General features: G+C 73.2%; 52 protein-coding genes and 3 pseudogenes (1 of these 55 cut by a window edge). 35 read left to right on the top strand and 20 right to left on the bottom strand.

The window, feature by feature from the left end; all coding sequences use genetic code 11:
- Positions 1-632 carry the beginning of an MFS transporter gene (locus tag ACFXMG_RS33025; RefSeq protein WP_383827340.1) on the bottom strand. Its footprint begins 664 nt before the window's first position, so only the first 632 of its 1,296 coding nucleotides appear in the window; it begins with the start codon at positions 630-632; its stop codon lies beyond the left edge, outside the window.
- A gap of 156 nt (positions 633-788) precedes the next feature.
- Here ACFXMG_RS33025 and ACFXMG_RS33020 point away from each other — a divergent pair, with 156 nt between their 5' ends.
- The 3 genes from ACFXMG_RS33020 (at position 789) to ACFXMG_RS33010 (ending at position 3,567) form a co-directional block, all read left to right on the top strand.
- Positions 789-1,835 carry a LacI family DNA-binding transcriptional regulator gene (locus ACFXMG_RS33020; RefSeq protein WP_383827337.1) on the top strand — a complete coding sequence of 349 codons (1,047 nt, stop codon included), beginning with the start codon at positions 789-791 and terminating at the stop codon, positions 1,833-1,835.
- A 119-nt stretch (positions 1,836-1,954) separates the two neighbouring features.
- Positions 1,955-2,224 (top strand): hypothetical protein, encoded by a 270-nt coding sequence (locus ACFXMG_RS33015; protein ID WP_383827334.1) that lies wholly within the window; start codon positions 1,955-1,957, stop codon positions 2,222-2,224.
- 155 nt (positions 2,225-2,379) lie between these two features.
- Positions 2,380-3,567, top strand: a complete 1,188-nt coding sequence (locus tag ACFXMG_RS33010) for a thiolase family protein (RefSeq protein WP_383827331.1) — start codon at positions 2,380-2,382, stop codon at positions 3,565-3,567.
- A 103-nt stretch (positions 3,568-3,670) separates the two neighbouring features.
- Here the strand turns inward: ACFXMG_RS33010 and trxA are convergent, their stop codons facing one another.
- On the bottom strand, positions 3,671-4,057 hold the full coding sequence (trxA, locus tag ACFXMG_RS33005; protein WP_383827329.1) for a thioredoxin: 387 nt from the start codon (positions 4,055-4,057) through the stop codon (positions 3,671-3,673).
- A 112-nt stretch (positions 4,058-4,169) separates the two neighbouring features.
- Here trxA and ACFXMG_RS33000 point away from each other — a divergent pair, with 112 nt between their 5' ends.
- A complete protein-coding gene (locus ACFXMG_RS33000; RefSeq protein ID WP_383827326.1) occupies positions 4,170-5,669 on the top strand; it encodes a dihydrolipoyl dehydrogenase family protein in 1,500 nt (499 codons plus the stop codon).
- Positions 5,666-6,523 (top strand): 3'-5' exonuclease, encoded by an 858-nt coding sequence (locus ACFXMG_RS32995; RefSeq protein ID WP_383827324.1) that lies wholly within the window; start codon positions 5,666-5,668, stop codon positions 6,521-6,523. The genes ACFXMG_RS33000 and ACFXMG_RS32995 overlap by 4 nt, the downstream gene beginning before the upstream one ends.
- Positions 6,524-6,530: 7 nt before the next feature.
- On the opposite strand, the gene ACFXMG_RS32990 is transcribed toward ACFXMG_RS32995, so the two are convergent.
- Entirely contained in the window at positions 6,531-7,136 is a 606-nt protein-coding gene (locus ACFXMG_RS32990; protein WP_383827321.1) for a TetR/AcrR family transcriptional regulator, read from the bottom strand.
- Positions 7,137-7,319: 183 nt separating this feature from the next.
- Between ACFXMG_RS32990 and ACFXMG_RS32985 the strand changes: the two genes are divergently transcribed.
- Positions 7,320-8,726, top strand: a complete 1,407-nt coding sequence (locus ACFXMG_RS32985; protein WP_383827318.1) for a purine-cytosine permease family protein — start codon at positions 7,320-7,322, stop codon at positions 8,724-8,726.
- A gap of 75 nt (positions 8,727-8,801) precedes the next feature.
- A complete protein-coding gene (locus tag ACFXMG_RS32980) occupies positions 8,802-10,481 on the top strand; it encodes an amidohydrolase (RefSeq protein ID WP_383827315.1) in 1,680 nt (559 codons plus the stop codon).
- A gap of 64 nt (positions 10,482-10,545) precedes the next feature.
- On the opposite strand, the gene ACFXMG_RS32975 is transcribed toward ACFXMG_RS32980, so the two are convergent.
- The 4 genes from ACFXMG_RS32975 to ACFXMG_RS32960 all read right to left on the bottom strand — a co-directional run bounded on the left by ACFXMG_RS32975 (position 10,546) and on the right by ACFXMG_RS32960 (position 13,138).
- The gene (locus tag ACFXMG_RS32975; protein WP_383827313.1) at positions 10,546-11,439 is read right to left on the bottom strand and encodes a F510_1955 family glycosylhydrolase; all 894 of its coding nucleotides are present in this window, start codon (positions 11,437-11,439) and stop codon (positions 10,546-10,548) included.
- 101 nt (positions 11,440-11,540) lie between these two features.
- Positions 11,541-12,185: a DUF305 domain-containing protein gene (locus tag ACFXMG_RS32970; protein ID WP_383827310.1), complete on the bottom strand. Its 645-nt coding sequence runs from the start codon at positions 12,183-12,185 to the stop codon at positions 11,541-11,543.
- A gap of 94 nt (positions 12,186-12,279) precedes the next feature.
- Complete coding sequence (locus ACFXMG_RS32965; RefSeq protein WP_383827306.1) at positions 12,280-12,702, bottom strand: DUF6153 family protein; 423 nt, start codon at positions 12,700-12,702, stop codon at positions 12,280-12,282.
- A 91-nt stretch (positions 12,703-12,793) separates the two neighbouring features.
- Positions 12,794-13,138 (bottom strand): tetratricopeptide repeat protein, encoded by a 345-nt coding sequence (locus tag ACFXMG_RS32960; protein WP_383827304.1) that lies wholly within the window; start codon positions 13,136-13,138, stop codon positions 12,794-12,796.
- Between the two features lie 163 nt (positions 13,139-13,301).
- On the opposite strand from ACFXMG_RS32960, the gene ACFXMG_RS32955 reads away from it, so the two are divergent.
- A complete protein-coding gene (locus ACFXMG_RS32955; protein ID WP_383827301.1) occupies positions 13,302-14,267 on the top strand; it encodes a pirin family protein in 966 nt (321 codons plus the stop codon).
- A 309-nt stretch (positions 14,268-14,576) separates the two neighbouring features.
- The gene (locus tag ACFXMG_RS32950; RefSeq protein ID WP_383827298.1) at positions 14,577-16,058 is read left to right on the top strand and encodes a hypothetical protein; all 1,482 of its coding nucleotides are present in this window, start codon (positions 14,577-14,579) and stop codon (positions 16,056-16,058) included.
- An 88-nt stretch (positions 16,059-16,146) separates the two neighbouring features.
- Here the strand turns inward: ACFXMG_RS32950 and ACFXMG_RS32945 are convergent, their stop codons facing one another.
- Complete coding sequence (locus tag ACFXMG_RS32945; RefSeq protein WP_383827295.1) at positions 16,147-17,109, bottom strand: LLM class flavin-dependent oxidoreductase; 963 nt, start codon at positions 17,107-17,109, stop codon at positions 16,147-16,149.
- A 115-nt stretch (positions 17,110-17,224) separates the two neighbouring features.
- Here ACFXMG_RS32945 and ACFXMG_RS32940 point away from each other — a divergent pair, with 115 nt between their 5' ends.
- From ACFXMG_RS32940 to ACFXMG_RS32860, 17 genes are read left to right on the top strand one after another with little or no spacing between them, the layout of a single operon-like run.
- Positions 17,225-18,310 carry a 3-oxoacyl-[acyl-carrier-protein] synthase III C-terminal domain-containing protein gene (locus ACFXMG_RS32940; protein WP_383827292.1) on the top strand — a complete coding sequence of 362 codons (1,086 nt, stop codon included), beginning with the start codon at positions 17,225-17,227 and terminating at the stop codon, positions 18,308-18,310.
- A complete protein-coding gene (locus ACFXMG_RS32935; protein ID WP_383827289.1) occupies positions 18,307-19,647 on the top strand; it encodes an ATP-grasp domain-containing protein in 1,341 nt (446 codons plus the stop codon). Before ACFXMG_RS32940 ends, ACFXMG_RS32935 begins: the two co-directional genes overlap by 4 nt.
- The gene (locus ACFXMG_RS32930) at positions 19,644-20,906 is read left to right on the top strand and encodes a type III PLP-dependent enzyme (protein WP_383827286.1); all 1,263 of its coding nucleotides are present in this window, start codon (positions 19,644-19,646) and stop codon (positions 20,904-20,906) included. Before ACFXMG_RS32935 ends, ACFXMG_RS32930 begins: the two co-directional genes overlap by 4 nt.
- A 10-nt stretch (positions 20,907-20,916) precedes the next feature.
- Complete coding sequence (locus tag ACFXMG_RS32925; RefSeq protein ID WP_383827283.1) at positions 20,917-21,180, top strand: acyl carrier protein; 264 nt, start codon at positions 20,917-20,919, stop codon at positions 21,178-21,180.
- Positions 21,181-21,183: 3 nt separating this feature from the next.
- The gene (locus ACFXMG_RS32920; RefSeq protein WP_383827280.1) at positions 21,184-22,041 is read left to right on the top strand and encodes a hypothetical protein; all 858 of its coding nucleotides are present in this window, start codon (positions 21,184-21,186) and stop codon (positions 22,039-22,041) included.
- The gene (locus tag ACFXMG_RS32915; protein ID WP_383827278.1) at positions 22,038-22,985 is read left to right on the top strand and encodes a 3-oxoacyl-[acyl-carrier-protein] synthase III C-terminal domain-containing protein; all 948 of its coding nucleotides are present in this window, start codon (positions 22,038-22,040) and stop codon (positions 22,983-22,985) included. The genes ACFXMG_RS32920 and ACFXMG_RS32915 overlap by 4 nt, the downstream gene beginning before the upstream one ends.
- Positions 22,979-23,572, top strand: a complete 594-nt coding sequence (locus ACFXMG_RS32910) for an acyl-CoA dehydrogenase family protein (RefSeq protein ID WP_383827275.1) — start codon at positions 22,979-22,981, stop codon at positions 23,570-23,572. Before ACFXMG_RS32915 ends, ACFXMG_RS32910 begins: the two co-directional genes overlap by 7 nt.
- Positions 23,569-24,750: an acyl-CoA dehydrogenase family protein gene (locus tag ACFXMG_RS32905; RefSeq protein WP_383827272.1), complete on the top strand. Its 1,182-nt coding sequence runs from the start codon at positions 23,569-23,571 to the stop codon at positions 24,748-24,750. Before ACFXMG_RS32910 ends, ACFXMG_RS32905 begins: the two co-directional genes overlap by 4 nt.
- Positions 24,704-25,447 (top strand): hypothetical protein, encoded by a 744-nt coding sequence (locus ACFXMG_RS32900; protein WP_383827269.1) that lies wholly within the window; start codon positions 24,704-24,706, stop codon positions 25,445-25,447. Before ACFXMG_RS32905 ends, ACFXMG_RS32900 begins: the two co-directional genes overlap by 47 nt.
- Positions 25,444-26,835, top strand: coding sequence for an MATE family efflux transporter (locus ACFXMG_RS32895; RefSeq protein WP_383827266.1), 1,392 nt, complete (start codon positions 25,444-25,446; stop codon positions 26,833-26,835). Before ACFXMG_RS32900 ends, ACFXMG_RS32895 begins: the two co-directional genes overlap by 4 nt.
- A gap of 17 nt (positions 26,836-26,852) precedes the next feature.
- Positions 26,853-27,308 (top strand): holo-ACP synthase, encoded by a 456-nt coding sequence (gene acpS, locus ACFXMG_RS32890; RefSeq protein ID WP_383827264.1) that lies wholly within the window; start codon positions 26,853-26,855, stop codon positions 27,306-27,308.
- Positions 27,305-28,063, top strand: a complete 759-nt coding sequence (fabG, locus tag ACFXMG_RS32885; protein ID WP_383827260.1) for a 3-oxoacyl-ACP reductase FabG — start codon at positions 27,305-27,307, stop codon at positions 28,061-28,063. The genes acpS and fabG overlap by 4 nt, the downstream gene beginning before the upstream one ends.
- A gap of 49 nt (positions 28,064-28,112) precedes the next feature.
- On the top strand, positions 28,113-28,376 hold the full coding sequence (locus tag ACFXMG_RS32880; RefSeq protein WP_383827258.1) for an acyl carrier protein: 264 nt from the start codon (positions 28,113-28,115) through the stop codon (positions 28,374-28,376).
- Positions 28,377-28,380: 4 nt separating this feature from the next.
- Positions 28,381-29,580 carry a beta-ketoacyl-[acyl-carrier-protein] synthase family protein gene (locus tag ACFXMG_RS32875; protein ID WP_383827255.1) on the top strand — a complete coding sequence of 400 codons (1,200 nt, stop codon included), beginning with the start codon at positions 28,381-28,383 and terminating at the stop codon, positions 29,578-29,580.
- Complete coding sequence (locus ACFXMG_RS32870) at positions 29,577-30,602, top strand: beta-ketoacyl synthase N-terminal-like domain-containing protein (protein WP_383827252.1); 1,026 nt, start codon at positions 29,577-29,579, stop codon at positions 30,600-30,602. The genes ACFXMG_RS32875 and ACFXMG_RS32870 overlap by 4 nt, the downstream gene beginning before the upstream one ends.
- A complete protein-coding gene (locus tag ACFXMG_RS32865) occupies positions 30,599-32,083 on the top strand; it encodes an amino acid adenylation domain-containing protein (RefSeq protein ID WP_383827249.1) in 1,485 nt (494 codons plus the stop codon). Before ACFXMG_RS32870 ends, ACFXMG_RS32865 begins: the two co-directional genes overlap by 4 nt.
- Positions 32,080-33,714 (top strand): phytoene desaturase family protein, encoded by a 1,635-nt coding sequence (locus ACFXMG_RS32860; RefSeq protein WP_383827246.1) that lies wholly within the window; start codon positions 32,080-32,082, stop codon positions 33,712-33,714. The genes ACFXMG_RS32865 and ACFXMG_RS32860 overlap by 4 nt, the downstream gene beginning before the upstream one ends.
- A gap of 56 nt (positions 33,715-33,770) precedes the next feature.
- On the opposite strand, the gene ACFXMG_RS32855 is transcribed toward ACFXMG_RS32860, so the two are convergent.
- Together ACFXMG_RS32855 and ACFXMG_RS32850 are read right to left on the bottom strand one after the other, a co-directional pair.
- Positions 33,771-35,003 carry a helix-turn-helix domain-containing protein gene (locus tag ACFXMG_RS32855; RefSeq protein ID WP_383827243.1) on the bottom strand — a complete coding sequence of 411 codons (1,233 nt, stop codon included), beginning with the start codon at positions 35,001-35,003 and terminating at the stop codon, positions 33,771-33,773.
- Positions 35,004-35,309: 306 nt separating this feature from the next.
- On the bottom strand, positions 35,310-35,855 hold the full coding sequence (locus ACFXMG_RS32850) for a type 1 glutamine amidotransferase domain-containing protein (RefSeq protein WP_383827241.1): 546 nt from the start codon (positions 35,853-35,855) through the stop codon (positions 35,310-35,312).
- A gap of 225 nt (positions 35,856-36,080) precedes the next feature.
- Between ACFXMG_RS32850 and ACFXMG_RS32845 the strand changes: the two genes are divergently transcribed.
- Complete coding sequence (locus ACFXMG_RS32845) at positions 36,081-36,638, top strand: hypothetical protein (protein ID WP_383827238.1); 558 nt, start codon at positions 36,081-36,083, stop codon at positions 36,636-36,638.
- A gap of 68 nt (positions 36,639-36,706) precedes the next feature.
- A pseudogene (locus tag ACFXMG_RS32840) lies at positions 36,707-37,174 on the top strand (SRPBCC family protein); the annotation flags it as partial.
- 318 nt (positions 37,175-37,492) lie between these two features.
- On the opposite strand, the gene ACFXMG_RS32835 reads toward ACFXMG_RS32840, so the two are convergent.
- The 3 genes from ACFXMG_RS32835 to ACFXMG_RS32825 all read right to left on the bottom strand — a co-directional run bounded on the left by ACFXMG_RS32835 (position 37,493) and on the right by ACFXMG_RS32825 (position 39,384).
- Positions 37,493-37,723, bottom strand: a complete 231-nt coding sequence (locus ACFXMG_RS32835) for a DUF6480 family protein (RefSeq protein ID WP_383827235.1) — start codon at positions 37,721-37,723, stop codon at positions 37,493-37,495.
- A 90-nt stretch (positions 37,724-37,813) separates the two neighbouring features.
- Positions 37,814-38,494, bottom strand: coding sequence for a maleylpyruvate isomerase N-terminal domain-containing protein (locus tag ACFXMG_RS32830; RefSeq protein ID WP_383827233.1), 681 nt, complete (start codon positions 38,492-38,494; stop codon positions 37,814-37,816).
- Positions 38,491-39,384 carry an NAD(P)-dependent oxidoreductase gene (locus tag ACFXMG_RS32825; protein WP_383827230.1) on the bottom strand — a complete coding sequence of 298 codons (894 nt, stop codon included), beginning with the start codon at positions 39,382-39,384 and terminating at the stop codon, positions 38,491-38,493. Before ACFXMG_RS32825 ends, ACFXMG_RS32830 begins: the two co-directional genes overlap by 4 nt.
- A gap of 126 nt (positions 39,385-39,510) precedes the next feature.
- On the opposite strand from ACFXMG_RS32825, the gene ACFXMG_RS32820 reads away from it, so the two are divergent.
- The gene (locus ACFXMG_RS32820) at positions 39,511-40,524 is read left to right on the top strand and encodes a GlxA family transcriptional regulator (RefSeq protein WP_383827227.1); all 1,014 of its coding nucleotides are present in this window, start codon (positions 39,511-39,513) and stop codon (positions 40,522-40,524) included.
- 24 nt (positions 40,525-40,548) lie between these two features.
- On the opposite strand, the pseudogene ACFXMG_RS32815 reads toward ACFXMG_RS32820, so the two are convergent.
- From ACFXMG_RS32815 to ACFXMG_RS32805, 3 genes and pseudogenes are all read right to left on the bottom strand, one after another.
- A pseudogene (locus ACFXMG_RS32815) lies at positions 40,549-40,692 on the bottom strand (amidinotransferase); the annotation flags it as partial.
- Positions 40,693-40,872: 180 nt separating this feature from the next.
- On the bottom strand, positions 40,873-42,627 hold the full coding sequence (locus ACFXMG_RS32810; RefSeq protein WP_383827224.1) for a CocE/NonD family hydrolase: 1,755 nt from the start codon (positions 42,625-42,627) through the stop codon (positions 40,873-40,875).
- A gap of 296 nt (positions 42,628-42,923) precedes the next feature.
- Complete coding sequence (locus ACFXMG_RS32805; protein ID WP_383830193.1) at positions 42,924-43,079, bottom strand: DUF6131 family protein; 156 nt, start codon at positions 43,077-43,079, stop codon at positions 42,924-42,926.
- 181 nt (positions 43,080-43,260) lie between these two features.
- Between ACFXMG_RS32805 and ACFXMG_RS32800 the strand changes: the two genes are divergently transcribed.
- Positions 43,261-44,100, top strand: coding sequence for a class II glutamine amidotransferase (locus ACFXMG_RS32800; RefSeq protein WP_383830196.1), 840 nt, complete (start codon positions 43,261-43,263; stop codon positions 44,098-44,100).
- Positions 44,101-44,160: 60 nt separating this feature from the next.
- Here ACFXMG_RS32800 and ACFXMG_RS32795 read toward each other — a convergent pair whose 3' ends face one another.
- The gene (locus tag ACFXMG_RS32795; RefSeq protein WP_383830199.1) at positions 44,161-45,327 is read right to left on the bottom strand and encodes a glutamate--cysteine ligase; all 1,167 of its coding nucleotides are present in this window, start codon (positions 45,325-45,327) and stop codon (positions 44,161-44,163) included.
- Positions 45,328-45,540: 213 nt separating this feature from the next.
- Here ACFXMG_RS32795 and ACFXMG_RS32790 point away from each other — a divergent pair, with 213 nt between their 5' ends.
- Entirely contained in the window at positions 45,541-46,167 is a 627-nt protein-coding gene (locus ACFXMG_RS32790; protein ID WP_383830202.1) for a flavodoxin family protein, read from the top strand.
- A 185-nt stretch (positions 46,168-46,352) separates the two neighbouring features.
- Entirely contained in the window at positions 46,353-48,089 is a 1,737-nt protein-coding gene (locus ACFXMG_RS32785; protein WP_383830205.1) for a PP2C family protein-serine/threonine phosphatase, read from the top strand.
- A gap of 79 nt (positions 48,090-48,168) precedes the next feature.
- On the opposite strand, the gene ACFXMG_RS32780 is transcribed toward ACFXMG_RS32785, so the two are convergent.
- The 3 genes and pseudogenes from ACFXMG_RS32780 to ACFXMG_RS32770 all read right to left on the bottom strand — a co-directional run bounded on the left by ACFXMG_RS32780 (position 48,169) and on the right by ACFXMG_RS32770 (position 52,539).
- Positions 48,169-48,417 carry a triphosphoribosyl-dephospho-CoA synthase gene (locus tag ACFXMG_RS32780; RefSeq protein ID WP_384119760.1) on the bottom strand — a complete coding sequence of 83 codons (249 nt, stop codon included), beginning with the start codon at positions 48,415-48,417 and terminating at the stop codon, positions 48,169-48,171.
- A gap of 301 nt (positions 48,418-48,718) precedes the next feature.
- Positions 48,719-49,126: pseudogene (locus tag ACFXMG_RS32775) on the bottom strand (triphosphoribosyl-dephospho-CoA synthase); the annotation flags it as partial.
- Positions 49,127-49,299: 173 nt separating this feature from the next.
- Positions 49,300-52,539 (bottom strand): BTAD domain-containing putative transcriptional regulator, encoded by a 3,240-nt coding sequence (locus ACFXMG_RS32770; protein WP_383830208.1) that lies wholly within the window; start codon positions 52,537-52,539, stop codon positions 49,300-49,302.
- A 197-nt stretch (positions 52,540-52,736) separates the two neighbouring features.
- On the opposite strand from ACFXMG_RS32770, the gene ACFXMG_RS32765 reads away from it, so the two are divergent.
- The 3 genes from ACFXMG_RS32765 to ACFXMG_RS32755 are packed head-to-tail and all read left to right on the top strand — an operon-like array spanning position 52,737 to position 54,897.
- On the top strand, positions 52,737-53,975 hold the full coding sequence (locus ACFXMG_RS32765) for an MFS transporter (protein WP_383830211.1): 1,239 nt from the start codon (positions 52,737-52,739) through the stop codon (positions 53,973-53,975).
- 59 nt (positions 53,976-54,034) lie between these two features.
- The gene (locus ACFXMG_RS32760) at positions 54,035-54,490 is read left to right on the top strand and encodes a hydrolase (RefSeq protein ID WP_383830214.1); all 456 of its coding nucleotides are present in this window, start codon (positions 54,035-54,037) and stop codon (positions 54,488-54,490) included.
- 29 nt (positions 54,491-54,519) lie between these two features.
- Entirely contained in the window at positions 54,520-54,897 is a 378-nt protein-coding gene (locus tag ACFXMG_RS32755) for a helix-turn-helix transcriptional regulator (protein WP_383830217.1), read from the top strand.
- Positions 54,898-54,949 lie beyond the last annotated feature (52 nt).

The following is a 54,949-nucleotide window of genomic DNA, read 5'->3' as shown; positions in this document are numbered from 1 at the left end:
ACCGAGGTCACCGCGATGATCGCGCCGAAGACCAGGTATCCGGTCCGGTAGTCCTCGGAGAAGGCGGCGCCGACCAGGGCGCCGATGGTGGAGCCGATCGGCAGCCCGAGGCCGACGGCCGCCGACGCCTTGCCGCGCGAGGCGAGCGGGACCCGGTCGGGCACCACGGAGGTGATCGCCGCCTGGTAGACGTTCATCACCGCCTGCCCGAGACACCAGGCGATGGTCACCAGCAGGATCGTGTGCACGCTGCCGAGCAGCAGCATCACCGGCACCGCGAGCAGACCGCCGGCCAGGATCCACGGGTTGCGCCGCCCGGAGCGGTCGGAGAGCGCCCCCGCGACCGGGTTGAAGACGGTCGCGAAGATCGCGGATATACCGGCGACGAGACCGAAGTTGGCCACCTTCTCGGCCGGGTCGATCGCCTCGATCTGGAGCGCGAGCAGCATGCCCGCCACACCGATGTAGAGCGCGTACATCGCGCTGTTGCCGAGGAGCAGCAGCGGAAGGAGCCCGCGCGTGGGCCGGGCGGCGGGGGAGCCGGGGCCAGGGGTGCCGGTGCCGGTGGAGTCGGGGCCGGCGGCGGAGGCGGAGCCCGTACCGGCTCCGGTCCCGGGGGAGGAAAGGGCCACGATGCCCTCCAGGGGAGAACGCCCGATGAGGGGGCGCGAAGTGGATGATTTCGGGGTAGTGACACGTGTCAGTGACGCGTGTCAGCATTGTGTAGCACTCATATCCGGCCATCCGCCAGGCCCTGCGCCGGATTGTTCTGGAAAGATGCCGAAGCGATGAGTCAGTCGATCGAACAGCCCGCCGACGGCACCCCGGGCCGCACCCCCGCCCGCGCCGTGCCGACCAGCGCCGACGTGGCGCGCCTCGCGGGCGTCTCCCGGGCCACCGTCAGCTACGTCCTCAACAACACCTCGGCCGTCCGCATCAGCGAACCGACCCGCGAACGGGTCCGCGAGGCGGCCCGCGAACTGGGATACGTCCCCCACGCGGCCGCCCGCACCCTGCGCGCCGGCCACAGCAGGATGGTGCTGCTGCCCACCGCCCACGTCCCCGTCGGCCCCCTCTACAACCGCTTCCTCAACGACCTCCAGTGGGCCCTGCGCCGCCTCGACTACACCGTCGTCCAGTACGGCAGCGTCGGCCTCGCCCCCGAGGACGCCGCCCGCGCCTGGGCCGAGCTGCGCCCCGCCGCCGTGGTCTCGATGGGCGAGGTGGAGGTGACGCCCGGCGCCGTGGAGATCCTGCGGCGCTCCGGCGTCAAGGCCGTCTTCACCGTCGGGACCCGGGACACCGAGGGCGCCCACTCCCTCGTCCTCGACCAGCCGGGGGTCGGCCGGGCCGCCGCCGAGCACCTGATCGCGACCGGCCGCCGCCGGATCGGCGTCGTCGTGCCCGAGGAGCCGGGCCTCGGCATGTTCTCCGGACCCCGCCTGGAGGGCGCCCGCGCCGCCGCCGGGACCGCCGGCGCCACCGTCGTACCCCTGCCCCTCGCGTACACCGAGGAGTCCGCCGGGGAGCTGGCCGGGCGCTGGCCCGAACTCGGGCTCGACGGCGTCTTCGCCTACAACGACGAGTACGCCATGCTCCTCATGCGCGCCCTCCAGGACGCGGGCACCGCCGTCCCCGAGGACACCGCCGTCGTCGGCGCCGACGACCTCCTCCTCGGCCGGCTCCTGCGCCCGCGGCTCAGCACCGTACGCATCGACCTGCTCCAGGGCGGAGAACTGGCCGAGCTGGTCGACAGCGCCGTGAACGGCACCGCCGACGGCACGGGTACCCGCCCCCTCCTGGACTCGCGCGTGATCCGGCGCGAGTCGAGCTGAGCGGTGTCGGGCCGGGTCGTGCCGGGCTGGGCCGTGTCGGGCGGGGCCGGGCCGAGCTGGGCCGCGTCGAGGTGGCCCGCCACCCGGCGGGAGCCCGGTCCAGCGCTTAGCGTCGGGACATGAGCACTCACCCGAAGCGTTACGAGATCCTGCTGGTGCCCGCGCACGTCGAGGACCGGGGCGGCGCCGCCGTCGCCGACAGCGCGGTCCGGTCGGCCGTGGTGGAGCTGACCGGGCGGCGCGGCGCGTCCGGGTACCCCATCTACGAGGGGCACGGAGTCATCGCCGACGTCGACCCGGAGACGCGCACCGTGGAGGCCCTGCTCGTGGACGGGCGCGAGCTCGACTACGGCCTGGTCGCGCTCGTCCGGGACGTACCCGCGCCCTGAACCGCCCGCCCGGGCCCCCGGGGACCCCGGGGGCCGTTGACACGGCGGACCGTTGACACGGCGGACCGGCGGGCCCAGACTCTGCGCGCGCACCAGCACGAAACTTGTTTCACCAGGCGAACAGAGTCGTCCGCCGGTCACCCGGGAGAGATCCGATGAGCATCCGCGACGTGTACATCGTCGACGCCGTCCGCACCCCCATCGGGAAGTTCGGCGGCGCCCTCGCCTCCGTACGGCCGGACGACCTCGCGGCCCATGTCGTCAAGACCCTCGTCGACCGCACCCCCGACCTCGACCCGGCCCTCGTCGACGACGTCTACTTCGGCGACGCCAACGGCGCCGGCGAGGACAACCGCGACGTGGCCCGCATGGCCGTCCTGCTCGCCGGACTCCCCGTCACCGTCCCCGGCGTCACCGTCAACCGGCTCTGCGGCTCCGGCCTGGAAGCCGTCATCCAGGCAGCCCGCGCCGTCGCCCTCGGCGACGCCTCCGTCGCCATCGCCGGCGGCGTCGAGTCCATGTCCCGCGCCCCCTGGGTGCTCCAGAAGCCCGAGCGCGCCTTCCCCGCGGGCCACCAGCAGCTCTACTCGACCACCCTCGGCTGGCGCATGACCAACCCGCGGATGCCCGCCGAGTGGACCGTCGCCCTCGGCGAGGGCGCCGAACTCGTCGCCGACCGGCACGCCCTCGGCCGCGACCGCCAGGACGCCTTCGCCCTCGACAGCCACCGCAAGGCCGCCGAGGCATGGGCCAAGGGCCTGTACGACGGCGAGGTCGTCCCGTACCCGGGCGTGGAGCTCCACCGCGACGAGTGCGTCCGCGAGAACACCTCCCTGGAGGCGCTGGCCCGCCTCAAGCCGGCCTTCCGGCCCGACGGCGGCACCGTCACCGCGGGCAACGCCTCCCCGCTCAACGACGGGGCAGCCGCCCTCCTCCTCGTCGACGAGGACGGGCTCCGCGAGACCGGCCGGGAGCCGCTCGCCCGGATCCGCGCCTCCGCCGTCACCGGCATCGAGCCCCAGCTCTTCGGCCTCGGCCCGGTGGCCGCCGTCCGCCGCGCCCTGGCCAAGGCCGACCGCTCCTTCGCCGACCTGACGACCTTCGAGCTCAACGAGGCGTTCGCCGCCCAGGCCCTCGGCTGCCTCGCGGAGTGGCCGGAACTCGACCCCACGATCGTGAACCCGCGCGGCGGAGCCATCGCTCTCGGCCACCCGCTCGGCGCCTCCGGCGCCCGCCTGGCCGGCTCGGTCGCCCACCAGCTCGCCGCCGCCGGCTCCGGCACGGGCCTCGCGGCCCTCTGCATCGGCGTCGGCCAGGGCCTGGCGCTGGTCCTGGAACGCTGACCGCGCGGGAGCGCCGTAAGGAAGTGCGGAAGCGTCGTAGGGGCCCGGACACGGGTGAGCCCCCGCCGGAGCGGGGGCTCTCACCGTACGCGGGGCGCCCGGGTCACTCGGCCTGCTGACCGGCCTGTCCCGCCTGCTGCTCCGCGACGGACTTGCGGACCTCGTCCATGTCCAGCTTCCTGGCCTGGCCGATGACGTCCTCCAGCGCGGCCTCCGGCAGCGCGCCGGGCTGCGCGAAGATCGCCACGTTCTCCCGGACGATCATCAGCGTCGGGATCGACCGGATATCGAAGGCGGCCGCCAGCTCCGTCTGCGCCTCGGTGTCGACCTTGGCGAAGACCAGGTCCTGGTGCCGCTCGGACGCGGCCTCGTACACGGGGCCGAACTGACGGCAGGGTCCGCACCAGGAAGCCCAGAAGTCGATCAGGACGAAGTCGTTCCCGCTCACGACCTCGTCGAAGTTGTCCTTGGTGAGCTCGATGGTGCTCATGCTTCCGCCTTTCCGGTCTCCGGTGGTGTCCTCACGGTCCCCTGGGGACTCGCCCCGCACAACGGCCTATCGAGCCGCGCTATTCCGGCCCCCACCGACCAGACTGGTCCCCATGACGCGAACGGTGGAGAACGAGCACGGATCCGAGCACGAGCACGAGCACGGGCATGAGCACGGATACGAGTACGACGTGGTGGTCCTGGGCGCGGGACCGGTCGGCGAGAACGTCGTCGACCGGGTGCGGGCGGCCGGTCTGACCGCCGCGATCGTGGAGACCGAACTGCTCGGCGGCGAGTGCTCGTACTGGGCCTGCATGCCCAGCAAGGCCCTGCTCCGACCGGTCCTCGCCCGCTCCGACGCCCGTAAGGTCCCCGGCCTGCGCGAGGCGGTGTACGGACCCCTGGACGCCCTGGACGTCTTCGCGCACCGGGACGAGACCGTGGGGCACTGGAAGGACGACGGGCAGGTCGACTGGCTCGACTCGATCGGTGTACGCGTCTTCCGCGGCCACGCGCGCGTGGCCGGGCCGCGCCGGGTCACCGTCGACGGCCCCGAGGGCGAGCACCACGTCCTGACCGCCCGGCACGCGGTGGCCGTCTGCACCGGCACCCGCGCCGTCCTGCCCCCGCTGCCCGGACTCTCCGGCGCGCGCCCCTGGACCAGCCGCGAGGCGACCAGCGCCGACCGGGTGCCGGGCCGGCTGATCGTGGTCGGCGGAGGCGTCGTCGGCGTCGAGATGGCGACCGCGTGGCACGCCCTCGGCTCCCACGTGACCATGCTGGTACGCGGCGGCGGGCTGCTGCCGAGGATGGAGCCCTTCGCGGGCGAGCGGGTCACCGAGGCCCTGCGGGCGCGCGGCGCCGACATCCGTACCGGCGTGTCGGTCGAGGCGGTCGTACGGGACGGCGGCAGCGGCCCCGTCACCGTGGTCCTGGAGGGCGGCGACACCGTCGAGGGCGACGAGGTCCTCTTCGCCACCGGCCGCGCCCCGCGCACCGAGGACATCGGCCTGGAGACGGTGGGCCTGGAACCCGGCTCTTGGCTCGACGTCGACGACAGCCTCCGCGTCACCGGCACCGACTGGCTCTACGCGGTCGGCGACGTCAACCACCGGGCGCTCCTGACCCACCAGGGCAAGTACCAGGCCCGGATCGCCGGCGCCGCGATCGCCGCCCGCGCCTCCGGCACCCCGGCGGCGGACGCCGCGCCCTGGGGCCCGCACGCGGCCACCGCCGACCACGGCGCCGTCCCGCAGGTGGTCTTCTGCGACCCGGAGGCCGCCGCCGTCGGCCTGAGCCTCGCCGAGGCCGAACGCGCGGGACACCGGGTCTGCGCGGTCGACGTCGAGATGAGCTCGGTCGCGGGCGCGGGCCTCTACGCCCACGGCTATCGAGGCCGCGCCCGGCTCGTCGTCGACCTCGACCGGGAGGTCCTCCTCGGCGCCACCTTCGTCGGCCCCGCCGTCGGCGAACTCCTCCACGCCGCCACCGTCGCCGTCACCGCCGAGGTCCCCGTCTCCCGCCTGTGGCACGCCGTCCCCTCGTACCCCACACTCAGCGAGGTCTGGCTCCGTCTCCTGGAGGCATACCGCGACGGCGCCGACCCGGCATGACCCCCGAGGAACGCCCCAACGCCTACGACGCCCTCTGCGCCCACTGTGGCAAGCCGGTCCCGGCGGGCGTAGGGGTCCTCCGCCACGGCCCCCACGGCTGGGACGTCCACCACCCCGAACACGCCCCGGCCCCGGGCCCACCCCCGGCCGGCGACCACCCGGGCTGGCACCGGCGCCGGCTGCTGTCCTTGGACATCGGATCCACCGGGAACCGCCCGGAACGGGACCGGATCACGGCGGCGGCGGTGCGGGGGAGCGACGGGACGGGGCGGGACTGGGTACTGGATCTTGGATCCGACATCTTGGATTCGGATCGTGGATCCGATATCCCGGATACGGATGTTGGATCCGAAATCCACGCCACCCCGCCCACCCCGCCCACCCAAGCCCTCGAAGACCTCGCCACCCTCCTCACCGACCACCTAGCGAGCCACGAGCTCCTCGTCGTCTGGTACGCCCCACACGTCCTGGCGACCCTGCACGCCGAGCTCCTCCGTCACGGCCTCGCTCCGCTCGCCGACCGTCTCCCGGACGGCGTCGTCGCCCCGGTCTGCGATCCGCTGGTGCTCGACCGGCACGCCGACCGTTACCGGCCCGGCGGGCGTTCGCTGCCCGCCGTCGCCGAGTGGTACGGCGTCCCGCACGAGCACCCCGGCGACCCGGCCTCAGATGCGCGGGCCGCGCTGCTGGTTGCGCAGGCGGTCGCCGCCTCGTACCCGGCCGTGGGGCGGCTCTCGCGGCCCGCGCTCCACACCGAGCAGGTCCTCTGGTACGCGGAGCAGATGGAGCGGCACCCCGACGCGCCCGCCTGGCCGTTCGAGCCGGTGGAGCCCGTGGAGCCGGTGGGGGACTGAGCGCGGCTCAGGCGCGGGGGATCAGCAGGGCCGCCGCGGTGCGGGCGGTGTCCAGGGCGGGGCGGGAGTCGGGGGCGGAGTCCTCGCCGAGGACGGTGCGGGTGCTCAGGCCGTCCAGGAGGGCGAGGAGCTCGGAGGCGCGGGCCGCCGCGTCGAGCGGGGCGAAGCGCCCGCGGGCCGCGCCGGCGGCGAGCAGGGACTCCAGGTCGCGCCGCCAGTCGGCGTCCAACTCCTGCTGGGCCTCGTGGAGTTCGGGGTTGCCGGCGGTCCTGGCCCAGAGCTCGATCCAGAGCGTCCAGCGCGGATCGCGCGGGCCGCGCGGCAGGTAGAGCCGCAGGAAGTCGTCGAGCTTTCGCTCCGGGCTGGTCCGGCGGGCGAGCAGCGCCCGGCGCTCCTCGGTCAGCGCCGCCTCGCTCCAGCGCAGCGCGGCGAGCAGCAGCCGGTCCTTGGATCCGAAGTAGTACAAGATGTGCCCGCCGCTGGTGCCGAGCCGTTCGGCCAGCGCGGACATGGTGAGGGAGGCGAGGCCGTCCTCGGCGATCGCCGCCATGGCCTCCTCCAGCATCCGCTCCTGGGTGACGTGCCCGTCGCGCCGCCGTGCCGCCCCTGCCACCGTCGCCCCACCCCGTTCCTCGCCCCGGTCCCGGCCTCGTACGGCCCCACGCGGCCTCGTACGACCTCGACCTTAGCCGGATTCCCGCCGAGGTCTTGACGTGGCCGGAACCTTTCACTCATCTTGAATGCCATTCAACAACTTAGAACATCATTCAAGATCCAGTGAGCAGAGGAGCGTGATGTGCTCGACCACGAGACGGCGCCGTTGACCGCCACCCGGGACGAGGTCTTCCAGGTCGAGGAGCACGGCATCGACCCGATCCCCGACGCCGAGCGCCACGGCAGCGCCAAGGACGTCTTCTGGGTCTGGTTCGGCTCGAACCTCACCTTCACCTACGTCATCAACGGCGCCCTCGCCGTCGGCTTCGGACTCTCCTTCTGGCAGGCCACCGCCGTCGTCGTGATCGGCGGTCTCGCCTTCCTCGCGATCGGCGCCGCCGGCCTCGGCGGCGTCCGCACCGGCACCGCCACCCTCGTGCTCTCCCGCGCCGCCTTCGGCCCCCGCGGCAACCGCCCGGCCGGCCTGCTCAACTGGATCGTCAGCATCGGCTACACGGTCGTCAACACCGTCGTCGGCACCCTCGCCCTGGAAGCCTTCCTCGCCGCCCTCGGCTGGTCCGGCGGGCCGCTGCCCCGCGCCGTCGCCCTCGCCGTCACGCTCGCCCTGACCTTCTCGATCTCCTTCTGGGGCCACGCCACCGTCCAGTTCGCCGAGCGCTGGATGGCGTACGTCCTCGCCGTCGGCTTCGGCGTCCTCGTCGTCCTCCTGGTGCCGGGCGCCGACACCTCCGCCCCCGCGACCGGGCCCGGCGCCGCCGGGTGGAGCCTGGCCTTCGTGGTGATGCTGGCCGGCCCGTTCTCGTACGTCCCGATGCCCGCCGACTACACCCGCTACCTGCCCCGCACCACGAGCCTGCGGGCCGTCACCGTCAGCGGCGCCCTCGGCGGCTTCCTCTCCTCGGTCGCCCTCGGCGTCGCGGGCGTCGCCGCCGCCACGCAGACCGACATGACCGACGCGGTCGCCGGCGCCGAGGGCCTGCTGCCCGGCTGGTTCCGGCCCGTCTTCCTCGCCCTCGTCCTCGGCGGCTCGGTCACCAACTCCGTCATCACCCTGTACTCCTCCGGCCTCAACCTCCAGGTCCTCGGCATTCCCTGGAACCGCACCCGCGCCCTCGCCGTGAGCGGCGCCGTCACCGCCGCGGGCTGCCTCGGCGCCCTCTTCCTCACCGACTTCACCACCTCCCTCCTCTCCTTCCTCTCCCTCCTGATCATCGTCTTCGCCCCCTGGGGCGGCGTCTTCCTCACCGACATGGTGCTGCGCCGCTGCCGGTACGACTCCGAGGCCCTCCACCGCACCGACCCCGGCGGCGCCTACTGGTACCGCGCCGGCTGGCACCCCGCCGGCGCCGCCGCCCTCCTCGCCGGCGGCCTCTTCTCCGCCCTCACCTGCGACTCCGCCCTCTGGACCGGCCCCCTCGTCGCCCCGCTCGGCGGCGCCGACCTCACGCTCCTCGGCGCCCCCGTCGCCGCACTCGTGTACGCCCTCCTGGCCCGCCGCACCGCCACCCCGCACCCGGCCACCACCTGACCCGAGCCCGCCTCCACCCCTCCCACCCCACCCCACCCCTCCCACCCGTCCCGTACGACAAGGAACGCACCCCGCATGAACGGCACCACCCCCGCCCCCGCCGACCTCCTCCTCACCGGCGCCCGCATCCACACCGTCGACCCCGCGCTGCCCGAGGCGGAGGCGATGGCGGTACGGGGCGGGCGGATCGTCTGGCTCGGCGCCGACGCGGACGCCTCCGCCTGGACCGGACCCGACACCCGCGTCCTGGACGCCGGCGGGCGGCTCGTCCTGCCCGGCTTCGTCGACGCCCACAACCACGTCCGGCTCGGCTCCGACGACGCCTGCGTGCAGCTCGCCGGCGCCCGCAGCCTCGACGAGATCCACGCGCGCGTGCGCACCTGGCACGCCGCCCACCCCGACGCCGCCTGGATCGAGGCCGAGGCGTTCGACTACTCCGCGATCCCCGGCGGCCGCATGCCCACCGCCGCCGACCTCGACCCCGCCACCGGCGACACCCCCGCCGTCGTCCTCAGCTACGACGTCCACACCGCCTGGCTCAACACCGCCGCCCTCCGCCTCCTCGGCGTCGACCGCGACCACACCGAACTGCCCTTCGGCCGCGCCGTCACCGACCCCGCCACCGGCGAGCCCACCGGCTTCGTCAAGGACTTCGCCGTCAAGGGCCTCTCCCGCGAGGGCCACCGAGCCCTGCGCGAGCTCGGCGTCCCGTGGGCCTCGCCCGACCGCCAGTACGGGCGCCTCGCCAAGAGCCTCGACGACGCCATCCGCTTCGGCATCACCACCGTCGTCGAACCCCAGAACTCCCTCGACGACCTCGCCCTCTTCACGCGCGCGCGTGCCGAGGGCCGACTCCGCTCCCGGATCGTCGCCGCCCTCTTCCACCCGCGCGGCACCACCGACGCCGACCTCGACGAGTTCGAGGCGGCGGCGGGGGAGCACGCCGACGACCGGTTCCGCGTCGGGCCGCTGAAGCTGTACATCGACGACGTCGTCGAGCCGCGCACCGCCGCCCTCCTGGAGCCGTACGCGGGCTGCTCCCACCACCGGGGCGACACCTTCTACCCGCCGGAGGAGTTCGCGGACCTGCTCGCCCGCCTCGACGCCCGCGGCTTCCAGTGCTTCGTGCACGCCACCGGCGACCGCGGCATCCGGACCGTCCTCGACGCCGTCGCCCACGCCCGCGCCGTCAACGGCCCGCGCGACGCCCGCCACCAGGTCGTCCACGTCGAGTGCCTCGACCCCGACGACACCCCGCGCTTCGCCGCCCTCGGCGTCGTCGCCTGCATGCAGCCCCGGCACGCCGCCCCCGACATCGCGGGACCCGGCCAGGACTGGGCCGAGAATGTCGGCCCCGAGCGCTGGCACAAGGCGTGGCCGCTGCGCGACCTGCGCGACGCCGGAGCCGTCCTCGCCCTCTCCAGCGACTGGAACGTCGCCGAGATGGACCCCATGGTCGGCATCCACGCGGCCGTCACCCGCCGCCCGCTCGCCGGCGGCGAGCCCTGGACGGCGGAGCAGGCCATCACCGTCACCGAGGCCGTCGAGGGCTACACGATGGGCTCGGCGTACGCCAACTTCCTGGAGCACGAGCGGGGTTCGCTCACCGTCGGCAAGCTCGCCGACTTCGTGGTCCTCTCCCGGGACATCCTGCGGATCGCCCCGGAGCAGATCCCCGGCACCGTCGCGGAGACGGTCGTCGTCGGCGGCGAGATCGTGGCGGAGACCGCCCCGGAGGCTGTCGCGGCGGTGTGAGTACGGGGCAGGGGAGCGCCCGTACGCCGGGCGCCCCCCTGCCTGTCCCGGTACGCCTCCGGGCTCAGTGCCCGTCCTCCCCGGACGTCACCTCCATCCGGCGTACGAAGGAGCGGCCCGCGTCCTGCGACTCGTACACCCCGTCCCGCGTGGCCACGAGCAGCCGGCGCGCGTCGACGGCGGTCAGCGCCTGCGGGCCGCCCCCGGGCACGGCACCGACCCGGGTCCAGGCGACGCCGCCGTCCCCGGAGCGGAAGAGGACCCCGTCAGGCCCGACACCGTAGAGCGCGTCGGGCGCGCCCCAGGAGACGTACGCGAGGACCCGCCCGGCCCCGGGCGAGAAGGTCCTGCCTCCGTCGGTGCTGCGGGCGACGCCGCTCTCGGTGGTGGCGAGCACGGTGTCCGCGGACGCCGGGGAGACGGCGATGTCGAGGGCCCGGAGCTCGGCCCGGTCCTCCCAGACGGCCTGGTCACGGGTGACCCGCAGCCGCCCGTTCGTGCTGTCGTAGCCGTACACGATCCCGCCTGGCCCGGTGTCGAGGGCGTGGAAGTCGACCTCACCGCCGAGGGACTTCTCCGTCCAGCTGCGGCCCGAGTCCGCCGAGGCGATGAGCCCGAGGTCCGAGGGGCCGCCGCTGCCGGGTGCGGGGTGCCCGCTGGCCAGGAAGGTGCCGTCGCGGGCGATGGTGAAGCCCATGAAGTCGTCCCGCCGGTCGCCGACGAGAACGGGCGCGCCACCGGCGCCGGGGGCGTGGATCCCCTCGTGGGTGGCGACGTACAGGGTGTCCCGGTGCAGGCCGAGACCGTGGATGTGGGTGAGGGCGGAGCCCGGGTCTGTGTCCGGGGCCGTGTCCGGGGTCGGGCTCGGCGCGCAGGCGGTCAGGGCGAGGGTGAGGGTGAGTGCGAGGGCGGTCGCCGCGGAGACGGCCGTGGCCCGGGGGAGGCGATGCTTGGTCATCGTTCTTTCGTTCGCCGGGAGGAAAGGGAAAGCGCGGAGGGGGGCCGGGCCGCCCCGGGGAGACGGGGGCGGGCCCGGCCCGATCAGGCCACCGGCGCGGCTCAGAGGCGGCCGAGGATCTTCCTCAGCTCGGCGATCTCGGCGGCCTGGGTGCGGACGACCTCACCCGCCAGAGCCTTGGCCTCGGGGTTCCGGCCGTTCTTCTGCTCGTCCTTCGCCATCTCCACCGCTCCCTCGTGGTGGGCAATCATCAGCTCGGCGAACGTGCGGTCGAAGTCCTCGCCCTTCGCGGCGGCGAGGTCCTTCATGTCCTGCTCGGACATCATCCCGGCCATCGAGTGGCCCATCCCGGCGGACTCGGGCTTGCCCCACCCCTTCAGCCACGCCTTCATCTTCTTGATCTCGGGGTCCTGCGCCTTCTCGACGGCGGCGACGATCTCCTTGACCCCGGCGTCGGAAGCACGCCCGTCGGCGAGCTTCGCCATCTCCAGGGCCTGCTCGTGGTGGGGGATCATCATCTGCGCGAACATCACGTCCGCGTCGTTGAACGCCGTGGAGGTCGCCGTGGAGGTCGCCGAGGAGGAGGCGGGGGCGGAGGCCGTGGAGGTGGCCGACGGGGTCGTACCGTCGTGGTCCATCCCGCTCATGGAGTCGTCCCCGCCGCAGGCGGCGAGGAGCAGGGCGGCCGCGGTGACGGCGCCGGCCAGGGCGAGGGTACGGGGGGTGCGCTTGCGGAAAGTACGCATGGTGATACCTCGTGTGCTGTACGTGACGGTCTTCGGGCTCGTACCGGTGGCGCGCGGGCGGCAGGGAGCGGCCCGCGGCAGTCGGGGGTACGGCCTAGATCCGCAGGACGGACAGCCGGGCGAGGTCGGGAGGGCGGCGCGGCGGGGCGTGCGGCCCGGGCGCGGGTGCGAGCCGCGCGAGGAGGAGGACGAGCCAGTCGGGGCGGCGGCCGAGCGCGGCCCGTACGAGACCGGCGAGCAGCCACCCGGCGAGGACGGCCACGCAGAGCGTGGTCATGTCCATCCCCGAGCCGGGCGCGTGCCCCTCGTCCTGCGGGGCGGCCCCATGGGTACCGGCGGTATCCATTGCGTGAGCCCCCGCCGCCACGCTCGTCGTGCTTGCCGCGTCTGTGGGTGCCCCTTCGGGGTGACCCACGGAGTGCATCATGAACACCCCGAGCGCGAGCACGACGGCGAGCAGGAGGTGCGCGAGGGCACCTCCCGCTCGCTCGCCGTGGCGCGGCCGGGGTGTGGGCATGATCAGGACCTCCTGGCCCCCGACCATACCGTGTGGGGGTATCAGTTCCGCGTCAGGACTGCCCGCGATGTCTCGCGACGACCCCGACGGCTCAGGCCGGCAGCTCGCCGCTCATCGCCGCGGCCATCCGCAGGTGCGGGGCGGCCTCGTCCGCGCGGCCCTGGCGCTCCAGCGTGCGGCCGAGCATCAGCCGGGCGTAGTGCTCCACCGGGTCGCGCTCCAGGAGGGTCCGGAGCTCGGCCTCGGCGAGCCGCAGCTGGGCGGAGTGGTAGTAGGCGCGGGCGAGCAGCAGCCGCTGGGCCGTCTGGTCCGGGTGCTCGGCGACGAGGCCGCGCAGGATGCGGACGGCGGTCTGGTACTCCTTCGCGTCGAAGAACAGCTGCGCGCGACTCCAGCGGTCGGCGGCCGTTCCGAACTCGTAGTACGTGTCGCTCACTTGCTCTCCCTGTTCCGGGGTGCCTGATCTGTCACCCTGTGGGCTGGTCCGCCGTCGTCAACACCGACGATTAGTTGAACATTCCACCACTGGGTGCCCTGGCGGAATCTCCCCTCGCGGAGCCCCGCACGGAATCCCCCCACAGGAGAGGTGTCGATCCTCGATGAGCAATCTCGACCGCCAGGCCGAGCTCGCCGTGTGCGGTGGCCGCGGCTTCGTCGTCGCCGAGCCCGTACGCGAGCTCCTCAGCCCCCGCCACGTCCGGCTCGGCGAGTCGACCGAGGTACGGCGCCTGCTGCCGAACCTCGGCCGGCGGATGGTCGGCGCCTGGGCCTTCGTCGACCACTACGGCCCCGACGACATCGCCGACGAGCCCGGCATGCAGGTCCCGCCCCACCCGCACATGGGCCTCCAGACCGTCAGCTGGCTCCACGAGGGCGAGGTCCTGCACCGCGACTCGACCGGCAGCCTCCAGACGATCCGCCCCCGCGAGCTGGGCCTGATGACCTCGGGCCGGGCGATCTCCCACTCCGAGGAGAGCCCCCGCCCGCACGCCCGCTTCCTGCACGGCGCCCAGCTCTGGGTCGCCCTCCCCGACGCGCACCGGAACGTCGAGCCGCACTTCCAGCACCACGCCGACCTGCCCCGCGTCACGGCGCCCGGCCTCACCGCCACGGTGATCCTCGGCTCCCTCGACGGCGCGGCCTCACCGGGCACGACGTACACCCCGATCGTCGGCGCCGACCTCGCCCTCACCGCCGGCACCGAGACCGAGCTCCCGCTCGACCCGGACTTCGAGTACGCGGTCCTCGCGATGTCAGGTGAGGCCCACGTCGACGGCGTCCCCGTCCTCCCCGGCTCCATGCTCTACCTCGGCTGCGGCCGCACCTCCCTCCCCCTCCGCGCCACCTCCGACGCGGGCCTGATGCTCCTCGGCGGCGAACCCTTCGAGGAGGAGATCGTCATGTGGTGGAACTTCGTGGGCCGCACCGACGACGAGATCCGCCAGGCCCGCGAGGACTGGATGGCGAGCGACCGCTTCGGCGAGGTCAAGGGCTACGACGGCACCCGCCTGGCCGCCCCCGAGGTCCCGGCCGCCCACCTCAAAGCCCGTGGCCGGGTGCGCTGACCGTCTAAAGGAAGAGCTCAGCCCCTGCGACTCCACGAGTTCAACCTCGGTATTCACCCGGTGGTTCACGCAGCGGCGATTCCAGGTGGATCAGGGGCCTGTCGATTCGAGATCGTACGGCGGCACCCTCATGCGGATTCCAGGCAAATGACCGGCAACTCCCGGCGGGAAAGTTGCCGGTCAGCCGGGCGTTGAGATCGGTCGGGGTTTCGTTGACTTACGTCGTGCGCTCTGCGTAGCGTGACGCCGACTTCGCGGCCCTCCCGGCTTTTCTTCTCCTTTCGCGACGAACGACGAACAGGGAGCCCCATGCCCGACCACGCCTCGCCGCACCACAGCAACCCTCCCCGTTGGGGCACGGTCACCTTCGCGGGCGGCCGTGGCGGCGACGCTCCCATGACCTGGGGGCAGCTGACGACCTGGGACGACATCCAGTACTTCATGCCGGAGTCGAAGAGCTTCTACTTCGTACGGCAGGACGTACGGCCGCCGGACGCGATGAGCCTCGATGACGTGCTGTGCTCCCTCGGTGACCTGATGGATCGTCATGAGACGCTCAGGACGCACTTCGTGGAGGACGAGCGCGGTCCCCGGCAGTGGGTGGTGGCCTCGGGCGCGGCTCGGGCGCTCGTCCTGGAGGTCGGTGCCGGCGACCCGTTCGAGCGGGCCAAGTCGGTTCTGGCGGGCCTCGACGTGGAGTTCGCGGGGCTGACCACGCGCCCCTTCGACCACGCGCGGGAGCTGCCGCTGCGGCTCGCCGTGCTCACCGCCGAGGGCGCCCCGGTGGGTGTCGTGCTGCTGTTCTCCCGGCTCGCCGTCGACATGGAGAGCGCGCGGCTGGTGGAGGGCGACCTGACGTGCCTGCTCACGGCCCGCGCCGAGGGCCGCCCGCTGCCGCCGGCCGACTTCGGCGTACCACCCCTGGACGATGCCGGGTTCGAACGGTCGGAGCGGGGCCGCAGAAGCGGCGGGCGCGCGCTGCGGGCGCTGGAGCGGCAGCTGGAGTGCATGCCGGAGTCGATGACGGGGCCCGTCCGACCGGGCGGGAGCCCGCGCTACTGGCGGGGCGAACTCACCTCCCGGGCGCTGCCTCCCGCCGTGTACGCGCTGGCCCGGCGCCTCGGCGTGAGCAGCTCCGCCGTGCTGTTCGGCACGGTGACCGCGCTGCTGGCCGCGCTGTCCGGGCGGACCGGCTGCACGCTGGGCATCGTGCACGGCAACCGGTCCACGACCGACCGCCGCCGCTCGGTCGGCAGCCTGGCGCAGACGGTCACCACGACCGTCCGCACCGACGCCGCCGACTTCGCCGGGCATCTGCGCACGACCGCCACCGGGATGCTGGGCGCCTATCTGTGCGGCCGCTTCGACCCTCGGGCGGCGGCGGACCTCGTCCGCGAGGTGACCGGGCGGCGGGGCTCCGCGCCCGATCTCGCCTGCCGCTTCAACGACATGTGGTCCTGGCGCAGCGCGCCCCACGCGGACCGGCTCGCGGAGGTCGCGGCCGTCGCGGACGGGGTGCGGGAGGCCGCGCTCCGCAGCGAGTTCCGCTGGGTGGAGCGCACCGACCTCGACAAGATCACCTTCTTCGTCGACATCGCGGGGGACGCCGACGCGATGCGTCTGCTGGTCCTGGCCGACACCTGGCGCACCCCGCCGGCCGAGGTGGAGGCATTCCTGCGGGGCTGCGAGCGTCTCGTGCTCGCCGCGCTGGCCTCGCCGGCGGGTGGGCCCGCGATGTCCGAGGTGCCCGCGGCGGCGGGGTGGGTTCCGCTGAGCCCGGCGGGCGGGTGACCCGCGCGGGCGCCCGCAGGCGGGTTCCGGCGTCGCCGACGGGCGGCTCCGCCGGGGCGCGTCGAGGCGCGTTGGGGCCCGAGCCCTGTCAGGAGCGGCTGTTCACCGCGGTGCGCAGGGCGAGAGCCGCGTGCCCGAGGTCGTCCTCGTCCTCGGGCACGTTGAGGATGACGGTGCGCACACCGAGGTCGGCATAGCCCGCGAGGACCTCGCCCACCTCGGCATGGCTGCCCACCACGTAGGGGCAGTACTCGCGGAAGGTGCGCAACGGCTGAAGCCAGTAGGCCGATTCGGCGTCCCCCGCGGTGCGGGCCTCCTGCGCCAGTTCTCGCATCCACGCCGAGTCGGACAGCCGGGAGGCGACCTTGTACAGCCGGGCGCCGTCCCGGTCGTCGGGGAAGCGCTTGCGTGCGACGCGCCACGCCTCCTCGTGGGTGTCCCGCGCGATGACGCCGATGCGGATGCCCGTGCCCTCCAGTTCCCCCGCGCCGGGGTCGTACTCGGCGAGCGGGGCCGGATAGCGCAGCCGGGCGACGCCGAGCTCTTGCTGGGCCCTGTCGCAGGCCGGGGAGGAGCCGGCGACGAACATGCGGGGCAGCAGGTGGGCGGGCAGCCGTGAGGGGAGGGTGGCCTCGGTGAGGTCGTAGTGGCGGCCCGAGTGGGTCACCGGCTCCCGCTCCGTGAGGAGACGCCTGATGACGTGTCCGTACTCCACGAGCTGGTCGTAGCGCTCGTCGTGGTCGAGCCGTGCCCCGATGGAGCGCAGCCGGTAACGGTTGCCGCCCGTGACGAGGTTGAGGTCGACCTGCCGTCCGTAGAGGTAGGCGAGCGAGGTGACCATGCGGGCGACCGTGTACGGGTGCATGTAGGGCGGCTGGGCCGCCACCAGCGGGACCAGGCGCTCCGAGCGCTGGATGAGCATCTGGGCGGCGGCCCACTGGTCGACCACATCGTGGTCGGTGAATATCAACAGGCCGCGGAATCCAAGGGAATCGGTCCAGCGGGCGATGTCGCCGATTTTCCTGTTGAACTCCGCAGGAGTGGAGTGCATCGAGGACGGACAAGTAGCGTAAACGTCGAGCACGTCGTTTCCCCCACAGTTACGGCTGTTCCCTCGGGGCGTATCCGCCGGCCGGGATGGATAACGGACGCAAGGAAAACACGCTGTGGCCCGCGAGGGCCAGCTCGGCTACCGGCAACTTGTCTGCGCCGAGTTGCCGGGAAGTTGCCTGGATCGGCCCTCGGGCGTCCCTCTAGCCTCGTCGAGCACGCCGTCGCGGAAGAAGCGGGAAGGGTTTGAATTGCTGTACATCAAGCGGGTGTCTCCCTTCATACCGCCGCAGCGCGTCACGGTTTCCGACCTGAAGGGGGAGCTGGGTCTCACCGAGGAGCAGGTCCAGATGTACGAGCGGTTTCTCGGGATGCGGCGGATCGCCGTCGCCCCGGACCACTCCGTGCTGGACATGCTGCTGGCCGCGGCCCAGGACGCGCTGGCCGACGCGGACCGTGACGCGGTGCGCTACCTGGTCCACGCGCACACCATGCAGCACGCCGCGCCGGGAGCGGACCGGCTCCTGGACGGGCTGCGCGCCAAGCTCGGCCTGGAGCACGTGCGGGGTTTCGGGCTCTCCCACCAGAACTGCGCGGTGGGCCTGTACGCCCTGCGGGTGGCCGAGGCGCTGCTGGCACTTGAGCCGGCGGGGTCCACGCTGCTGCTCGTCGGCGGGGAGAAGGTGCCCTCGTCCGTCGTGCAGAGGAACGCGGGCCTCACCCTGCTGGGCGAGGCCGCCGCCGCCTGTCTGCTCGGGACCCGGCCACCGGGGCACCGGGTGCTGTCGACCGCGTACCGCGTGCTCGGCGAGTTCCACGACGTGCTGGACATGCCGGAGGAGAAGCGGCGGCGGTACGAGCACGCGTACGTGCCCACGATCGCCTCGGTGATGACGGAGGCCGTGGCCGCGGCGGGCCTTGCGATGGCCGATCTCTCGGTCGTCGTCCCACACAACGTGAACCGGCTGTTCTGGCGGCAATTGAGCACACGACTGGACTTTCCCATCGAGCGGGTTTTCCTCGACAACGTGGGTGAATTGGGACACTGCTTCTGCGTCGATCCGTTCGTGAATCTCGCGTCCGCAGAATCGGCGGGAAGGCTGCCGCTCGACCGCGGCGGATTCGTCCTCCTGGTCTCAGCGGGGCTGGGAGCGACTTTTTCGGCGGCGGTCGTCCATATCGAAGAGGGGAACGGGAAATGAGCTTCATCAGCAGGCTCAAGGAGAGCGTCACAGGGGATTCCGGAGCGCGTTACGTCTTCCTCGGAAACTTCGAGGTGGAGCGGATCTGGGGCGCCGACGAGGCGAAACTCCCGGGCAGCGGGCTGTCGTTCTCCGGCGCGACCGTGAACCGGATGGAGGAGCTGGGCGTCCTGCTCGCGGAGCGCGGCGACACGGTCGTCCTGAAGGACGCCGTCGACCGGGACTACCTGGCGTATCTGCGGGAGCTGGGCGCGGCAGGGGCCGACGTGCTGGTCGTCGACGAGAACCTGCCCGAGCGCAACGTCTCGGAGGACGCCCTGGAGTCGCCGGTGCTCCTCGAACGGCTCGCGGCGATGGACGACGGCCGTACCTTCCTCGCCCCGCTGGGCATCTCCGAGGTGGAGGAACGCCTGTCGGAGAAGACCGGCCTGCCCCTGGCAGGTCCCTCGGCGGACGTGTGCCGGCGGGTCAACGGCAAGACCTTCAGCCGTGCACTCACCGACCACGCCGGTATCAGGACGATCCCCGGCAGCGTGTGCCGCACCCTCCAGGAGCTGTCCGCCGCGCTCCACACCCATCTCGCCGCCGGCACCCGGGTCGTGGTGAAGGAGTCACTGGGAGTCTCGGGCCGCGGCATGACCGTCGTCGACTCGATCCACAAGGGCGAGCGCCTCGTGCGGATGATGGCCCGCAGACGGGCCACGGGACCGCTCTCGCTCACGGTCGAGCAGTGGGTCGACAAGGACTACGACCTCAACTACCAGTTCCTCGTGGATCGTTCCGGGCAGGTCCGCTTCGAGGAGGTCAAGAAGGCCCTCACCGAGAACGGTGTGCACCGCGGACATCAGTTCCCGCCGCAGCTGCCCGCCGGTCTGGTCACCGAGCTGCGCGAGACGTCCGAGGTCATCGGCCGCGCGCTGCACGCCGAGGGCTACACCGGCCTGGTGGGCGTGGACGCGCTCGTCGCGCGTGACGGCACCCTGTACCCCTGCCTGGAGATCAACGCCCGTCTCAACATGGCGACGTACCAGAACGGGATCGCGGAGCGCTTCCTCCAGGCTGGACGGTGCGCCCTCGCGGGCGCCGTCGAGCTGCGGGTGAGCCGCCCGCACCGGTTCGCCGAGGTCCGCGAGGCCCTGGACGAACTGCTCCTCGGCGTCGGGTCCGGCACCGGGGTCCTCGTCAACAACTTCGCCACCCTCAACGCGGCCGTCACCCCGGGGCGTGAGTCCCACGGCCGGGTCTACGCCGTTGCCATCGCCGACTCCGCCGAGGAGAGCCGGCACCTGCTGAGCTCCGCAGAGCGGAGACTGACCGAAATGACACGTGGAGCATGACGGACACAACGGACTGGCGGGCCATCGCCGACACCTACGGAACCCCTGCCTACGTCTACGACGGCGGCCTGCTGGAGGGCCGGATCGCCGACACGCGCCGGGCCCTGCATCCCGCGCTCGACATCTTCTTCTCCCTGAAGTCCAACCCCAACCCGGCGGTTCTCGCCCTGCTGCACGCGGGCGGCGCGAAGGCCGAGGTGTGCTCGCTGGCCGAGCTGCGCATCGCCCGGTCCGTCGGGGTGGCGGCGGACGACATCATCTTCCTGGGCCCCGGCAAGAGCGCGGCGGAACTGACCACGTGCGTGCGGGAGGGGATCTACGCCGTCGTCTGCGAGTCGCTCCAGGAGCTGGACCGGCTGGACGCCGTCGCCGCTGAGCACGGGGTCCGGCAGCGGGTGATGCTGCGCGTCAACCCGGCCTGCTCGGTGAGCGGTTCACGGCTGACCATGGGCGGCAAACCGCGGCAGTTCGGCATCGACGAGGAGGTCGTGCTGGGCGAGACCGGCCTCGTCGGCCGCCACCCGCACCTCGACATCGCCGGCGTCCACGTGTACTCGGGGACCCGCATCCTCGACGCCGACGTCGTCGTGAAGAACACCGCGTACGCGCTGGACCTCGCGGAGCGGGTGGCCGCGAAGCTCGAAATCTCCCTGGACGTCGTCGACTTCGGAGGCGGACTGGGGGTGCCGTACTTCGACGGCGAGCACGAACTCGACATGGAGGCCCTCGCACTCGGCCTCAACCCCCTGTTGGACACGTTCCGGGCCGCCCACCCCACGACCCGGCTCATCATGGAGTCAGGGCGCTATCTGACCGCGGACGCCGGGACGTACCTCATGGAGGTCCGCTACACCAAGGAGTCCATGGGCGAGCCGTTCGCGGTCACCGACGGCGGAACACACCATCACATGGCGGCCGTCGGCATCGGCTCCTTCGTCAAGCGGAACTTCCCCATCGACCTGCTCGGACGGGACGCGACGGGCGAGGACCGGCGGCCCTGGACCATCACCGGCCCGCTGTGCACCCCGAACGACACGGTCGGCAAGAGGGTCGACCTCCCCGAACTGCGCCCGGGCGACCTGCTCGGCGTGCGCCGCTCCGGGGCGTACGGACCGAGCGCCTCCCCCGTGCTGTTCCTGAGTCACGGCCACCCGGCCGAGGTGCTGCTGACGGGCGGAGGCAGCCGGCTGCTGCGCGCCCGTGACACCACGGACGACCTGCTCGCCCCCTATCTGTCCGCCGACGACACCACCGACTGAGGAGCACCCTATGGACCGCGCCCAGATCCTCAAGCACCTCCAGGAAGCCCTGGCCGACGTCCTGAACAAGGACATCCCCGATCTCGCGGAGGAGATGCGCCTGTTCGAGGACCTCGCGCTGGACTCCACCAGCGTCATCGAGCTGCTGATGGCGCTGGAGGACACGGTCGGTCTGGAGATCGACCCCGACGAGCTGGAACCCGGCGTCTTCGCGACCGTGGGCAGCCTCGCCGACTACGTCGCCGCCTCGATGCTGACCGAACCGGCGAACTGACCCATGACCGGCACCACCGCGCCTTCCGGACGGCCTGGCCGGCGGCTCAGGGTCTCCCGCCCGCTGGGCAGGACCTTCCCGCCCCGTCCCGGCCGCCCGCGCAACGCCGACGAGCGCCGCCTGTACGCCGACCTGGCCGACGCCTACGGCGGCACGCCCGCCACCGGCGCCCCGCCCGGCAACGGCAACGGCAACGGCAACGGCAACACCTACTCTCTGATGAGCAGGGAACTGGTCGAGGGGCTGGCCGCCCCGCTGCCCTCGCTGGACGGCGTCATCATGGCGTACGGGCTGCCGGACCCCGACCTGAGCCAGGTCGCCGGCTGCTACCTGGCCGGTCTGCTGCCGGGCGCGCCGGACGTGGTCGCCGTGTCCGGGCAGGGGGCGGGCGCGCCCTTCACCGCCCTGCGCCTGCTGACGGCAATGGCGCTGACGGACCGTCTGACGGAGGGCGCCTGCGTCCTCTTCGACCAGGTGGCGGGCGGACTGCCCGGTGGGCCGACGGGTGCGGAGGCCGACGTGGACGCCGTGGTCCTGCTGCACACCGCCTCGGCGGGCGGCGCGGAACTGCTCTTCCTTGAGGAGGAGCCGGTGACCGACCCCGAGCCGACCCTGAGGACGGTGCTGGGCGCGGTGCCGGGAGCCGCCGTGATCCTGGGCGGCGCACTGACGGAGGCGCTCCCGCGGGACTGGCCCGAGCGCGACGGGACTGTCGGACTGTCCGGGCGCAGGCCGTGCACGGGAGTCTGGAGCGCGCTGGCCGACCGCTGGCCCGTCGAACGGCCTACGGTGGTCGCAGACTTCGAGCCGAACACCGGCCGGCTGTACGTGGCGTGCTTCGCTCCGGCGGAGGCGTCGTGAGCATCCGTCTCTCGGCCGTGGCGACACGGCTGCCGCAACACGTCGAGCCGGTAGCCGACTTCCTGGTCCGCCAGGGCCTCTCGCCGCGCGAGCGACGCGTGTTCGACCGGGTCTACAGCCTGCGCGAGACCCGCGTCCTGGAGGACGGCGAGAGCTTCGAGGAGCTGCTGCTGGACGCCGGGGCCGAGGCGCTCAGAGGCGAGCGCGCCGACCTCGTCCTCTACGGTCATACGCTGCTCAGCCAGCCGATGGCGTACGGGACGGGCTTCGCCGGGCGGGTACGCCGACGGCTCGGCACACCAGGCACACCCGTCTTCGGCGTCTCCCAGGTCGCCTGCACCTCCGTCCTGCACTCCATCGACCTGGCGGCCCGCTACCTGACGCGGACCGACGGGCCGGAGCGGCGTGTCCTGGTACTGGGCGGCGACCAGGGATCGGTGTCCGACGGGCCCCGGTTCATCCCGGGCGTGACCGTCGCCGGGGACGGCGCCGCCGCGGTCGTGGTGCGCCGCGGACACGGGCGCTACGCCCTGCTCGCGTCGGCCCGCGACAAGGACACCCGGTTCCACCAGAACCTGCGCCTGGACGAGGAGAGCGCGCCGCTCTACGGAGCGGCCACCGCCGAGGGCGCGGTCCGGGTGGTCCGGGCGGCCGTCGCCCGTGCCGGGCTGTCGCTGGAGGACATCGACTGGGTACTGCCGCACCACAACAACGCCATGTTCTGGCGGTCCTTCAGTTCCATGACGGGTGTTCCCCGCTCCCGGATCGTGCTGGACCTGCTGCCGCGGTACGGCCACACGTTCGGGATCGACGGACTGCTCGGCGTCGCCCACCTGGACCGGGCCGCACGGCTGCGGCCCGGCGAACGCTGCGTACTGGTGGCGCTGGGCCAGGGGGCGTACTTCTCCGCCCTCGTCATCGAATCGAAGGGACAACCGTGCTAGACGCACAGCGGTTGCACGCCCTCGCGCACCGCGAGGGGCTGGCCGCCGGACTGGGTGCCGCACTGCGGGCCGTCCCGGTCCGCGAGACCGCGCCCGGTGGAGTGGCCGCCGTGCCCGCCCACCTCGCGGTCGACGGCGAGACCGTGCCGAACCGGCTGGCCTCCCTCGAAGGCATCCGGCTGGTGCGGCTGCCCGGGACGGTGGGCGGCGGGCTCGCCGGGACGTGGGCCGCGCGGCTCGCGGCGGTGCGCGCGGGCTCGCTGAGCCGGCTCACCGAACAGGCGGTGGAACGCCTGTCCCTGCGCACCTTCGACGGCACCCGGCTCATCGACCTCCAGATGGTGACGGGTGATCTCGCCGACGTGGTCGCGGAGCTGGAGGTGCTGCGGCTGGCGACCGACGCGGCCGAGGAGCACGAGGCACCCGCCGCGGTCGTCGCCGACTGGCACGCCAGGCTGGACGAACTCGGCTGGAGCATCGCGAAGTTCTTCGGCGCGGAGGGGTACATCGAGGACCACCCCGCCCGTGTCGTGCACGTGTCCGCCCTCGTTGCGAACCTCTGCCTGACCGGGGAGGCCCAGCGGTGATCATCCTCGACGAACGGCTGCGGGCCCTGCGCACGGTCACCGCGGAACTCGCCGGCCAACTACGCGCCCACGCGCTCGCGGTGGACGCCGACCCGGCCGACCTCAAGCCCTTTCTGGACCTGCCCGCCTACGACGTCATCCGGCAGGCCACCACCCCGGTGCGGCTCACGGGGAAGCCGCTGCGCCTCGGCCGGTTCACCTACTCCTCGGCCAGTTGCGCCGAGCGCGCGGTGTCCACGCTGGAACTCGCCCGCGGCGACGCGGGCATGCTCCTCGCCTGCCCGGGCCCGGCGCTGGCCGGCCTGCTGCTGGACGAGCTGGGCGACGCGGCGCAGCAGGAGCTGTTCCACAGCCGCCTCGCCGACGGGGCCACCTGGTCCTTCTTCGCGATGACGGAGCCGGACCGGGGCAACGACGCCGCGAACCTCGAAACCCGGCTCGTCCCGGACGGCTCCGGCCTGTACCGGCTGCACGGCACCAAGCGGTACATCGGCAACGGCTCGCGGGGCAGCGTCGGTGTCGTCTTCGCGCGGACCGGCCGGGGGCCGATGGCCATCCGCGCGGCCCTGGTGGAGGTGCCCGCGCCGGGGTACCGGGCGCACAGTCTGGACATGGTGGGGCTGCGCGGGGCCCGGCTCAGTGAGATCGGTCTGGACGGTGTCCCGGTTCCGGCGGACATGCTGCTCGGGGCGCACCTCTCACCCGCGCGCCGCGGTCTGTGGGGCGCGCTGCGGGCCTTCAACCACATGAGGGTCCAGGTCGCCGCCATGGCCGTCGGCACGGGACTCGCCCTGCACGAACTGGTCGGTGAGCTGAGGCCGTCGGCCCCTGGCACCGAGGAGTACGCGGGCCGCCTGGAGGCCTGTCGGCACCTGGTGTACGCCGCCGGCACGGCCGTCGACCTGGAGCCGGACGGCAAGGGTCTGCCCTCCACCGCGAAGCTGACGGCCACCCGGCTGGCGGTCGAGGTCGGCCGCTGGGCGACCCGGGCCCTCGGTCCGGCGGCGCTCGTGGAGCACCCCCTGCTGGAGAAGTGGGTCAGGGACGTGGGCGGCTTCGAGTTCATGGAGGGCACCACCAACATCCAGCGCCAGCACGTGGCCAGGACGCATCTGAAGGGAGGGAGAGCCCATGGCGGTCCTGTCGATCGAGGCGGTCTCCTGCGCCCGCGCGGCTGACGGCTCACCGTCCCGCCTGCCGGCGGGGGCCGCGGAGCTGGATGACGGCGCCCGCCTCCTCGTCGCGTACGTCCGGCAGCTCACGGGCACCGTCCCGGACGGCCTGTCGCTGTGGTCCGGCGACCGCGAGGGCATCGCGGACCTGGCCCTGCGCGCCCTCGGCGGGCTCGGCGCACCGACCGGCGGGCGGGAGTCCCTGGTGCTGGTGCAGCGGGGCCACGACCGCGAGCACCACACGGTGCCGCTGCCCCGTGTCTCGCACGAGGTGCCCTGGGAGATCACTGAGGAGTTCGGCCTGAGCCATCTCGAATCCGCCCCGCATACCGGCGTGTTCGAGATGCTGGGCTGGCTGCTGGAGCCGTGGGCGCGCGGCACGGTGCTCATCGCCGACCACACCGAGTACGCCCTCGGCCCGGTCCCACCCGACGACTCCGTCACCGCGGTGCGGGTCGTGGCCGGGGCGGGCCCGCTGCGCGTGACCGGGTCCGGCACCGGGATGCCGGAGACCGGCGGTGACCTCGTGCTGAAGGTCCCCGGGGACGGCTGGGAGGTGCTGGCGCGGCTGCTCGCCGGCCCGGTACCCGGCCTGCGGCTGTTCCTCGTGGAAGCGTCCGCGCCCGGCGAGGAACGCTGGCTGCTGCTGGAGACGGGCGGGCCGGCCGAGGCCGCCGACCCGGCCGAGGCGGGTCCTCGATGAGCGGGCCCGCGCCGTGGGACGGCGACATGGGCAAGGGTCGGATCGCGCGGTTCGCCGCGCCCCTGATGGTCGGCAGCGTCATCACGCACGGCACCCAGTTCGTGGTCGTGGCGCAGCTCGGCGGCATGGGCGAGTCCGCGCTGTACCTGCGGGCGGTCTACGCCCCGATCGCCTTCGTGTTCCTCGCCCTGAACTCAGGGCTCGCGATCACCCTTCAGGTCCTCGCGGCCCGTCGGACGGGTGCCGGGCGCGCCGGTGATGCCTCCCGGCTGCTCGGCTCGGTGACCCGTGTCGGGCTGCTCACCTACCTCGCGGTCGGTGTGGCGGTCGTGCTGTGCGCGCGGCCCATCAGCGCGCTGGTGGCGGTGCCGGACGACGAGCGGTCCGCGTTCGCCGGCTTCCTGCTGGCGATGGTCCTGGTCAGCCCGGTCGGCCTGCTCGGCGAACTGTGCGCGGCCGTCCTGCGCGGACTGGGCAGAAGCGGGCCGAGCCTGCTGGTCAGCGCCCTGGGGGCCGTCCTGACGGTGGGCACGCTGGCGCTGCTCGTCGAGGCCACGGATCTCGGGCTGGCCGCCCTGCCGGTCTCCCTGGCCCTGGCAGGTGCCGCCTCGCTGGCGGTGGGCGTCCTGCTGCTGCGCCGCCAGGAGTCCTTCACGGCGCGGGGCCTGCGCGGCTGGGACCGGGAGACGCTGCCTTCGCTCGCCGGCGTCGGGCTGCCCGTGTCCGGCTCGTTCCTGCTGCTGTTCGTGGTGGAACTGGTGCTGCTGAGGGTCGTGGCGCCGTACGGCACCGGCGCGGTGGCCGGCTTCTCCTTCGGCTACACGCTCCAGGCCCTGGTGATCGTGCCCGCGACGAGTTTCGGCTCCGCCGTGGCCATCCTCGTCAACCAGCAGCACGCGGCGGGGCGCCCGGAGCAGGCGCGCCGGACCCTGCGGGAGGGTGCCGTCCTGGCCTTCTGCGGATACGCGGCCGTCTCGGTGCTGCTGTTCGCGGCGGGGCCGTGGGCGGTGTCCGCCATGCCGATGGAACAGGCCACGCGGGACGAGGCGCACCGGTTCATGACCGTCGTCGGCCCCTCCTTCGGGTGCACGGCGCTCGCCCTGATCGCGCTGACGCTGCTGGAGCAGAGGGGACGCGGGCCCATCGCCATCGCGCTCAACCTGCTGCACTTCACCGGCCTGTTGTCGGTCGGCGCCTGGGCCGCGCACACGACGCAATCGACGACCGGCCTGTACGTCGTCCTCTCCGTGGGCGCCGCCGTCGGCGTGGCCGGCTCGTGGCCGGTGGCGTGGTGGCTGCTGTACCGCGCGCCGGGAGGTCCGGCCTTCCCCAAGGGCGCGGGGGCGCGTGCCGTGGGCGACCGCCCGGCTCGGGGAGAGAGGCGGTGAGCCGGGTGGGACGAGGTGTGCGGCGGCTGTTCGGCGCGCGTACCGCGTGCGCGGCGCCGCATGCCGTCGGCTTCGGCGTCGACCTGCTCTCGCTGGAGCGGTTCCGGCGGGTGTCGGCCCGTGAGCGGGGACGTCGCATGGTGTTTCACCCGGCGGAGCTGGCGTACGCGCAGACTCTCGGCGAGTCGCGGCGCGACGAGTTCCTGGCGGGTCGGTTCTGCGCGAAGGAGGCCACGGCCAAGGCGCTCGGGCGCGGGCTGGGCCAGGGCCTGGGCTGGCGCGACATCGAGGTCACACGGGACGCGCTGGGGGCGCCGGGCGTCCGGCTGCACGGCCGGGCCGCGGACCTCGCCCGCGTGCTGCTCGTGGGACGCGTGACTCTCTCGCTCAGTCATCAGGAAGGTTTCGTGGTCTGTGTGGCGGTGGCCTATGCGGCGCCCCAGGGCCACCTGTCACCGGAGGTGCACTCATGACGAATCCGGCTCTTCCCCAGGTACCAGGGGTCGCGCTGCTCACGGGCGGATCGCGGGGCATCGGCCGGGCCGTCGCCGTCCGGCTGGCCGCGGACGGCTTCGACGTCGCGTTCTGTTACCGGAGCGACCACGGCGCCGCGCTGGAGACCGCGAAGGCCGTCGAGGACCTCGGCCGCCGGGTCTTTCACCGGGCCGTGGACGTGACCGACTTCGACGCGGTCCGCGCGTTCACCGAGGACGCCGAGAAGGAGCTGGGCCCGGCGGACACGGCGGTGTCCTGCGCGGGCATCACGCGCGACGGGGCGGCGGCGCTGATGTCGCCCACCGCCTGGTCGGAGGTCGTACGGACCAACTTGGACGGCGCCTTCCATCTGATCCGCTGCGTCCTGCTGGGCATGCTGCGGCGCAAACACGGCTCGCTGGTCCTGGTCTCCTCGGTCTCGGGGCTCCAGGGCAACGCGGGCCAGGCGAACTACGCGGCCTCCAAGGCCGGACTGCACGGCCTCGGGGCCTCGCTGGCCAAGGAGGCCGCAGGACACGGCGTACGCGTCAACGTCGTCGCGCCCGGCTACATCGAGTCCGACATGGTCGCCTCGATGCCGGCCCGCGCCCGCGCCCGGGCCGAGGAGCGGATTCCGCTCGGCCGGTTCGGGCGCCCGGACGACGTCGCCGAGGCCGTGTCGTACCTGGTGTCCGACCGCTCCGCCTATGTCACGGGCACGGTGCTGCGCGTCGACGGCGGACTGGCCGGCTGATGCCCGCCGCCCGATTCCCCACCCCCCTTCCGCGAACCAGGAGACACCCATGAACGCAGCGACCCGGCAGCCGACCGACGAACGCCTGGCCGAGATCAGAGACCTCGCGGCCGAGCTGTTCGACGCCGACCCCGCGGCGGTGGAGTCCGCGCAGTCCTTCGTGGACGACCTGGAGGCGGACTCGCTCCTCGCCATCGAGATGGTGACGCAGTTGGAGAAGCGTTACGGCGTCCTGATCTCCGAGGAGGCGATCCCGCGCATGGTCAACCTGAAGGCCACCTTCAAGGTGGTCGCCGAGACCGCCGGCTGGTGAGGCAATGCGACGACGTATCGCGATCACCGGTCTTGGCCCGGTGTCCAACATCGGCATCGGCATCGACGCCTTCGCCCGCTCCCTGCGCCTGGGCAAGACCGGCGTGGGCCCCGTCGGAAGCTTCGACACCACCGGCTTCCTGCGGAGAACCGGTGGCGAGGTGACGGACTTCCGCCCGCGGGACCATCTCACCCGGATCTCCCCCGAACGCTGGGGCCGTTCCGCGCAGTTCGCGGCCGCCGCGGCCCGGCTCGCGGTCGACGACGCCGGCGTCGACGCCTCCGGGGACGGAGTGGCCGTCGTCATGGGCACCACGTCCGGCGAGCTGGCCGCCGTCGTCGACATGGCCGAGGCATGGCACAGCCGGGGCTACGGCCCGCCCGACCCGGTGACGGCCGCGCACATACCCGCCGCCAAGCTCGGCCTGGCCGCCGCCCGCGAGATCGGCGCGGGCGGCGAGGTGGTCACCCTCGGTACGGCGTGCTCCGCCGGGAACTACGCCCTCGGCTACGCCTACGATCTGCTCACCGCCGGGGAGGCCGACATCGCCGTGGCCGGCGGGGCCGACTCCGTCACGCGTTTCACCCACGCCGGCTTCCACCGCCTCGGCGCGCTCGCCGCGACGCAGTGCCGCCCCTTCGACGGGGACCGTGACGGCATGATCCCCGCGGAGGGCGGGGTCGCCCTGGTCCTGGAGCCCCTGGACGCGGCCCGGGCACGCGGCGCCCGCGTCTACGCCGAGCTCCTCGGCTACGGCATGACCTGCGACGCGTCGCATCCGGTCGCGCCCGACGAGGACAGCATCGCCCGCTGTATGCGCACCGCCCACGAGCGGGCCGGGGTCAGCGCCGACCAGATCGACTACGTCTGCGCGCACGGCACCGGCACGAAGACCAACGACCTGGTCGAGAGCAGGGCCCTGCGCAGCGTGTTCGGTCCGACCCCGCCGCCCACCAGCTCCATCAAGTCCATGCTGGGGCATGCCATGGGCGCGGCAAGCGGGTTCGGAGCGGTCGCCTGCGCCCTGAGCATCTCGGAGGGTTTCCTGCCTCCGACCGTCAACTTCCTGACGCCCGATCCGGAGCTGGAGGGCATCGATCCGGTGCCCAACACGGCCGTGCCCGAGAAGGTGCGCATCGCGCAGAACAACGGGTTCGCGTTCGGCGGCAACAACGCCATCACCATTCTGGGGAGCGCCGAGTGACCGACATCGTGATCACCGGGGTCGGCCGGGTGCGGCCCGACCGTGTGGCCCGCGCGCTGGACACCGGCCCGCGCGAGGGCCGTTCCCCCGGCACCCTTGCCCATCAGGTCTCCGGTTTCGCGCCCGAGGAGCGGCTCGGCAGGAAGGTGGCGCGCTTCAACAGCCGGGCGACCCTGTTCGCCATGGACGCCGCCGAGTCGGCGATGGCCGACGCGAGGCTGACCGTCACCGACGACAACCGGGACCGTACGGGCATCGCGGTCGGCACCACCGTGGGCAGCATCGCCAGCACCGTCACGTTCGGCTGGGACAGCTTCAACCGGGAGCGCCCGTACGTCGTGAACGCCGCGCTGTTCCCCAACACCGTGCTCAACACCACAGCGGGCGCCCTCGCCATCCGTACCGGGATGCGCGGGGCCAACTCCACGGTCGCCGGTGGCCCGCTGGCGGCGCTCCAGGCGCTGCGGCACGCGCAGATGAGCCTGTCCCAGCGGCACACCGACTCCGTGCTGGCGGGTGCCGCCGAAGAGGTCACCGGGGCCTCCTTGTGGTGGTGGGAGGCGGCGTTCGGTACCGGACCCGTCGGCGAGGGCGCGGCGATGTTCGTGCTGAAGCGCGGCGCCGACGCCCAGGCGGTCGGGCGACGGGTGCTGGCGCGGCTCGGGAGCGTCGTCGTACGCGCCGCCGATCCCCGCGAGCCCGAGGCGGTCGGCCGGGTGGCCCGACTGGCCCTGGACCGCGCCGGGCTGGACCCGGCGGACGTACGTCTCGCGGTCGTACGCACGACCGGGGACGAGGAGACCGACACAGCCCAGCACGAGGCGCTGACCAAGCTGCTGGGCACGGAGCCCGTGTACCACGAGGACGTCATGGGCGACTGCTACAGCGCGCACAGCGCCCTGCAGATGGCGTGGCTGCTGGAGCGGGAGCCGTCCGACCGCGGGCCCGCGCTGGTCGTCGCGGTCGACCCCGAGGGCGCGGTGGGCGCGGTGGTGCTCGACCAGGGCGGAGTGACCCGATGACGCGGAGCGCGACCCTGCTGTCGTACTTCCAACGAGGACTCGCCCGCTCGCCGAAGCGGACCGCGCTCGTCGTGGGCCGCGAGCGGTTCACGTACGAGGAACTCGACCTGAGGGCACGGGAGCTGGCGGGCGAGGTGCTCGCGGCGAACCCCCACGTGACGCGCGTCGGTGTGCTGGCCCTGCCCGGTGAGCGTGCCTACGCCGGCTTCCTCGGGGCGCTGTACGCGGGAGCCGCCGCGGTCCCGCTGCACCCCGACTACCCGGTGCGCCGCACCGCGCTGATGATCGAGGCGGCGCGGATCGACGTGCTGGTCGTCGACGCCGCGGGCGCGGCCCGGGCACGGGAGCTGGGCGCGGAACTGGCCGGGGTCACCGTGGTGGAGCGACCCACGGCTCCCCCGGTCACCAGCGCGCGGCCGGCCGCCGCGGACGACCCCGCGTACATCATGTTCACCTCGGGCTCGACGGGCCGCCCCAAGGGAGTGCCCGTCTCGCACGGAAACGTGGCGCACTATCTGGACGTCGTGCAGGACCGGTTCGGGTTCTCGGACCGGGACGTGTTCTCGCAGACCTTCAACCTCACGTTCGACCTGGCGGTGTTCGACATGTTCGCGGCCTGGGGCTGCGGCGGACGTCTGGTCGCGGTGCCACCGGGGGCGTACGCCCGGCTGCCCGAGTTCGTGAGCAAGCACGGGCTCACGGTCTGGTTCTCCGCGCCCAGCGTGATCAAGATGCTGCGGCGGGCGGACGAACTGCGCCCCGGCAGGCTGGCCGGGCTGCGGCTCAGCCTGTTCTGCGGTGAGCCGCTGATGTGCGAGGACGCCGAGGCGTGGCAGCGCGCGGCGGACAACTCCGCGCTCCACAACCTGTACGGGCCGACCGAGTTGACGATCTCGTGCACGATGCACCGCTGGGCGCCGCCGGAGTCGGTGGCCCTGTCGCGGCACGGGATCGTACCGATCGGCCGGCCGCATCCGGGGCTGCGTTACCTGTTGTACGGCCCCGGAGCGGAGGCGGACACCGGTGAACTGTGCGTCCGGGGCCCGCAGATGGTGGCGGGCTATCTGGACCCGGCCGACGACGAGGGACGCTTCCTCGACCACGAGGGAGAGCGCTGGTACCGCACCGGAGATCTGGTGCGACGGATGACCGGGGGTGAACTGGCCTACCTCGGCCGGCTCGACGACCAGGTCAACATCGGCGGGGTCCGGATGGAACTGCGCGAGATCGAGCAGGCGTTGCGCGGCTGCGCCGGGGTGGAGGACACCGTCGTGCTCGCGGTGGACGACGAACTGGCAGCCTTCTGGGTGGGCGGGTGCGCCGACGCCCGCGATCTGCGGATCGGGCTGGCGGACCTGCTGCCGAGGGCGATGATCCCGCGGCGCTTCGAGCGGCTGGAGGCACTGCCGCTCAACGCCAACGGCAAGACGGATCGCAAGGCGCTGGCGGAGCGCGCCGCCGGCGGCGGGGAGGCCAGGTGAGCGCCGCGAGCCCCGTGAGCCGTGCGGGAGCCGGGGGCGTCTGGGACGCGATCGTGATCGGGTCCGGCGTCGGGGGCCTGGTGTGCGCGGGCTACCTGGCCGCGTCGGGGCGCCGCACGCTGGTGCTCGAAGCGCACGACGTGGCGGGTGGTTGCGCCCAGGTCTTCCGGCGCCGTGGACTGTACGAGTTCGATGTCGGGGCGCACTACCTGGGGGATATCGGACCGGGAGGGCGGTGCCGGGCGATCCTGAACGGGCTGGGGCTGGCCGGCCGGGTGGGGTTCAGCCCGTCCGATCCCGACGGCTTCGACGTGGTGTCCGCGCCGGGCTTCACCTTCCGGGTGCCTGCGGGCTGGGACCGATATCGCGCCCGGCTGAAGGAGACGTTCGCCGGGGAGGCCGAGGGCATCGACCTGGTGGTCGACGCCCTGTCCGCGGCGGGCCGGAAGTCGAGGGCCAGGGCTCCGGTGGGACCGTCCACGCGCTGGGAGCGGGGCGAGCTGACCGCCCTGCTGTCCGCGGCCGGCCTCTCCCCGCAGGCGCGGACCGCGCTGGCCGCGCAGTCGCTCAACCTCGGGATGCCGCTGTCCGGACTGGCTGTGTCGGCGTACGGCGCGATGCTGGACAGCTACATGGAGGGCGCCCACCGGATCGTCGGGGGCGGCCAGCATCTGATCGCCTCGCTCGTGGAGGTGATCGAGGCCCATGGCGGGGAGGTGCGCACCACAGCACGGGCGGAGCGGGTGACGCTGGAGCGCGGACGGGCGACCGGCGTGTTGCTGTCGTCGGGCGAACGGCTGTCGGCTCCGGTGGTGGTGTCGAACGCCGATCAGCACCGCACCATGCTGGAGCTGGTCGGACCCGAGGCCCTGCCGGAGCGGCTACGCGCCCGGCTGGCCCGCACGACCTACGCCCGGCCCACCGCATCCCTGTTCCTGGCGGTGGACCGGGAGTTCGAGCGGCCGCGCGACCACAACGTCTGGCACTTCCTGGACGATGACCTCGACGCCTGCCACGCGGACCCGTCCGGGACCCGCTTCGCCATGATCTCCCCGGCCTCCGGTCTGGCGCCCGAGGGGCATCAGGCCTTCCAGGTCCTCACCCTGCTGCCCGAGGCGGCCCCGGCCGCCTACGGCCGCGGGTACCGCAAGGAGGGCGCGTACACGGCTGGGAAGCGTGCACTCACCGAGCGACTGCTGGATCTGGCCGAGGACGTGCTGGGCCCGTTCCGTGAGCACCTCACCCATGTCGAGCTGTCGACGGCCCTGACGCATACCCGCTACACGGGTGCGACGGGCGGCACGGCATACGGCCCGGCCGCGACGCCCCGGCAGGTCGGCGCGTGGCGGCCGTCGTACGCGACCCATGTGGACGGGCTCCATCTGGTGGGCGCGAGCACGCGCACGGGCGGCGGATTCCCCGGCGTGATCATCGGCGCGGTGCTGTGTGCGTCCGAGATCCTCGGCCGACCGTTGCTGGAGGACGTCACGGCGGGAGCGGTGGTTGCCGACGCGAACCTGCTCCCCGAGCGCGGCGATGACTGGGATCCGCTCCGGGTCTCCCGCGGCCGGGCACGCGCCGCCCGCTCCGTACCCCCGCTGCGCCTGCCCCGCCCACTCGCCGCCGGGTGACGGCTCCCCGTCCGAGCAGGGGAGGGCGGGTTGCCCCGCCCTCCCCTGCTGGAGTACTAGGACCCGTTGACCAGCAGTTCGCTCTCCGCCCCGGCGATCAGCACGGAACGCACGCCCGAGGTCAGCCGGTACCGGTACTCGTCACCGCGGATCACCTGCACCACGGAGTGATCGGCGAGCTGGGCCAGCATGTGGACGAAGTCGAGGCGCGCGTAGTGGTCGAGAGCGGCCAGCCCCTCGATGTCCGACAGCAGGAAGTCCCCGTCGAAGTGGGCCAGTCGGGCCAGGAACGACCGGAGCACGGGGTCGAGGAGCTGAAGGCTGCGCTCGACGCTCGTGACGACGTCCCGCTGGTGGGGCAGCAGCGACGCGTCGGCCGAGCGCAGGATCTTCAGCCGGCTGTCGTTGCTCCGCAGCAGGGCCAGCAGATCGTCGAGCCCGACCGAGCGCAGCCGCTCCGCCGCGAACTCCAGATACCGGGGGTTGCCGTCGAGCAGGGCGCACAGCTGCCTGACCGGTTCCAGGTCCATGCCGGCGGCCAAGCCGGGGAACCAGGCGCTCGCCCGGCGCAGGAACAGCTGGGCCGCCGCCGGAACACCGCCGTCCGAGGACTCCAGGGCGAGCGGTGTCACCTCCCACACACAGGCAGCGTTCAAGGGTAGCCGGAGTCTCGTGGTGATGATCAGACGGAGTTCGGGGTGGTCGGCCACTATCCGCTTGCCGAGCCGGGTCACCGACGCGGACACCAGCTCCGCGTCATCGAGGATCACCACCTGGGGCTGCCCTTGCGCGGACCGCGTCACCGCCCTGGTGAGCGCCGCGGAGATCCGGTCGAAACTCTCCTGGGGGGCGAACCGTTCGGGCGGCATCGTGCCGAGCCCGATGACTGACACGCCGTCTCCCGATGGGGTCGTGACGGCTTCCGCCAGCGCCAGGGCCAGCCGGGACTTGCCCACTCCGCCCGGTCCGACGAGCGTGACCAGACGCTGGGCCCGCAGCGCTTCGGTGAGGAACGCGACAGTCTCGTGGCGACCCACGATCGTGTCCCGTGGTGTGCTCATCTCCTGGCGGCGCGGGGCGGGTTCGCCTTCCGGAGCGGGCGCCAGCAGCGCTTTCTCCTCCGGCGCGAGCACCGACGAAAGCAGTCGCAGCGACGCGCGCCGCGGGTTGCTCACCTTTCCCGTCTCCAGGTTTCTGATCGTGCGCACGCTCAGGCCCGAGCGCTCCGACAGCTCTTCCTGCGTCCATCCGTGGCGCAGGCGGACTTTGACCAGTACTTCCCGCAGCAATGAGAGCCCCCCCGCTCCTCTGCATCTCAAGGCCCAGCGAGCCTATGCTTCGACCCACACTTGAGCAAGACCTTAATTGAACACGTAAGGAAACTGGTAAACAGTGAACTCCTCTGTAGCGCGCGGTGATTCTTGGGCTCCCGACGGGCCTCCCCAGGCTCTTGGGGGGACCCTTAGCTCAGCCCACCGTTGTCCCCGCACGCGCGGGGATGTCGTTGTGGTCCCAGTCCAAGACCGACCACGCTGTTGCCCGGAAGCCCGTGGACGGGTGCGCTGACCTGGGGCCGAGCCGATGCGGCACAGGGGCTACAGGGCGTCGATGATCGCCGCCGTGAAGGCGTCGAGGTCCCTGGGCCTGCGGGAGGTGATGAGGGGGTGCCCGCCGGAGGTGTCCACGACGACCTCGCGGTCCAGCCAGGTGGCGCCCGCGTTCTCCAGGTCGGAGCGGAGAGACGGGTACGACGTCAGCTCGCGTCCTCCGGCCAGCCCGCTGTCCACGAGGATCCAGGGTCCGTGACAGATGGCGGCGATCGGCCGGCCGGCCTCGGCAAAGGCCGAGAGCAGGCGGTGTACGTCCGCGTCGGTCCGCAGCCGGTCGGCGTTCACCGTGCCGCCGGGCACGATCACCGCGTCGAATCCGTCCGCCGTCGCCGCCGCCAGGGTCGTGTCCGGCGAGACCAGAGCGCCTGGTCTGCGGTCCGAGACAAGGGTCTGCACCGCCGCGTCCTTCTGGGCGGCGACCGTGACGCGGGCGCCGGCGGCGCGCAGGGCGGTGACCGGCTTCAGCAGCTCGTCCTGCTCCGTGCCGTAGTTCGTCGTGAGGACGAGTACGTTCCTTCCGTCGAGCGACACGCTGCGTCGCCTCCCTGCTCGGCGTCACCCTTACGGCGGTTGCCCCTTCCCCGGCGGATCATGCGCGCAAGGTGCCCGGAGAGAGCCGCGCACAGGACCGCTCCTTCGGCGGTTGGGGGATCGAGAAGCGGGCATGCGCCCGGGAGAGCCTCCGTCGCGATCCGAGCGAGGTAGAGGTGACGCGCGGCAGTGGCCCTCGCCCCCAGGCCCTGGAGATGACCCCCCATGCCACGCCCCACCCACCCTCACCCTTCCCCCACGGCGCACAGCTCCCCCGGCGAAGGCGGCGAGCCTGCCGCGCGGTCGTCCCTCGAACTGGTGGACCTGGCTCTCGTCTCCGACGAGCTGGGGACGTTCACGGTGCCCCTCGCCGGTCCGGATGCCGACGTGCCGCACGAGCTGCCGGAGGGCGCGGCGGTCAGCATCGCGCTCGCGTTCCGGCTGACGGCGGACATCGACGGCCTGGTCTTCGAGACCATCAGGACCAGGGGAGGCGAGGAACCCGCGGTCCGACGGGACGTGCTCGGGGGCTTCCGTTCCGGAGGTCCGTACGAGATCCGGCTGCCGCCGGAACGACTGCCGCAGGGCCGCGCGCACTGTGGCATGTACGAAGTGGCGGGCCGCTTCATCGACGCGGCGGGGCGCGAACACGCGCAGGCGAATCTCCGCTTCACGATCGTCCACCGGCTGCCCGGGGGAGCGGTCGACGCCCCCGGACGGGAGCCGGAGGACAAGCGGCGCGGGCGCGCCGGGCGGGTCGGGCGGGTCGGACGACGCGATTGAGTCCGGCGTCGCGGGGTACGCGCGGGGCGACCGCGAATCGTCCGCGAGACAGAGCAGGAGGCATGACCATGAGCATGGTGAAGCAGACGATCGACGTGGACGTTCCCCTGCGGAACGCCTACAACCAGTGGACGCAGTTCGAGGAGTTCCCGCGCTTCATGGAAGGCGTGGAGGATGTCACCCAGGTCGACGACCGGCACTGTCACTGGCAGACCAAGGTCGCGGGTGTCCGGCGCGAGTTCGACACGGAGATCGTCGACCAGCTGGCCGACGAGCGCATCTCGTGGCGTACCGTCGGCGGCGACGTCCAGCAGAAGGGCGTCGTCACCTTCCAGCGGCTCGACGAAAGCCACACCCGTGTGAGTCTGGCCATGGACATGGAGCCGGAGGGCATGGCCGAGAAGGCCGCCGACGCCCTCGGCATCCTGGACCGGCGGGTCAAGGGCGACCTCAGGCGCTTCAAGGGCTTCATCGAGGAGCACGGTCACGAGACCGGTGGCTGGCGCGGCCGCATCCAGCCCTCGGACGCCGCCGGCGGGCCGACGCCGAGCGAGCCGCCGGCCCGGGAGGCTCCCGGACCGATGGGCCCCGGCCCGACGGGCACGCCCCCGGGAACACACGAGGCATGGCCCATGCCGCCCGGCCCCAATGACCCCGGCATGCGCTGACACGCTCGCGGGTCGCGACCGCCCTCGGGGGGTGGCCGCGACCCGCGCGATGTCTGCGGAACAGCCACGACGCCAGGTCCCGACCGCGTCGCCCCAGACGGACAGACGGACAGACGGACAGACGGACAGACGGACAGACGGACGGGCGGACAGACGAACAGACGGACGCCACGAGCACCGTCACGCTCAGTCGATGGCGAGTTCGATCGCGTAGACGAGGAAGAACAGCGCGAACAGGATGGCCACCGACCAGATGATCAGCAGGGGGCCTTTCGCCCAGCCCCGCCGCAGCGGCCGGTGCGGGCCGGTGCCCGTGCTCGTACCCGACTCCCCCGGCGGTGTCCCGCCTGGTCGGGTTCCGTCCTCGGAGAGGTCACGCGGGTCCGGCTCCGGGTCCGGGTTGCTGGGTACGGTCATGACGCTCACCTCCCGGTGAGTCGCGGAAGGGCGAACGCGCCCGCGGTCGGACGTGGCGACAGCGAACCCGTAGCGCACCATGCCCCGCGACTAACCGCCATCGAGGTGTCCGAAACGGTGTCGGCGCACGGTTCCGTCCCACTGCCAGTCCGCGCGCCGGGGCAGGCCGGGGAGCGGGACGCGGCCCGTGCACCACAGCAGGGTGTCGGACGGGTCGTGTCCGGGCGGGGCGTCGGGGAAGAGGCGGCCGAGGACGGCGGCGCTGAGGTCGCCGGGCGGGGTCCAGGGCAGACCGAGCGCGCGGGTGATGTCGTACGTGTGGAGGGTCAGTTCGGCGATTCCCATGGCGGCGAAACCGGCGGCGTCGGAGTGGCCCCAGGGGTGCCAGGCGCGTACTTCGGGAGGCGTGTCGCGGACGGTCGACGTGAGGAGGGACGCGGCGATCCGCAGGCCGTCCAGGCAGGCGGGGACGGGGGCCTGGGGGTCGAGCGAGGCGAAGAGGGTGATGTAGCGGTCGGTGGGGCGGGCGATGAGCAGGCCGGTGTAGCCGGTCAGGCCGAGAGCGAGGTGGTCGAGGGTCTGGCGGCAGCTCCAGTCGAGGCCGTGGGCGGGGCGCGACCAGTCCTGGTCGGCTCCCTGGAGGAGAGCGGCCAGGCAGTCGTCGGTGGCGGCGGCCAGAAGGTCCGTCCAGGGCGCGGTGGCGGTGGGAGTGGGAGTGGGAGTCGTCGGGTCCGGCGCGGGATGAGCGGTGGCGGTCGGTGTCGCGGTCACTTGGCGTCCCCCAGCGTCCTCAGGACCTCGATCACGCTCGCGTAGCTGTCGGAGCCGTGGCCCGCCGCCTTGGCCCGTTCCATGGCGGACTTCAGGAGTTCGGGCAGGGCGTTGTCGAGGCCGCGGGCCGCCGCGGCGTGGAGGAGGTGGTCGATGGTCGCGATCTGCACGTCCAGGGTGGCGTCGTCGCCCGGGTAGCGGCCGGCGTCCACCTGGGGCGCGTACGTGGTCATGAAGCCGGCCACGGCGGTCAGCCAGCGGATCGCGACAGGGGTGAAGGCCGTGGCCGGTGTCTTCTCCGCGCCGACCAGCGCCGTGCCGTGCAGCCAGCCGGTCAGGGTAGACCACATCAGGCCGAGCAGGGCCGCGTCGTAGAGGGAGGCCAGGCCCGGGTCGGTGCCCAGGTACAGGGGGTCGCCCAGGGACTCCAAGGTCGGACGGTGGGCTGCGAAGGCGGCGTCGGAACCGCTGTAGAGGAACATCATCTCGGGGCTGCCGACCCCCGGCGGGGTGGTCATGATCGCGCCGTCGAGGTAGTCGGCGCCATGCGACCGGGCCCACGCGGCGGCCTCGGCGGCCTGCTCGGGGGAACCGGAGCTCAGGTTGACGAGGACCTTGCCCGCGAGGGAGCCGGCGACGGGGTCGAGGACGGTGTGCAGCGCCTCGTGGTCCAGGACGCAGGCGAGGATCAGAGGACTCGCCGCGACCGCCTCCTCGGGCGTCGCGGCGGGCCGGGCACCCCGGTCGACCACCGGCTGGGCCTTGTGCGCCGAGCGGTTCCATACGGTGGTCTCGTGGCCCCGCTCCAGAAGTACGGCGGCCAGCGCCGAGCCCATCGAGCCCAGCCCGATGACGGTCACTGCCGTCACTGCCGGATGATCAGAACGCATGCCACGACTCCCTGTTCGTCCGCCTGCGGCGGTCGGTCACGTACGACCAAGATCGCAGCGCGCGGTGGCAGGGGACAGTGACGCTGCTGACGGCGACCACCAAATTCCTGCCGTACCCTTCGAGGCATGAATCCTGGTTCCGTCGCCTTGGTCGTGACCGAGGACATCGGATTCCCCTCATGGGATCTGTACGAGTTGAGCATCCCCTGCACCGTCTTCGGGAAGCCGCAGCCCGACCTGGCCGACCCCTGGTACGACCTGCGGCTGTGCAGCACGGGGAGTACGGGGGAGAGCCGGCGTGACAACTCTCCGGCAGGGACCGGGACCGGGATGTCACTGAGGACCCGCTACGGGCTCGACGACCTCGTCGGCGCGGACACCGTCATCGTGCCCTCGGTGCCCGACGCCTGCGTCGACGAGGGAGAACCGCTCCCGCGGGAACTGATCAGGGCCCTGCGCGACGCCTACGACGCGGGCGCCCGCATGGTCTCCCTCTGCACCGGCGCCTTCGCGCTCGCCGAGGCGGGGCTGCTCGACGGGCGGCGCGCCACCGCCCATTGGATGCACACCGCCCAACTGGCCGAGCGCTACCCGAAGGTGGAAGTCGACGACTCGGTGCTGTACGTGGACGACGGCGACGTGCTCACCAGCGCCGGGCTGACGGCCGGACTCGACCTCTGCCTCCATCTGGTACGCCGCGACCTGGGCGCCCACATCGCCAATCAGCTGGCCCGTCGGATGGTGGTGCCCGCCCATCGGCCCGGCGGACAGGCGCAGTTCATCGACCTGTCCGTGCCCGCCACCGACGAGGGGAGCCTGGGACCCGTACTGGACTGGGCCCGTACACACCTGGACCGCCCCCTGACCGTCGAGGACCTGGCGCGGCGCGCGGCGATGAGCACGCGGACCCTCCACCGGCGACTCCAGGCGGCCACCGGCACGACCCCGCTCCAGTGGCTCCTCAACCAGCGACTGGCACGCGCGCAGAGCCTGCTGGAATCGACCGATCTGCCCATCGAGAAGATCGGGGAACTGAGCGGCCTCGGCACGGCGAACAACCTCCGCCACCACTTCCTCAAACAGGTCGGAGTATCCCCGAGCACCTACCGACGCGCCTTCCCCCGCACGATGCCCATATGAGGCTCGGGTTCAGTCAGCTCTGGCGAAGCCGCGCGACGACCAGTCGGGCGTACGGAAACGTCGCTTGTGGTCGACCGGATCCGGGCGCCTGACGGTGACGCCGAGGGACAGCAGGAGAGCGACGAACCCGTCCAGCTCCTCCTGCGCGGGCTCGATCAGCCTCCGCGGGGCTCACCCCCGCGGCTGACGTCACCTGCGCCACCGACGACACCTGCGCCGTCGAAGACGCCCGTGCCGGCGCGGGCACCGGCCGGGTCCGGAATGCGGGGGGCATGATCTGGCTGCTTCAGTAGGCCGAAAACGCGTTCACGACACGACTTCCCGCCTCCCCGTCCTCGTACGTGCGGGTCAGCCGAGAGGCAGGTCGAGGTGTGCCTCGGTGCCGGCGGTCGAGCCCAGGCGGACGGTGGCGAAGGACGGGTTCGCGTCGGAGTAGAGCGGGTCCTTGGCGTTGATCACGAGCATGATCTTGTGGTCGGCCGCGAGGTCGTAGGCGGCGGCCTGGAGGTCCCAGGAGACGTCGACGGCCTTGCCGGCCTCGGTGCCAGTCAGGGTGTAGGGCTCGTGGGTGATGATGCGGGCGGTGCCGTCGGGGGCGAGGTCGAACAGGTACGCCACCAGCGTGGCGCTGTCCCCGGCGGGCGTGAGGGTCAGGTGGAGGCGGGGGACGCCGCGCACGCGGCGGGCTCCGGCGGGGGAGGTCCAGGTGGCGAGGTAGGTGCGGTCGAACTTGCCCGTGGCGTAGGTCTTCGGGTTGCCCTTCCATTCCTGCTGCCCGGTCGTCAGCAGTTCGTCCACGGCCTTGGCCTCGGTGAGCTCGCCGGTGGTGAAGGACGTCGTCCACCCGGCCGCCGGGGCGCTGTCGAGCGTCCCGTCCTGACCGCCGCTCGCGCCGCCCAGGTACAGCCTCTCGGTGCGCTTGGTCGCCTCTCCCCAGCTCGCGAGGGGCTCGCGGACGGTGTGCTCGAACATCACCTGGCTGGTGACCCGCGACCAGCCGGGCACCTCGTTGGCGGCACCGAGGAGGTGGTGGTCGAGCCAGGCGAGGGCCTCGTCGACGGGGACGTTCGGGCCGGGGACCGTCAGCCCCGCGCCCTCGGGAGCGGCGTGGTCGCCGATCCACAGGTTCAGGTGCTTCGGGACGGTCAGCGCCTCGAACGTCGCCAGGGCGCCGTTGACCGGGAACAGCGTCTCGTGCCAGGTGTTGGAGTAGAACGTCGGGATGTTGCGGGCGTTGGTCTGGTCGATGTACGAGCGCGGCGAACGCTCCTGCGCCCAGGCGCGTACGTCCTCCAGGTTCACGCCGGCGCGGAACTCCTTCAGCAGTTGCCGGGTGGCCTCGTCGAACTTTCGGGCCTCGGGCCCGCCGGTGAACGCCGACAGCGCGTCGACGGCGGCCAGGTGCCGGGTGCCGTTTCCGAGCAGCGCCGCCTCCAGGTCGCCCCACGTGCTGAGCGCCACCACGGCCTCGACCCGCCCCGCCGGGTCGTGGGCGGCGACCAGCTGACTGATGCCCGACCCGTAGGACTCGCCGAGGAACGCGATCTTGCTGGGGTCGAAGTGCTGCTGGGCGTAGTCGATCACCGTGACGCCGTCGGCCCAGTCGAGGGGGCCGGCCACGTCCACGGTCCCGCCGGAGGTGAACGGGGCGTCGATGAACCCGCCACCGGGAATCGGCAAGGTCTGGCCGATGCCGCGCGGGGTGTAGGCGAGGACGTGGTAGCCGCGCAGCGCGAGACGGAGGTACAGGTACTCGAACAGCACCCAGCCGAACGGCGTCCACCCGGCCGGCACGATGACCACCGGCCGCCGCTCGTCGCCGTTGAGCTTGATGGTGTGCGCGGAGAGCCTGACCCCGTCGTCCGCGGTGATCTTCGGGAAGCCGATCCGGGCGGCCCCCTGCACGCGGGTGACCAGCTCCTGCAACTCCGCCGTCAGCACCTGCCGCTCGGTGGAGCCCGACAGCGCGGCGACCAGCGCCTCGCCCACACCGGAGGCGGCGGGCGACACCGACGTGCCCGAGGCCCAGAGGCCGGAGTTCTCGACCTGCGCCAGCTGCTGGGCGGTGACCGGGGTGACGTCGCCGTCCTGGGGAGTACTCATTCAGAGGGTGCCTTTCACAGTGACAGAGAGGATGCGCCCTCTCATGATCACTTCGGCCCCCTTCGCATACGTGATGTCGTGTGACGGGTTCACCGGAAAGGGGGACCCCGCCCCCAAACACTTGACTCCGTCACTCAAGTCAGTGGCAGGGCAGGGGCGTTGGCCACGTCCGTCAGTCGCTGTCGCTGCGGCACCCGGCGGCACCCGGCGGCAGGCGTACGTGGACAGACGCGTATTCCCCTACGGCCGTGGCCGTCCGGCCACGGCCGCCCGGATCCTCGGCCTGGCGGCCGGGGTCACCAGTAGTGCCGGCGCCCACCGACCTTGTGGCCGACCGCGCCCAGTATCCAGAGGATGGCGCCGATGACCACGAGGATGATGCCGATGGTCCAGAGAATGTTGATGCTGGCGACGAATCCGATGACGAGCAAGATGATGCCGAGGACGATCATGGTGTCCTCCGGTTCTACTGAACGTTTCCATTTCAGGGTAGGCGCCCCTTCGACTCGCGGCCTCCGGGAACGGAGTTCGGCCGGCACCAGCGCGAAGAGGACCCGCGAAGAGGACGCGCGAAGAGGACGCAAGGGCACCGGCGTACGCTCGGAGGAGGCGGCCTCGAAGGGGATGGTGCGTATGTGCCGCTGGCTGGCGTACTCGGGTTCGCCGTTGCTGCTCGACACCGTGCTCTACCGCCCTGAGCACTCACTGATCAACCAGAGTCTGCACGCGAGGATGGGCGTCGAGTCGACCAACGGCGACGGTTTCGGCGTCGGCTGGTACAGCCAGGACGGCGACGGGACGCCCGCGGTCTTCCGCGACATCGGGCCCGCCTGGAACGACCGCAACCTGCGCGAGCTCGCCGCGCACGTCCGCTCCAGTCTGTTCTTCGCGCACGTCCGCGCCTCCACCGGCTCCGCGATCCAGCAGACGAACTGCCACCCGTTCCGCCACGGGCGCTGGCTGTGGATGCACAACGGGGCCATCGCGGACTTCCCCCGGCTCCAGCGGGACCTCTGCATGGCCGTCGACCCGGCGCTCTTCCCCTCCATCGAAGGCTCGACGGACTCCGAGGTCATGTTCTACCTGGCCGTGACCTTCGGCCTCGACCAGGACGTCCCCGGCGCGGTGGCCCGTACGGCGGGCCTGGTCGAGCGGCTCGGCAAGGAGCACGGCGTACCGCACCCCCTCCAGATGACGGTGGCCGTGAGCGACGGAGAGCGCGTGTGGGCCTTCCGCTACTCCAGCGAGGGACGATCCCGCTCGCTCTTCTACAGCAGCAGGGCCGAGACCGTCCGGCGCCTCCACCCCGAGCTGGACTACCTCAGGGAGATCTCCGACGAGACCCGCATCGTGGTCTCCGAGCCCCTCGGCAACCTGCCCGGCGTGTGGAACGAACTGCCCGAGGCCAGCTACGCGACGATCCCCTCCGGCCCGGAAACGGACTACCTTCCGTTCTCCCCGGCCTTCGGGTGACGGGCCGCCCTTCACGGGGTGGCCGCCTTTCACGGGGCGAGGGCCCTGACGGGCCGCCTCTCACGGGGCGAGGGTCCTGCGGGCCAGGTCGCTCACCACGTCGCTCACGTGTCCCCGCCGTTCGTACGCGGCGCGCTGCCGGGCGGCGCCGCCGCCGGAGGTCCGTACCCGGTCGAGCAGCTCTTCCGTGAGGACGAGGTCCCCGGCCGCCGCCAAGCCGGGCGCCGCCCGCGCCAGGAGCAGCTCCACCAGGGTCCAGGCCGGTACAGACTCCCCGCGTACGCAGTCGAGCCCGTCGCCCGCCAGTCCCTGCCGTGCGGCCATCCGGTGCGCGGCGCGCAGGCGCGGATCGGAGACGGGACGAGGCGGCCGCCCTTCGGCGATCTCGGGCAACAGCGCGCCGGCCAGGCCCCGTACCAGAGCGGTGAGGAGCACCACCACGTCGAGATCGGCGTTCACGTCACAGACGCGGATCTCCAGCGTCGGTACGTGCTCGGAGGGGCGCGCGTACCAGTAGATCATCCGGCGGTCCAGGAGGGCGCCGGACCGCACCAGGTGCGTGGCGAGCCGCTCGTATCCGGTGCCGTCGAGGACGGGGGCGGGCCCGACGCCGGGCCAGCGCGCGTGCTCCACGGCCCGGCGGCTGGCCCAGCCGGTGTCGCGGCCCAGGGCGAAGGGCGAGTTGGCGGCGAGCGCCTGCAAGGTCGGCAGCCAGGGGCGCATGTGGTGCGCCAGCGCGAGGGCCTGGTCACGGCAGGTCACCCCGACGTGGATGTGGCAGCCGCACACCATCCCCTCGTACGAACCCACCAGCGAGGGCCACCGGGCCGCCATCCGCCCGTACCGCTCACCCGGGGTCACGGCCGGCGGGCGCTCCGGAGGGATCGCCGGAGTGCCGGTGGCGACCAGCAGGCACCCCTCCGCGGCGGCGGCCTCCGCCATGACACGCCGCGTCGAGGCCAGCTCCGCCTTCACGTCCGGGAGCTCGACCGCGGGTCGCGTACACGCCTCGACCTGGGCGTCGAAGAACTCCGGCTGCGCCCGTCCGCCCAAGACCGCGTGCGCGGCCGCCACGACGAGCGGACCGCGGGGCACGGGCCTTCCCGTGCGCGGATCCACGAGCAGGAACTCCTCCTCCACCCCCACCGTCAGCTTCCGCCGGCACGATCGGGGGTCTGCGCGTCCGCCATCGACGGCACCGCTCGGGATGATCACCTCGGGGGACATGGACGGTCCCTTCGTCCGACGGGACGGGCAGGGCAGCGGGAGAGCCGAAACCGGCCCACGGCCCACGGCCTCTTGCCCACGGCTCACGGCACGGCACACAGCACACGGCTCACCCGTCACCTCACGACTACCCCATGGCCATCCGAGCCACACCAGGGCGAAAGTGAGACCGAAAGTGAGAGACGGATGCGGCGAGGGGGTACGTGGTGGGCCATGAACGCCACCGAAACCACACCCCTGCGCGCCGTAGCGCTGGTCTGTACGCTGTCCCCCTCCCCGACCCCGTCCAGTTCCCAGCTCCTGGCCGAGCAGACCCTGGCCGCCCTGGGTGAGCACGGCGTGACCGGCACGCTCATCCGGGTCGCCGACCACGACGTGCGCCCCGGCGTGCAGACCGACATGGGCGACGGGGACGCCTGGCCCGAGATCAGGGGGACCATCCTCGGCTGCGACATCCTGGTCCTGGCGACCCCGATCTGGCTCGGCCATCCGTCGAGCATCGCCCAACGCGTGCTGGAACGGCTGGACGCGGAACTCTCCGAGACCGACGAGGAAGGGCGGATGCTGACCTACGGCAAGGTCGCCGCCGTCTGCGTCGTCGGCAACGAGGACGGAGCCCACAAGGTGAGCGCCGACCTCTTCCAGGGGCTCAACGACGTCGGCTTCTCCCTCGCCCCGAACGCCGTCACCTACTGGGTCGGTGAGGCGATGCAGAGGACGGACTACCAGGACCTCGACACGCCCCCGAAGGCCACCGCGGCCACGACCGCGACCCTCGCGGCCAACACCGCCCACCTCGCCCGCCGCCTCAAGCCGGCACCGTACCCCGCCTCGTCCTGAGCGCGGGCGAGGCCGACGCACGGGTGACGCGGCGGACGTACCTGCCGGGACACCACATGCCCGACCTGCGAGGACGCGGGTGCACGGGTGTAATGGAAGGCGCTCCGACCGCGTCGCCCCACGCACCTCGAACAAGATCACGTATATCGAACAGGTTCGCGCACCTCTAACAGGGAAGGTCCGTCATGAACCACCCCGGCAGCCCCGAGGAGCGCACCTCCCGTGCCGGCAGCGGGGACCACGCCGGAGCGGAGCCCCGCGACCCGGTGGAGGAGGTCCGCGCGCTGCTCCGCGCCGCCGCCGCGGCGGCCGGATCCGCCATGGTGGACCAGGTGGGCGAGGAGGCCCTCGAATCGGCGGCGCGCTCGGAGCCGTACCAGCCCCGTGTCGTCCCCGACTGGGCGGTGCCGCTGGTGGAGGCCCACTCGGTGCCGACGCTCGTCTTCGCGCCGGTGCGGGACGAGGCGGGCCGCGTGGTCGACTTCGTCGACGTGGCCGCGAACGACGCGGCCCGGCGCTACTCGCCACAGTTGCCCAACCTCCCCGACGGACACCTCCTGAGCGTCGTCCAGCCGCAGACGCGGGCGTCGGGCGTCATCGACCTCATGCGGCGGGCGGTGGAGACGGGCAGGCCGCTGCCCCCGCAGAACGCGACGGCCCTGCTGCTCGTCCACGGCCGGCTGCGCCGCGTCACCGCGTGGACCACGGTCACACCCCACCGGGGCCATGTCGTGGTCGTCTTCGACCCCGACGTCTCCCGCCAGGAGCGCGTCCTGCGCCGCCTTGAGGACAGCGGGCTCGGCGGATGGGCAGAATGGGACCTGGCGGCGGGTTCCACGGACTGGTCGGACGGCCTGTACCGGATGTTCGACCGCCCCACGGACTCGCCCCTGCCCCTCGGCGACCTCGCGTCGCTTGTGGTCCCGGAGGACGTCCCGCTGCTGCGCTCGGCCCTGGGGTCGCTGCTCGGCGAGGGGACGGCCAGCGACGTCGATGTGCGCGTACGGCTCCCCGCGGGGGAACGCGTACTGCGGTTCGTCCTGTCCGGCATCCGGGAGGGCGAGCGGGAAGGGACCATCTGGGGCGTACGGAGCTACGTCCGTGACGTCACCCAGGTCCATCAGGTCCGCTCACGGCTCGACGCCGCGCTCCGCGAGGCGGAGCGGCGCCGCGCCGAGGCCCGTGCCGAGGCCCGGGTCACCGCACGCCTGCGCGAGGCGCTCCTTCCCGGTCACCCGGCCGGCACCTGCCAGTCCGCCGCGTCGTCCGACGGCATGCTGTCGGCCCTGGCCTACCGGCCGGCCGAGAACACGGCGGACATCGGCGGTGACTGGTACAACGTGGTACCACTGCCCGACCGCCGCATCCTGTTCGCGCTCGGCGACGCCTCGGGGCACGGCCTCGACGCCGTCGCCCGCATGGCCTCCCTCCGCAGCGGCCTGGCGGGCCTCGCGTTCACCGAACAGCGCGTGGACGTCCTGGCCGGCTGGCTCAACCACATGGCCTCCGAGACCCAGCCGGAGGACACCGCGAGCGCCGTCATCTGCCGCTACCACGCCGGCCTGCGCCTGCTGCGCTGGGTCAGCGCCGGCCACCCGGTCCCGGTCCTCGTCCGCGACGGGCGTGCCCGCCGCCTCCCCGCCCCGCCGGGCCTCCTCCTCGGCGTCCTGCCCCGCACGACCTACGAGGCCGCCGAACTCCCGCTCCGACAGGGCGACACGATCCTGCTCTACACCGACGGCCTCATCGAGCGCCGCGACCGGGACCTGGACGCCGGTGTCGACGAACTCCTCAGAGCCGCGGAGGCCGCGGCCCACCTCCCGGTCCAGCAGCTGGTGGACACGGTCACCGACAGCCTCCTGCCGCCGCTGCCGGAGGACGACGCGAGCCTGCTGGTCATGCGGTACGTGGGTGAGGACTGACGCCCGGCGAGGGGGGCACGGGGTGCCCCGGCGGCGGTCGCGAGGTGCCCCCGGCGGTGGTCACCGTGCCCGGGGTGCGTCATCGCGGCGCGGTACGGCTCCCGCCCCGCAGGCCGTCGAGGAACGTCAGGGCCGCGAGCAGGCTGCCGCTGGCCGCGGGGCGGATGCCGTAGCGGCGCATCGTGGCGTCCAGGTCCTCCAGGAGCCGTCGCCCCTCCTCTTCGTGGGAGCCGCCGGCGGTCAGGATGGCCCGGGCGTCCCGCTGGATCATGCGCAGCCCCAGCGGACCGGTGCCGCGCAGCACCTCGCCGTCGTCGACGTGGGCGATCAGCGTGAGCAGCGCGTCGAGCCGCGCGGTGGTCTCGTCGAGCCCGCCCCCGCTGACGTCCCGCGGTGAGTGTGGGCAGGGCGAGCTCCGGCAGCAGCATCAGCGCCTCCGTGGGCGTGGCCTGCCCTGCCCGGGCGCCTTCCCCTTCCCGGGCGCCTTCCCCTTCCCGGGCGCCTTCCCCTGCCCCGCCGCCCCCGCCCCCGCCCCCGCCCCTGTCTTCGGCACCGGCACCGGCCCCGGGCGTTGTGGCGCGGCCGAGAGCGACGGCCCGTTCGCACACGGCGCCGATCGTGGCCGCCCCGGCCGAGCACGCCGCGATCAGCAGGCACAGAGTCCGTACGGCCTCGGCCAACCCCTGGTCCCGCAGACTCCGAGGCACTCTGTCCTCGCCCCGTCGGCACAGCGGCCCGAGCCGTTCCGGGTCGGTCCCGACGAGTGCGGCGTCGCGGAAGAGGTCGCGCAGCCCCACGGCGGTGTCGATGAGCGGCTGGAAGACGGTGTTCCGGGGCGCGTCGGCCTGGTGGCAGTCGACCAAGCCGGGTTTGGGCGTCAGAAAGATCTCCGATGTCAACGCGGCGACGGCGAGGTCACCGAGCTCCTCGGCTTGCGTGCCCGCCCTGTCCTGGAACTCCGGGGCGGGTGTGGTGGGACGAGTCGGTGCGGTAGGACGCGTCGGTGTGGTGGGAAGAGTCGGTGTGGTGTGCGGCATGAAGAGCCTCCTGCTTGTCGACGGGACACCGACGTGCTGCCCGAGCGACCCGCCACGAACCTGGGCCCAAAGTCCCCCACCACCATGCCCATGGTCCATGGAGGCGGCGACCGCCTCCCCGCGCCGGAGGTCCCCGGGACGCGGCTGAAGGCCCGGGGGCGCGTGCGCTGACCTCACCGCACCCGGGGCAGGCCCTCCCCGGGTGCGGGCGCGGCGAGGGCGGCGTGCAGGCGGGTGAGGGTGGCGGCGCCGCCGGCCAGGGCGCCGCGTTCGTGCGCGGAGCGGAACGCCGCCGGGCCCAGGGAGGTCCGGAGGGCGGCGGTGATCCGGTCGACGTCGGCGCGTTCGGCGGCGGGCAGCGGGGCGTCCACACCGCGCCGCTCGGCGTCCGCCGCGCCGAGCAGCGCGGCGGCCCCGGCGGGATCGTCCGGGGCGATGGCGCCCGCGAGGCCCTCCAGGGAGAGGGCGAGGGCGCGGGGCTCGCCGAGGGCGCGGGCCACCGCCAGGCCGCGCAGGTGGTGGCCGAGCGCCTCGTGGGGGAGGCCGCGCAGCTCGGCGAGGAAGCCGAGTTCGGCGTGGCGCAGGTGCTCGCCCGCGGGGGAGGACGCCTGGGCGAAGCGGTCACGGAGCCGGGCCAGGTGGTGCTCGGCGCCCGCCAGGTCCCCGGACCTCCGGGCGCCGAGCGCCAGCCCCATCCGCGCGTGGATCTCCGCGTACGCGTACCCCCGTTCGGCGGCCATCGCGAGGGCCTGCCGGTGCAGGTCACGGGCGCGGTCCCAGTCGCGTTCCAGCAGCGCCAGCCGGCCCAGACCGGAGAGCCGGGCGGACACCTCGGCGGTGAGTCCGAGCGCGCGTGCGTCGCGCAGCCCCGCCCGTTGCCGCCCGGCGGCCTCCTCGTACGCGCCCCTGATCTCGGCGAGCGTCGCGAGCGGCGCCACCGTCTGCAACTCGCCCCACCGGTCGCCGACTTCACGGAAGAGCCGGGCACCGCGCTCCCCGTCGCGCCCCAGCCCCGCGAGGTCCCCCCGGTCCAGCGCGAGCCGCGCCCGCAGACTCAGGGCGGCGGCCGTGCCCCAGGCGTCCCCGAGCGCCTCGAACGACCCCAGCGCTTGTTCGTTGACCGCCTCCGCCTCCTCCGGGGCGCCCGCGCTGAACAGGCCGTAGGCGCACAGCCATTGGGCGCGGGCTTGGCGGGCGGTGGAGGCGTCGCCGTCGGCGAGTGGGGCGAGGGTGATGTGGCTGCCCCGGCCCTCGGTGAGGAGGGTGAACGCGTCGTGGAGCAGAGGTAGTTCGGGGTACTGCTGCGTCGACTCCGGGTGTGCTTCGAGCACTGCCCCCAGTGTGCGCCGGGCTTCGGTGAGGCGCCCTCGGAGCAGCCACCACCAGGCGAGCGCCCGGGTGAGCCGAGCGGCGGAGGAGCCGTCGGCGGGGATGCTGCCGGTGGGGACGCTGTCTGTAGGGACACGCAGGGCCGTGTCGAGCGCGGTGCGCAGGTTGCCCGCCTCGGTGTCCAGGCGGTCGAGGTGGGCGCGCTGGTCGGGGCCGCGCAGCTCGGGCTCGGCGCGTTCGGCCAGGTCGAGGTAGTGGGCCAGGTGGCGTACACGTACGGCTTCGGCATCCTCCCTCTCGCCCAGCCGCTCCAGGGCGTAGGCGCCCACGGACTCCAGCAGCCGGTAGCGGGGGCCGGACGGGCCGTTCGCCACCGTCACCAGCGACCGGTCGACGAGCCGCGCGACCAGGTCCCAGACATCCTCCCCGGCGACGCCGTCGCCCGCCGCGACGACGGTGACCGCCGCCAGGTCGCAGCCGTCGCCGAACACGGCGAGGCGGCTCAGCACGACGCGTTCGGGCTCGGTGAGCAGCCCCCAGCTCCAGTCGATCACCGCGCGCAGGGTCTGCTGGCGGGCGGGGGCCCCGCGCCGCCCGCCGTTCAGCACCTGGAAGCGGTCGCGGAGCCGGGCGGCGAGCTCCCGTACCCCCAGCGCGCGTACCCGGGTCGCGGCCAGCTCCAGGGCGAGCGGGATGCCGTCCAGACGGCGGCAGATCTCCTCCACGGCGGTACGGTCCTCCGGGCCGATCGCGCCCGGATCGGAGGGGAAGCCCGGTGCGGAGGCGGCGGCCCGCTCCGTGAACAGCCGGACCGCGTCCGGCGCGTCGAGCGGCTCGACCAACACGACCGTCTCGCCGCTCAGCCCCAGCGGCTCCCGGCTGGTCGCCAGCACCCGCAGACCGGGGGCGGCCGCGAGCAGCCGCGCGGCCAGCTCGGCGGCGGCGTCCACCACCTGCTCGCAGTTGTCCAGGACCAGCAGCCACCGGCGGTCGCGCAGCGCGGTGACCAGCCGCCCGACGGGGGAGGACGCGGTCCCGCCGGGCCCCGCCGTACGGGCGTCGTCCCGCACGCCGAGCACGGTGGCGACGATCTCGGCCAGGTCCGCCGCCGAGCCGGAGCGCACGCCGCCGAACTCCACGAGCCAGGCTTCGTCCGGTGCCGTCGCCCGAGCCGCGGCGACGGCGAGCCGGGTCTTGCCGACCCCGCCGGGCCCGGTGAGCGTCACCTGCCGGGCCGTCCTGAGCGTCTGCCGCACGTGGGAGAGCAGCGCGTCGCGACCGATGAGCGGGGTGAGGGGTGCGGGGAGGTCGCCGGTGGGGAGGTCGCCGGAGGGAGAGGGAGGGGGTGGCGGTGAGGCGGGGGCGTGGTGGAGGAGGGTGGTGTGGAGGGCGGTCAGTTCGGGGCCGGGGTCGACGCCCAGTTCCTCGGCGAGTCGGCCGCGCAGCTCCTCGTACGCGGTGAGGGCTTCGCTCCGGCGGCCGGCGGCGCACAGCGCGCGCAGGCGCAGGGCGTGCAGGGGCTCGCGCAGCGGGTGCGCGGCGGCGAGTTCGGCCAGCTCCCCGGCGAGTGAGGCGTCGCCGCCGACGAGGAGGCGGGCCCGGGCCCGTTCCTCCTGGGCGGCCAGCCGCTCCTCGTCCAGGCGGGCGGCGGCGGGGACGGCGAACCCGGCGTCGGCGAAGTCCGCGTAGGCGGGTCCGCGCCACAGCTCCAGCGCCTCGGTGAGCAGGGCGGCACGGTCGCGGGGGCCGGGTTCGGCGGCGGCCCGTGCCACCAGGGCGCGGAACCGGGAGGCGTCGACCTCGTCCCCCGGGCGCAGGGCAAGGCGGTACCCAGGTGGGCGGCGTACCACTCGATCCTTGCCCAGGACCCCGCGCAGCTGCGAGACCCGCGCCTGGAGGGCGCCGGACGGACGGCCCGGGAGGCGAGTGGTCCAGAGGGCGTCGACGAGGCGGTCCGCCGCGACGGTCTCGCCGTCGTGGGCGAGCAGCAGGGCGAGCAGGGTGCGGACCTTCGCCTCGGGGACCGTGACCTCCTCGCCGTCGTCGTTCCGGACGACGACTGGCCCGAGCACCCCAAACCGCATGCCGGTCAGCTTATCCGCCTGGTGGCGGCGCCACTTGGGGGATGGGTGAGGTGGTCCGCTGACGCCTGCCGCCCAGCCCCGCGTACCCGAAGCGGATCCGAAGGATTCCCGAAGGCCCCTGACGCACAGTCGGGCTCCCGGCCCCCGACCCCGGCCCAGACCGACCGACGGGCCGATCGACCGACTTGGAGCACCCCATGAGCACCGCACAGGACACTTCGGCCTCCGCACCCCCAGAGCCATCGGGCACCGGACCGGCGGCGGAACGGCAGACCCTGCCCCTCCTCCCGCTGCTGGCGCTGGCCACCGCCGTCTTCGTCACCAGCCTCACCGAGACGCTGCCCGCGGGGCTGCTGCCCGCGATGAGCGGCGACCTCGGCGTCAGCGCGGCGGCCACCGGCCAGACGGTGACCGTGTACGCCCTCGGCACCGCCCTGACGGCGATCCCGCTCACGGCGGCGACGGCCGGATGGGGGCGCAAGCGGCTGCTGCTGGTCTCCATGGCCGGATTCGCCGCCGCCAACACCGTCACCGCCGTCTCCTCCTCGTACGGCCTGACGATGGCGGCGCGCTTCGTGGCGGGCGTCGCCGCCGGTCTGGCCTGGGCGCTGCTGGCGGGCTACGCGCGGCGGCTGGCCCCGGAACGGCTCCAGGGCCGCGCGATGGCCGTCGCCATGGCCGGCATCCCGGTCGCGCTCTCGCTGGGCGTGCCCGCCGGGACCTACCTCGGCAGCGTCACCGACTGGCGGATCGCGTTCCTGGCGATGACCGGACTGACCGTGCTGCTCCTGGTGTGGATCGCGGCCGCCGTCCCAGACCGGCCGGGCAGCCGCACCGGCGAACGCCCGGGGATGCTGCGGGCGTCGAAGGTCCCGGGCGTGCCGGCCGTGCTGTTCGTGACGCTGGTCTTCGTCCTGGCCCACACCCTCCTCTACGCGTACGTGGCCGCCTTCCTCGGCGATCTGGGCCTGGGTGACGCCACCGACCTCGTCCTGCTGGAGTTCGGCGCGGCCTCGCTCGTGAGCATCTGGATCGTGGGCGCCCGGATCCACCGGCAGCTACGCCTCCTGATGGTCGCGGGCACGCTGCTGGTGGCCCTGGCAGCCGCGCTGCTGGGCGTCTTCGCCGAACACACCGTCCTCGTCCACCTGGCCGCGGTCCTGTGGGGGCTGGGCTGGGGCGGCGTACCGACCCTGCTCCAGACGGCCGCCGGCGAGGCGGCCGGCGACCGGGCCGACGGCGCGCAGGCCATGCTGGTGACCCTCTGGAACGTCGCGATGGCGGCGGGCGGCGTGATCGGCGGCCTGCTCCTGGACACGGCGGGCAGCGGCGCCTTCCCGTGGACACTGCTCGCCCTGCTCGTACCGGTCCTGGTCGTCGTGCTCCGAGCACGCGTCCACGGATTCCCGCCCGGCCAGGACCGGGCGGGTGCCTGAGCGGGAATCCCCCTCCGAAGCGCTGGGAAAGGATCCACTGCGCCGCGCATGATGGCGGCATGGCGTCGATCATCCCCCTCCTCCCGGCCGAGTTCTGGAGCGTCCGCTACGACGGCGCGCGCTTCCCCGGCGCCGCTGCCGTGGCCGCCCGCCCGGGACTGGCCGCGGGCGCCAACTGCCAGACCTACGCCTACGCGGTGCTCCGACACTTCGGCCTCAACCCGCCCGACCTGCGCTCCTCGGAACTCTGGAGCGACACGGAGACCACGGCCCACGCCCCGGAGGAGCGCCTCCTGGACCTGGTCCTGTTCAATTCCACCGACCGTGCGTACGGCGCCCACGTCGGCGTGTGCGCGGGGGAGGACGCGATCCTCCACCTGTGCGCGGAGGTCGGCCGCCCGGCGGTGTGGGGCCCGGCCGACTTCGCGGCGCGCGAGCGCTACCGCGTCCGGCTCGGCGCCAAGCGGGTAGTGAGGCAAGGTGAGCGGTGTGCGCGTGAGGCGCGTGGCGCATGATCCGGGGTGTTCCGGGGGAGGCGGTTCCTATGGGAGAGAACGGAAACGGGCGACCCGGCTGGACCTTCCTCACCAACCACGCCCGCGTCCTGCTCGCCGTCGCCCGCGATCCCGAGATGCGCCTCCGTGACGTGGCCGCGCGCTGCGGCGTGACCGAACGAACCGTCCAGGCGATCGTCGCGGACCTCGAACGAGGCGGATACCTCGCCCGCGACCGCGCCACCGACGGCCGCCGCAACCGCTACCGCGTCAACCCCGGCGCCCCCTTCCGCCACCCCGCCGAAGCCGGCCACGAGATCGCCGGGCTTCTGGAACTCCTCGCCCGCCAGAGCGACCGCGAACCGGACCGCACCGCTGGTCGTACGTCGGGCGGCTCGTCGGCTGTGGGTGCCGAGGTGGACGCGTAGGACGTGTCACCGGATCCAGGTTTTTGGATCCAATGTTCTGGATCCCGGATCC

This window comes from Streptomyces sp. NPDC059201 (genome assembly GCF_042754585.1).
Taxonomy (GTDB): domain Bacteria; phylum Actinomycetota; class Actinomycetes; order Streptomycetales; family Streptomycetaceae; genus Streptomyces.
Note: the sequence above shows the minus strand (reverse complement) of the source record. Positions and strands in the feature narration are given on the sequence as shown.

Bases quoted from the DNA above. Each gene is read 5' to 3' on its own strand.
- ACFXMG_RS33020 (WP_383827337.1), top strand. From the start codon at position 789: ATGAGTCAGTCGATCGAACAGCCCGCCGACGGCACCCCGGGCCGCACC.
- ACFXMG_RS33015 (WP_383827334.1), top strand. From the start codon at position 1,955: ATGAGCACTCACCCGAAGCGTTACGAGATCCTGCTGGTGCCCGCGCAC.
- ACFXMG_RS33010 (WP_383827331.1), top strand. From the start codon at position 2,380: ATGAGCATCCGCGACGTGTACATCGTCGACGCCGTCCGCACCCCCATC.
- trxA (WP_383827329.1), bottom strand. From the start codon at position 4,057: ATGAGCACCATCGAGCTCACCAAGGACAACTTCGACGAGGTCGTGAGC.
- ACFXMG_RS33000 (WP_383827326.1), top strand. From the start codon at position 4,170: ATGACGCGAACGGTGGAGAACGAGCACGGATCCGAGCACGAGCACGAG.
- ACFXMG_RS32995 (WP_383827324.1), top strand. From the start codon at position 5,666: ATGACCCCCGAGGAACGCCCCAACGCCTACGACGCCCTCTGCGCCCAC.
- ACFXMG_RS32980 (WP_383827315.1), top strand. From the start codon at position 8,802: ATGAACGGCACCACCCCCGCCCCCGCCGACCTCCTCCTCACCGGCGCC.
- ACFXMG_RS32975 (WP_383827313.1), bottom strand. From the start codon at position 11,439: ATGACCAAGCATCGCCTCCCCCGGGCCACGGCCGTCTCCGCGGCGACC.
- ACFXMG_RS32970 (WP_383827310.1), bottom strand. From the start codon at position 12,185: ATGCGTACTTTCCGCAAGCGCACCCCCCGTACCCTCGCCCTGGCCGGC.
- ACFXMG_RS32965 (WP_383827306.1), bottom strand. From the start codon at position 12,702: ATGCCCACACCCCGGCCGCGCCACGGCGAGCGAGCGGGAGGTGCCCTC.
- ACFXMG_RS32955 (WP_383827301.1), top strand. From the start codon at position 13,302: ATGAGCAATCTCGACCGCCAGGCCGAGCTCGCCGTGTGCGGTGGCCGC.
- ACFXMG_RS32950 (WP_383827298.1), top strand. From the start codon at position 14,577: ATGCCCGACCACGCCTCGCCGCACCACAGCAACCCTCCCCGTTGGGGC.
- ACFXMG_RS32945 (WP_383827295.1), bottom strand. From the start codon at position 17,109: ATGCACTCCACTCCTGCGGAGTTCAACAGGAAAATCGGCGACATCGCC.
- ACFXMG_RS32935 (WP_383827289.1), top strand. From the start codon at position 18,307: ATGAGCTTCATCAGCAGGCTCAAGGAGAGCGTCACAGGGGATTCCGGA.
- ACFXMG_RS32930 (WP_383827286.1), top strand. From the start codon at position 19,644: ATGACGGACACAACGGACTGGCGGGCCATCGCCGACACCTACGGAACC.
- ACFXMG_RS32925 (WP_383827283.1), top strand. From the start codon at position 20,917: ATGGACCGCGCCCAGATCCTCAAGCACCTCCAGGAAGCCCTGGCCGAC.
- ACFXMG_RS32920 (WP_383827280.1), top strand. From the start codon at position 21,184: ATGACCGGCACCACCGCGCCTTCCGGACGGCCTGGCCGGCGGCTCAGG.
- ACFXMG_RS32900 (WP_383827269.1), top strand. From the start codon at position 24,704: ATGGCGGTCCTGTCGATCGAGGCGGTCTCCTGCGCCCGCGCGGCTGAC.
- ACFXMG_RS32895 (WP_383827266.1), top strand. From the start codon at position 25,444: ATGAGCGGGCCCGCGCCGTGGGACGGCGACATGGGCAAGGGTCGGATC.
- fabG (WP_383827260.1), top strand. From the start codon at position 27,305: ATGACGAATCCGGCTCTTCCCCAGGTACCAGGGGTCGCGCTGCTCACG.
- ACFXMG_RS32880 (WP_383827258.1), top strand. From the start codon at position 28,113: ATGAACGCAGCGACCCGGCAGCCGACCGACGAACGCCTGGCCGAGATC.
- ACFXMG_RS32875 (WP_383827255.1), top strand. From the start codon at position 28,381: ATGCGACGACGTATCGCGATCACCGGTCTTGGCCCGGTGTCCAACATC.
- ACFXMG_RS32865 (WP_383827249.1), top strand. From the start codon at position 30,599: ATGACGCGGAGCGCGACCCTGCTGTCGTACTTCCAACGAGGACTCGCC.
- ACFXMG_RS32845 (WP_383827238.1), top strand. From the start codon at position 36,081: ATGCCACGCCCCACCCACCCTCACCCTTCCCCCACGGCGCACAGCTCC.
- ACFXMG_RS32835 (WP_383827235.1), bottom strand. From the start codon at position 37,723: ATGACCGTACCCAGCAACCCGGACCCGGAGCCGGACCCGCGTGACCTC.
- ACFXMG_RS32825 (WP_383827230.1), bottom strand. From the start codon at position 39,384: ATGCGTTCTGATCATCCGGCAGTGACGGCAGTGACCGTCATCGGGCTG.
- ACFXMG_RS32820 (WP_383827227.1), top strand. From the start codon at position 39,511: ATGAATCCTGGTTCCGTCGCCTTGGTCGTGACCGAGGACATCGGATTC.
- ACFXMG_RS32810 (WP_383827224.1), bottom strand. From the start codon at position 42,627: ATGAGTACTCCCCAGGACGGCGACGTCACCCCGGTCACCGCCCAGCAG.
- ACFXMG_RS32805 (WP_383830193.1), bottom strand. From the start codon at position 43,079: ATGATCGTCCTCGGCATCATCTTGCTCGTCATCGGATTCGTCGCCAGC.
- ACFXMG_RS32800 (WP_383830196.1), top strand. From the start codon at position 43,261: ATGTGCCGCTGGCTGGCGTACTCGGGTTCGCCGTTGCTGCTCGACACC.
- ACFXMG_RS32795 (WP_383830199.1), bottom strand. From the start codon at position 45,327: ATGTCCCCCGAGGTGATCATCCCGAGCGGTGCCGTCGATGGCGGACGC.
- ACFXMG_RS32790 (WP_383830202.1), top strand. From the start codon at position 45,541: ATGAACGCCACCGAAACCACACCCCTGCGCGCCGTAGCGCTGGTCTGT.
- ACFXMG_RS32785 (WP_383830205.1), top strand. From the start codon at position 46,353: ATGAACCACCCCGGCAGCCCCGAGGAGCGCACCTCCCGTGCCGGCAGC.
- ACFXMG_RS32770 (WP_383830208.1), bottom strand. From the start codon at position 52,539: ATGCGGTTTGGGGTGCTCGGGCCAGTCGTCGTCCGGAACGACGACGGC.
- ACFXMG_RS32765 (WP_383830211.1), top strand. From the start codon at position 52,737: ATGAGCACCGCACAGGACACTTCGGCCTCCGCACCCCCAGAGCCATCG.
- ACFXMG_RS32760 (WP_383830214.1), top strand. From the start codon at position 54,035: ATGGCGTCGATCATCCCCCTCCTCCCGGCCGAGTTCTGGAGCGTCCGC.
- ACFXMG_RS32755 (WP_383830217.1), top strand. From the start codon at position 54,520: ATGGGAGAGAACGGAAACGGGCGACCCGGCTGGACCTTCCTCACCAAC.